The sequence below is a fragment of the Streptomyces sp. NPDC051310 genome (assembly GCF_044455245.1).
Lineage (GTDB): Bacteria > Actinomycetota > Actinomycetes > Streptomycetales > Streptomycetaceae > Streptomyces.
On the sequence record NZ_JBITEO010000033.1, the window covers coordinates 1 to 57,671 of the forward strand.

43 protein-coding genes and 4 pseudogenes (1 of these 47 running past the window's edge) are annotated in these 57,671 nt (G+C 72.2%); 20 read left to right on the top strand and 27 right to left on the bottom strand.

From position 1 onward, the window contains the following. From ACIA79_RS31735 to ACIA79_RS31745, 3 genes are all read right to left on the bottom strand, one after another. On the bottom strand, positions 1 to 1,803 hold a 1,803-nt coding region (locus ACIA79_RS31735), incomplete at its 3' end, for a type I polyketide synthase (RefSeq protein WP_399431867.1). A gap of 368 nt (positions 1,804 to 2,171) precedes the next feature. Continuing rightward, entirely contained in the window at positions 2,172 to 2,939 is a 768-nt protein-coding gene (locus ACIA79_RS31740; protein WP_399431868.1) for a thioesterase II family protein, read from the bottom strand. Positions 2,940 to 3,105: 166 nt separating this feature from the next. Next, positions 3,106 to 4,599 (bottom strand): MFS transporter, encoded by a 1,494-nt coding sequence (locus tag ACIA79_RS31745; RefSeq protein WP_399431869.1) that lies wholly within the window; start codon positions 4,597 to 4,599, stop codon positions 3,106 to 3,108. Positions 4,600 to 5,404: 805 nt separating this feature from the next. Here ACIA79_RS31745 and ACIA79_RS31750 point away from each other — a divergent pair. Next, on the top strand, positions 5,405 to 6,037 hold the full coding sequence (locus ACIA79_RS31750) for an RNA polymerase sigma factor (RefSeq protein ID WP_399431870.1): 633 nt from the start codon (positions 5,405 to 5,407) through the stop codon (positions 6,035 to 6,037). 274 nt (positions 6,038 to 6,311) lie between these two features. Here ACIA79_RS31750 and ACIA79_RS31755 read toward each other — a convergent pair whose 3' ends face one another. Together ACIA79_RS31755 and sigJ are read right to left on the bottom strand one after the other, a co-directional pair. After that, positions 6,312 to 6,506, bottom strand: coding sequence for a hypothetical protein (locus ACIA79_RS31755; protein ID WP_399431871.1), 195 nt, complete (start codon positions 6,504 to 6,506; stop codon positions 6,312 to 6,314). Between the two features lie 662 nt (positions 6,507 to 7,168). Then, the gene (sigJ, locus tag ACIA79_RS31760) at positions 7,169 to 8,104 is read right to left on the bottom strand and encodes an RNA polymerase sigma factor SigJ (RefSeq protein WP_399431872.1); all 936 of its coding nucleotides are present in this window, start codon (positions 8,102 to 8,104) and stop codon (positions 7,169 to 7,171) included. Between the two features lie 190 nt (positions 8,105 to 8,294). Between sigJ and ACIA79_RS31765 the strand changes: the two genes are divergently transcribed. Further along, positions 8,295 to 8,780 carry a YybH family protein gene (locus ACIA79_RS31765; protein WP_399431873.1) on the top strand — a complete coding sequence of 162 codons (486 nt, stop codon included), beginning with the start codon at positions 8,295 to 8,297 and terminating at the stop codon, positions 8,778 to 8,780. A gap of 99 nt (positions 8,781 to 8,879) precedes the next feature. Here ACIA79_RS31765 and ACIA79_RS31770 read toward each other — a convergent pair whose 3' ends face one another. The 7 genes from ACIA79_RS31770 to ACIA79_RS31800 form a co-directional block, all read right to left on the bottom strand. After that, positions 8,880 to 9,569 (bottom strand): alpha/beta fold hydrolase, encoded by a 690-nt coding sequence (locus tag ACIA79_RS31770; protein WP_399431874.1) that lies wholly within the window; start codon positions 9,567 to 9,569, stop codon positions 8,880 to 8,882. Continuing rightward, positions 9,559 to 10,755 (bottom strand): mannose-6-phosphate isomerase, class I, encoded by a 1,197-nt coding sequence (gene manA / locus ACIA79_RS31775; RefSeq protein WP_399431875.1) that lies wholly within the window; start codon positions 10,753 to 10,755, stop codon positions 9,559 to 9,561. Before manA ends, ACIA79_RS31770 begins: the two co-directional genes overlap by 11 nt. A gap of 183 nt (positions 10,756 to 10,938) precedes the next feature. Next, positions 10,939 to 12,003, bottom strand: coding sequence for a LacI family DNA-binding transcriptional regulator (locus ACIA79_RS31780; protein WP_399431876.1), 1,065 nt, complete (start codon positions 12,001 to 12,003; stop codon positions 10,939 to 10,941). Continuing rightward, on the bottom strand, positions 12,000 to 14,474 hold the full coding sequence (locus ACIA79_RS31785) for a glycoside hydrolase family 2 protein (protein ID WP_399431877.1): 2,475 nt from the start codon (positions 14,472 to 14,474) through the stop codon (positions 12,000 to 12,002). Before ACIA79_RS31785 ends, ACIA79_RS31780 begins: the two co-directional genes overlap by 4 nt. Positions 14,475 to 14,521: 47 nt before the next feature. After that, positions 14,522 to 15,412: a carbohydrate ABC transporter permease gene (locus ACIA79_RS31790; RefSeq protein ID WP_399431878.1), complete on the bottom strand. Its 891-nt coding sequence runs from the start codon at positions 15,410 to 15,412 to the stop codon at positions 14,522 to 14,524. Beyond that, positions 15,409 to 16,374, bottom strand: coding sequence for a carbohydrate ABC transporter permease (locus ACIA79_RS31795; protein ID WP_399431879.1), 966 nt, complete (start codon positions 16,372 to 16,374; stop codon positions 15,409 to 15,411). Before ACIA79_RS31795 ends, ACIA79_RS31790 begins: the two co-directional genes overlap by 4 nt. A 131-nt stretch (positions 16,375 to 16,505) precedes the next feature. Further along, the gene (locus tag ACIA79_RS31800) at positions 16,506 to 17,819 is read right to left on the bottom strand and encodes an ABC transporter substrate-binding protein (protein WP_399431880.1); all 1,314 of its coding nucleotides are present in this window, start codon (positions 17,817 to 17,819) and stop codon (positions 16,506 to 16,508) included. Positions 17,820 to 18,134: 315 nt separating this feature from the next. On the opposite strand from ACIA79_RS31800, the gene ACIA79_RS31805 reads away from it, so the two are divergent. Then, the gene (locus tag ACIA79_RS31805; RefSeq protein ID WP_399431881.1) at positions 18,135 to 19,121 is read left to right on the top strand and encodes an ROK family protein; all 987 of its coding nucleotides are present in this window, start codon (positions 18,135 to 18,137) and stop codon (positions 19,119 to 19,121) included. 208 nt (positions 19,122 to 19,329) lie between these two features. On the opposite strand, the gene ACIA79_RS31810 is transcribed toward ACIA79_RS31805, so the two are convergent. From ACIA79_RS31810 to ACIA79_RS31830, 5 genes are all read right to left on the bottom strand, one after another. Continuing rightward, positions 19,330 to 19,662 (bottom strand): hypothetical protein, encoded by a 333-nt coding sequence (locus tag ACIA79_RS31810; RefSeq protein ID WP_399431882.1) that lies wholly within the window; start codon positions 19,660 to 19,662, stop codon positions 19,330 to 19,332. A gap of 230 nt (positions 19,663 to 19,892) precedes the next feature. After that, complete coding sequence (locus ACIA79_RS31815; protein WP_399431883.1) at positions 19,893 to 20,930, bottom strand: MerR family transcriptional regulator; 1,038 nt, start codon at positions 20,928 to 20,930, stop codon at positions 19,893 to 19,895. After that, positions 20,924 to 21,823 carry a HEAT repeat domain-containing protein gene (locus ACIA79_RS31820; protein WP_399431885.1) on the bottom strand — a complete coding sequence of 300 codons (900 nt, stop codon included), beginning with the start codon at positions 21,821 to 21,823 and terminating at the stop codon, positions 20,924 to 20,926. Before ACIA79_RS31820 ends, ACIA79_RS31815 begins: the two co-directional genes overlap by 7 nt. Positions 21,824 to 21,995: 172 nt before the next feature. Further along, positions 21,996 to 22,457 (bottom strand): ArsI/CadI family heavy metal resistance metalloenzyme, encoded by a 462-nt coding sequence (locus ACIA79_RS31825; RefSeq protein WP_399431886.1) that lies wholly within the window; start codon positions 22,455 to 22,457, stop codon positions 21,996 to 21,998. Between the two features lie 34 nt (positions 22,458 to 22,491). Next, complete coding sequence (locus tag ACIA79_RS31830) at positions 22,492 to 23,862, bottom strand: NAD(P)-binding domain-containing protein (RefSeq protein ID WP_399431887.1); 1,371 nt, start codon at positions 23,860 to 23,862, stop codon at positions 22,492 to 22,494. 123 nt (positions 23,863 to 23,985) lie between these two features. Here ACIA79_RS31830 and ACIA79_RS31835 point away from each other — a divergent pair, with 123 nt between their 5' ends. Together ACIA79_RS31835 and ACIA79_RS31840 are read left to right on the top strand one after the other, a co-directional pair. After that, entirely contained in the window at positions 23,986 to 25,044 is a 1,059-nt protein-coding gene (locus ACIA79_RS31835; RefSeq protein ID WP_399431913.1) for a flavin-containing monooxygenase, read from the top strand. A gap of 48 nt (positions 25,045 to 25,092) precedes the next feature. After that, complete coding sequence (locus ACIA79_RS31840; RefSeq protein ID WP_399431888.1) at positions 25,093 to 25,455, top strand: ArsR/SmtB family transcription factor; 363 nt, start codon at positions 25,093 to 25,095, stop codon at positions 25,453 to 25,455. A 232-nt stretch (positions 25,456 to 25,687) separates the two neighbouring features. Here the strand turns inward: ACIA79_RS31840 and ACIA79_RS31845 are convergent, their stop codons facing one another. After that, positions 25,688 to 27,178 (bottom strand): SulP family inorganic anion transporter, encoded by a 1,491-nt coding sequence (locus tag ACIA79_RS31845; RefSeq protein WP_399431914.1) that lies wholly within the window; start codon positions 27,176 to 27,178, stop codon positions 25,688 to 25,690. Positions 27,179 to 27,542: 364 nt separating this feature from the next. Between ACIA79_RS31845 and ACIA79_RS31850 the strand changes: the two genes are divergently transcribed. The 3 genes from ACIA79_RS31850 to ACIA79_RS31860 all read left to right on the top strand — a co-directional run bounded on the left by ACIA79_RS31850 (position 27,543) and on the right by ACIA79_RS31860 (position 29,220). Further along, complete coding sequence (locus ACIA79_RS31850) at positions 27,543 to 27,959, top strand: MerR family transcriptional regulator (protein WP_399431889.1); 417 nt, start codon at positions 27,543 to 27,545, stop codon at positions 27,957 to 27,959. Between the two features lie 395 nt (positions 27,960 to 28,354). Beyond that, positions 28,355 to 28,705, top strand: a complete 351-nt coding sequence (locus tag ACIA79_RS31855) for a transposase (protein ID WP_399431890.1) — start codon at positions 28,355 to 28,357, stop codon at positions 28,703 to 28,705. Between the two features lie 38 nt (positions 28,706 to 28,743). After that, positions 28,744 to 29,220, top strand: a complete 477-nt coding sequence (locus tag ACIA79_RS31860; protein ID WP_399431891.1) for a hypothetical protein — start codon at positions 28,744 to 28,746, stop codon at positions 29,218 to 29,220. An 83-nt stretch (positions 29,221 to 29,303) separates the two neighbouring features. On the opposite strand, the pseudogene ACIA79_RS31865 reads toward ACIA79_RS31860, so the two are convergent. The 3 genes and pseudogenes from ACIA79_RS31865 to ACIA79_RS31875 form a co-directional block, all read right to left on the bottom strand. Then, positions 29,304 to 29,529, bottom strand: a pseudogene (locus tag ACIA79_RS31865) (hypothetical protein); the annotation flags it as partial. Positions 29,530 to 29,627: 98 nt separating this feature from the next. Next, positions 29,628 to 31,991, bottom strand: a complete 2,364-nt coding sequence (locus tag ACIA79_RS31870; RefSeq protein WP_399431892.1) for a non-reducing end alpha-L-arabinofuranosidase family hydrolase — start codon at positions 31,989 to 31,991, stop codon at positions 29,628 to 29,630. A gap of 570 nt (positions 31,992 to 32,561) precedes the next feature. After that, complete coding sequence (locus ACIA79_RS31875; RefSeq protein WP_399431893.1) at positions 32,562 to 34,121, bottom strand: sigma-70 family RNA polymerase sigma factor; 1,560 nt, start codon at positions 34,119 to 34,121, stop codon at positions 32,562 to 32,564. A 909-nt stretch (positions 34,122 to 35,030) separates the two neighbouring features. Between ACIA79_RS31875 and ACIA79_RS31880 the strand changes: the two genes are divergently transcribed. Beyond that, the gene (locus ACIA79_RS31880; protein ID WP_399431894.1) at positions 35,031 to 36,269 is read left to right on the top strand and encodes a PP2C family protein-serine/threonine phosphatase; all 1,239 of its coding nucleotides are present in this window, start codon (positions 35,031 to 35,033) and stop codon (positions 36,267 to 36,269) included. Between the two features lie 82 nt (positions 36,270 to 36,351). Here ACIA79_RS31880 and ACIA79_RS31885 read toward each other — a convergent pair whose 3' ends face one another. From ACIA79_RS31885 to ACIA79_RS31895, 3 genes and pseudogenes are all read right to left on the bottom strand, one after another. Then, complete coding sequence (locus ACIA79_RS31885; RefSeq protein WP_399431895.1) at positions 36,352 to 36,519, bottom strand: hypothetical protein; 168 nt, start codon at positions 36,517 to 36,519, stop codon at positions 36,352 to 36,354. A 35-nt stretch (positions 36,520 to 36,554) separates the two neighbouring features. Beyond that, a complete protein-coding gene (locus tag ACIA79_RS31890) occupies positions 36,555 to 36,911 on the bottom strand; it encodes a PRC-barrel domain-containing protein (RefSeq protein ID WP_399431896.1) in 357 nt (118 codons plus the stop codon). A 175-nt stretch (positions 36,912 to 37,086) separates the two neighbouring features. Further along, a pseudogene (locus tag ACIA79_RS31895) lies at positions 37,087 to 37,184 on the bottom strand (hemolysin III family protein); the annotation flags it as partial. A 34-nt stretch (positions 37,185 to 37,218) separates the two neighbouring features. Between ACIA79_RS31895 and ACIA79_RS31900 the strand changes: the two are divergent. The 3 genes and pseudogenes from ACIA79_RS31900 to ACIA79_RS31910 form a co-directional block, all read left to right on the top strand. Next, positions 37,219 to 37,482 (top strand): annotated as a pseudogene (locus ACIA79_RS31900) (hypothetical protein); the annotation flags it as partial. A 53-nt stretch (positions 37,483 to 37,535) separates the two neighbouring features. Continuing rightward, entirely contained in the window at positions 37,536 to 38,084 is a 549-nt protein-coding gene (locus ACIA79_RS31905; RefSeq protein ID WP_399431915.1) for a tellurite resistance TerB family protein, read from the top strand. A 44-nt stretch (positions 38,085 to 38,128) separates the two neighbouring features. Continuing rightward, positions 38,129 to 38,341, top strand: coding sequence for a hypothetical protein (locus ACIA79_RS31910; protein ID WP_399431897.1), 213 nt, complete (start codon positions 38,129 to 38,131; stop codon positions 38,339 to 38,341). Positions 38,342 to 38,458: 117 nt separating this feature from the next. Here the strand turns inward: ACIA79_RS31910 and ACIA79_RS31915 are convergent. Next, a pseudogene (locus ACIA79_RS31915) lies at positions 38,459 to 38,836 on the bottom strand (DUF317 domain-containing protein); the annotation flags it as partial. Positions 38,837 to 39,111: 275 nt separating this feature from the next. Between ACIA79_RS31915 and ACIA79_RS31920 the strand changes: the two are divergent. After that, positions 39,112 to 40,398: a glycosyltransferase 87 family protein gene (locus ACIA79_RS31920; protein ID WP_399431898.1), complete on the top strand. Its 1,287-nt coding sequence runs from the start codon at positions 39,112 to 39,114 to the stop codon at positions 40,396 to 40,398. Positions 40,399 to 40,597: 199 nt separating this feature from the next. Next, positions 40,598 to 41,767: a glycosyltransferase family 4 protein gene (locus ACIA79_RS31925; RefSeq protein WP_399431899.1), complete on the top strand. Its 1,170-nt coding sequence runs from the start codon at positions 40,598 to 40,600 to the stop codon at positions 41,765 to 41,767. 78 nt (positions 41,768 to 41,845) lie between these two features. Here ACIA79_RS31925 and ACIA79_RS31930 read toward each other — a convergent pair whose 3' ends face one another. Together ACIA79_RS31930 and ACIA79_RS31935 are read right to left on the bottom strand one after the other, a co-directional pair. Next, the gene (locus tag ACIA79_RS31930) at positions 41,846 to 42,514 is read right to left on the bottom strand and encodes a LuxR C-terminal-related transcriptional regulator (protein WP_399431900.1); all 669 of its coding nucleotides are present in this window, start codon (positions 42,512 to 42,514) and stop codon (positions 41,846 to 41,848) included. Next, complete coding sequence (locus ACIA79_RS31935) at positions 42,502 to 43,779, bottom strand: sensor histidine kinase (protein WP_399431901.1); 1,278 nt, start codon at positions 43,777 to 43,779, stop codon at positions 42,502 to 42,504. Before ACIA79_RS31935 ends, ACIA79_RS31930 begins: the two co-directional genes overlap by 13 nt. A gap of 150 nt (positions 43,780 to 43,929) precedes the next feature. Here ACIA79_RS31935 and ACIA79_RS31940 point away from each other — a divergent pair, with 150 nt between their 5' ends. From ACIA79_RS31940 to ACIA79_RS31965, 6 genes are all read left to right on the top strand, one after another. Next, positions 43,930 to 44,676 carry an ABC transporter ATP-binding protein gene (locus ACIA79_RS31940; protein WP_399431902.1) on the top strand — a complete coding sequence of 249 codons (747 nt, stop codon included), beginning with the start codon at positions 43,930 to 43,932 and terminating at the stop codon, positions 44,674 to 44,676. Between the two features lie 23 nt (positions 44,677 to 44,699). Further along, positions 44,700 to 46,667: an FtsX-like permease family protein gene (locus ACIA79_RS31945; protein WP_399431903.1), complete on the top strand. Its 1,968-nt coding sequence runs from the start codon at positions 44,700 to 44,702 to the stop codon at positions 46,665 to 46,667. A gap of 163 nt (positions 46,668 to 46,830) precedes the next feature. Next, positions 46,831 to 47,502 carry a response regulator transcription factor gene (locus tag ACIA79_RS31950; protein ID WP_399431905.1) on the top strand — a complete coding sequence of 224 codons (672 nt, stop codon included), beginning with the start codon at positions 46,831 to 46,833 and terminating at the stop codon, positions 47,500 to 47,502. 21 nt (positions 47,503 to 47,523) lie between these two features. Then, positions 47,524 to 48,906, top strand: coding sequence for a sensor histidine kinase (locus ACIA79_RS31955; RefSeq protein ID WP_399431906.1), 1,383 nt, complete (start codon positions 47,524 to 47,526; stop codon positions 48,904 to 48,906). A 129-nt stretch (positions 48,907 to 49,035) separates the two neighbouring features. Continuing rightward, positions 49,036 to 50,379, top strand: coding sequence for a serine hydrolase domain-containing protein (locus tag ACIA79_RS31960; protein WP_399431908.1), 1,344 nt, complete (start codon positions 49,036 to 49,038; stop codon positions 50,377 to 50,379). Positions 50,380 to 50,567: 188 nt separating this feature from the next. After that, positions 50,568 to 57,671: the 5' portion of an amino acid adenylation domain-containing protein gene (locus tag ACIA79_RS31965; RefSeq protein WP_399431909.1), read on the top strand. The gene runs 3,114 nt beyond the window's last position; 7,104 of the gene's 10,218 nt are visible here — the first part of the coding sequence; its start codon is at positions 50,568 to 50,570; its stop codon lies beyond the right edge, outside the window.

Sequence of the window (57,671 nt, forward strand, 5' to 3'; positions counted from 1 at the left end):
GATCTCCGCGGCGAAAACCGGCGAGGAATCCAGCAACTCCACCGCCATCCCCACCCACTGCGCCCCCTGCCCCGGGAACACGAACACCGGCTTCACGGCGGAACCTGCGACCTGCGCCTCGGCGACGTTCGCGGCCGGCTCGGCGGAGCTGAGGTCGCTCAGGCCGGTCAGCAGGGCGCCGCGGTCGGTGGCCACGATGACGGCGCGGCGTTCGAGGTGGGCGCGCGTGAGGGCCTGGGCGAAGCCGATGTCGAGGTGGTCGAGCTCGGGGCGGGCGATCATGTGCGCCCGGAGACGGTCGGCCTGCTCGCGCAGCGCCGCGTCGCCGCGGGCCGACAGCGGTACGAGGACCGGCGGACGGACGCCGCTGCCGCTCTCCGCGGCGGGCTCGCGCGGTGTGGCCGCCTCCGTGCCGGGGGCCTCTTCCAGAATGACGTGGGCGTTGGTGCCGCTGACGCCGAACGACGACACGCCGGCGCGGCGGGGCCGCTCCCCCGCGGGCCACGGGCGCGCCTCGGTCAGCAGCCGGACCTCGCCCGACGCCCAGTCCACGTGCGGGGAGGGCGCGTCGACGTGCAGGGTCGGCGGCAGGGTCGCGTGCCGCATCGCCATCACCATCTTGATGACGCCGGCCACGCCGGCCGCGGCCTGGGTGTGGCCGAAGTTCGACTTGATGGAGCCGAGCCACAGGGGGCCGTTCGTGCGGTTCTGGCCGTACGTCGCCAGCAGCGCCTCCGCCTCGATGGGGTCGCCCAGCGGCGTTCCGGTGCCGTGGCCCTCGACCGCGTCCACATCGGCCGGGGTGAGGCCGGCCGACGCGAGGGCCTGGCGGATCACCCGCTCCTGGGAGGGGCCGTTGGGCGCGGTGAGGCCGTTGCTGGCGCCGTCCTGGTTGACGGCGCTGCCGCGTACGACGGCCAGGATCCTGCGCCCGTTGCGCCGGGCGTCGGACAGCCGCTCCAGGACGAGCAGGCCCATGCCCTCGGCCCAGCCGACGCCGTCCGCCGCCGCCGCGTACGCCTTGCAGCGTCCGTCCGGCGACAGGGCGCGCTGGCGGCTGAACTCCACGAAGGCGCTGGGGCGGGCGAGGGTCGTCGCTCCGCCGACCACGGCGAGCGAGCACTCCTTGGCGCGCAGGGACTTGGCGGCGACGTCGATCGCGACGAGGGAGGAGGAGCACACCGTGTCGACGGTGACAGCGGGGCCCTCGAAGCCGAAGGTGTAGCTGATGCGTCCGGAGGCCACGCTGGGTGACGACGCGATGGAGAGGTAGCCCTCGATCTCCGGGCGCCGGTCGCTGAGGCCCGCGACGAACTGGTAGTCGGAGAACATGAGTCCGCAGAAGACGCCGGTGTCGCTGCCCTTCATCGTCAGCGGGTCGATGCCGGCGTCCTCGAACGCCTCCCACGCGCCTTCGAGGAGCAGCCGCTGCTGCGGGTCCATGGCGAGGGCCTCGCGCGGGCTGATGCCGAAGAACTCGGCGTCGAATTCGGCCATGCCGTCGAGGAAGCCGCCGTGGCGCGTGTAGGCCGTGCCGGGGTGGTCCGGGTCCGGGTCGTAGAGGCTGTCCAGCTCCCAGCCGCGGTCCTGGGGGAACTCCGAGATCCCCATGCGCCCTTCGGCGACCAGCGACCACAGGCTCTCCGGCGAGGTCACGCCTCCCGGGAACCGGCAGCTCATGCCGACGATCGCCAGGGGCTCGCCCGCCTGGTCGAGCAGTTGCTGGTTCTGACGCCGCAGACGCTCGGTCTCCTTGAGCGACTTGCGCAGGGCTCCGACGATGTCGGGCTTCTCGAAGGCCATGCTTGTCTCCCCCACCTTCGGACTCATGCAGGCGACCATGTGGTCGATGTGCTAGATCCGGCGGGGGGTCCTCCAGATACAGCCAATCCTCGAAACTTTTTCCGGGCCAGGTGTACTCGGCGCCGGGGCCGGGTACTTCACCGGTTTGTCATGCAACTGCCGCCCTGACGGCCCCGGGAGGCCGGACGGCGGACGTCGGCGCCTGCCACCCGCGCGCACGCAGGGTCCAGGCCCGTACGCGGCCGGCCGCGGCCCGCGGGCCGGGCGCGTGGAACGGCCGAGGTCCCGCACGACGGGCGGGGCCGGTCGTGCGGGACCTCGATGGTCACGCGTGCGCGCGGGGCGCGGGTGCGGTCACGGGACCCGGCTCACGCCTTCGCCGCCAGGGCGTCCCGCACCGAGCTGCTGACGGCGTCCGTCAGGCGGTCGCCGTTCTCGGTGAAGAAGAAGTGGCCGCCCTCATGCGTGTCCAGGCTGAACTCCCCGGTGGTGCTCAGCCTCCACTGCGCCGCCTCGGGCTCGTTCACCTTGGGGTCGGTCCTGCCGATGTGCACGTGGACCGGCACGGAGACCTGCGTCCCCGGCGCGGCGCAGTACGTCTCCGCCATCCGGTAGTCCGCGCGCATGGGAGGCAGGATGAGGTCGAGGATCTCCTCGTCCTGAAGCAGTTCGTTCCCCATGCCGCCGAGCAGGGACATCTCCTTGAGGAAGGCGTCCTTGCCCTTGAGGTGGGTCTGCTCGTCCTTGCGCAGCGTGGGCGCCACCCGGCCGCAGGCGAAGAGGGACAGGGGCGGGTTGCCCATGGCTTCCATGCGGCGGGCGACCTCGAACGCCACCAGCGCCCCCATGCTGTTGCCCAGCAGGACGACGGGCAGGTCCTTCCATTCGCCCATCAGCTCGCCGATCTCGTCGGCCAGCTCCTCGATCGAGTCCCGGAAGGGCTCGTGCCGGCGGTCCTGGCGGCCCGGGTACTGGACACCGTGGACCTCCAGCCCCAGCCCGCCGAAGCCGCGGGCGAACTGGAAGTAGAAGTTCGCCGAGCCGCCGGCGTGCGGAAAGCAGATCAGCCGCGCCCTGGGGTTCTCCGCGGACGCCAGCTGACGGATCCAGAGTGCGAAATTTCCTGTGGTGGCCATACGGCACCATCCCCCTTACCTGCCCGACAGCCGCGCCGGGACGCTGTCGGGCCGACTGTGTGCGCGTCCCGGTGCGGTGGGAACTGACTGCGCCTGCTCGAAACGGTGGCGCGGCGGGGCGCGACGCGGCCCGGGGACCGGGGCGCCGCGGGCCGCCGCGCGGAACTCAGGCGGTTTTCTCGGTCTTCTGCAGGGCCACGCCGTCGGCGTCGTCCTGCGCCTCCTGCGTCTGCGGCGGGAAGCGGAGGAACAGGGAACAGGCGATCGCGCCGAGCAGCAGGAAGGCGACGGGCAGGAGGCCCGTCTCGCTGAGGGCCGTGCTGTAGGGCTCGTGGACGACGGCCGGGATCGCGCTGGGGCTGCCCTCGAACTGGCCGCCGGTGCCGCCGATCTGCGGCAGGTGCTCCTCGATCCGGTTGACGAACAGGGCACCGACCGCGGCGCTGCCGAGCACGGCGCCCATCTGCCGGTTGGTGTTGTAGATGCCCGAGCCCGCGCCGGCCTGGTGCACGGGGAGGTTGCGCGTGGCGATGGCTCCCAGCGGGCCCCAGGCCATGCCGTTGGCGATACCGGTGAGGGCGGCGGTCGCCGAGAACATCCACAGCTGCGAGCCCGGCTCCATCAACTGGCTGTACGCGACGATCGTGACGGCGAAGAGCACGAAGCCGATGGTGGTGAAGGTGCGCGGGTGCGCCTTGTCGGACAGCTTGCCGACGATCGGGGAGAAGACGCCGGTGAGGATCGCGAGCGGCGCGAAGATCAGGGCCGACTCCATGGAGGAGAGCCCTCGTACTCCCTGGAGGTAGAAGTACGACGGGACGGTCATCGCGGTGACGGCGGCACCCATGGCCGCGATGCCGATGTTCGCCAGCGCGAAGTTGCGGTCACGGAACAGGCTGAGCAGCAGCAGCGGTTCGCTCTTGTTGCGCGCCTGCGTCACCACGAAGAGCACCAGGACGACGAGGCCCGCGCCGATGGTGAGCCAGATGGTGGCCGACCAGTCCTTGTTGTTGCCCTCCTGGAGGCCGTAGACCAGCAGGAACATGCCCGAGCAGGACAGCAGGATGCCGAGCAGGTCGAACTTGTGGTGCTTGGCCTCCAGCGCCGGCACCAGCTTCCACGCCAGCGCGAAGGCGATGACACCGATCGGCACGTTGATCAGGAAGATCCACTCCCAGCCCACGGAGTCGACCAGCAGACCGCCGATGACGGGGCCCAGCAGGAGGGAGACACCGGCGGATCCGCCCCACGCGCCCATGGCGGCGCCGCGCTTGTCCGAGGGGAAGATCTTGGTGATCACCGACATGGTCTGCGGCGTCATCAGCGCGGCACCGAAGCCCTGCACGGCACGGGCCGCGATCAGGGTCTCGATGCTGTCGGCCACGCCGCACCACAGCGAGGCGAGCGTGAAGACGACCAGGCCGACCAGGTAGACGTTCTTCGGGCCGAAGCGGTCACCCAGGCGCCCGGTGAACAGGAGCGGCGCCGCGTAGGTGAGCAGGTAGGCGCTCGTCACCCAGATCACTCCGGAGACGCTGGCCTCCAGCGCCTCCATGATCGCGGGGTTGGCGACCGCCACCACACTCATGTCCAGCACGATCAGGGAGAACCCGGCGATCAGCGCGCCTAGAGCCGGCCATGGGTTACGTTCAACGGTCACGGTTGCCTTCCCAACGATTGCGACCCGCGGGACCACCGGTTGTCTTCCCCACGAGCGGACGGTGCCCCTCTGCCTGTGGACCCAGATCCGGCGGCAGCCGGTCCGGATACATCCGGGACGGACTTCGACGGCTGATGTGGCGGACGTCACATCCGATGCGGTCGCCGTCGGCCGCCCGCCGCGGAGGGTCGTATACGGCCCGCCGCCGACGCCGACGCTGCCGACGAACAGCGGGCGGGAGGACGGCCCGGAGCGGTTCTGCCACCGGTCGGTGTCAGTGCCCGACGGGACCTCCGCCGGCGCGGCCCGCCCGCGCACCGCACAACGCACCAGGCCGGCGGCCGGTTCGGCCGCCGCGCCGCGCCGCGGAGCCCGGCAGCGCACCGCCGGTCCACCCGAACTCCCCCTCGTGCGCGGCGTGATCCCGCCCCTCGCGGCACGCGGAACGAGGCGCTCCCCGATGGACTGGACCAAGACATCAACCAGGCGCTCCCCAGCGTAAATTCAAGCGCCCGGTTACAAGGTTGTCGATTGACACGCTGCTCCGGCGGCCCCGTATAGTAAACGGGTAGGGGGGAGGGACAGTCACATTCCAGTCGACTTGCATTGGCCTCACGAGTCTCTGTAACAGTCACTGATGAGACGGTGTAGCACGCTATACGTCTAAGTTCTTTCGAAAGCCAACCCCGGGGGTCCTTCCGAGTAACGGGAGGGAAAACACTCCGGGGTAGCATGGCTCATTACTGCGGCTCATCACTATTGTCGGCCTGCGGTAATTGGGGAAGCAGACAAAACCGGGGGATATATGCGCACGCCTACCCTGAACGAGCTAGTAGACGATTGCATAGCAGGAAACCAGGACGGCTGGAACCGCATCGTGGAGCGGTACACGCCCCTGATCTGGGCGATCGCCCGGGGCCACCGGCTGAGCACGGCCGACTGCGAGGACGTCAGCCAGACGACCTGGATGCGCGTCATCCAGCACCTGGGCAAGCTCCGCGATCCCGAGAAGCTCACCCAGTGGATCGCGGTGTCCGCCCGCCGGGAGAGCCTGAAGCACATCGAGAAGTCCGGCCGCAGCGTCCCGGTCGGGGACTCGCCGGTCTTCGACCGCTCCGAGCCCTCGGAGAACCTCCCCGAGGAGGCGGCGCTGGCGAAGGAACGCGACAACGAGGTGCTGCTCGCGTACTGCGCCCTCTCGCCGAAGTGCCAGGCCCTGCTCGGGCTCCTGGTCACGGACCCGCCGATGTCCTACGACGAGATCAGCGCCACCCTCGGCATGCCGAGGGGTTCACTCGGACCGGTGCGGTCGCGCTGCCTCGCCCACCTGGCGAAGCTCCTCCAGCGCGAGACGGAGCGCTCGGAGCAGGCCGCGGAGCTGCTCAACGCGATCACACGCTCGGGCCTGCGGACCTTCGCCCTGGAACAGCACCGCTGACCGACCCACCGCAACACGAAAGTGCCTTCCGGCCGGCACGACGGGCTCGCACAGCCCGGTCGTCCCGGCGGGAAGGCACTTTCCGCATCCGCGGAACCGGAGCACGCCCCCGCCGCGTCCTCCCGGCGGACGGACGGACAGGGGAAGCGGCCGGGGGCGCAGGGGAGGTGTTTCCCATGCTGAGCGATGCCATGAGGAGACCGCCCGTTCGCCACGCCCGGACGCTACGCGCGGGTAATATCCCGGCGCCGTCAGGAAATGGGGGCTCCCGCTCTCAGCCGCGCACCCGGTCGGCCGGTGCGACGGATACCGGATCGGCATTTCCGTCGCCATTCCCGCCGGAAAGGAACGGAAAAAGCGCCTTCGCGTTCTCCAGCATGCTCAGTGGCGGCCGCCCGAGAGCACCGGTAAGCCTGGCCAGCGTTTCGTCACCCGATTCTGCCGCCTTGACTTCGCCCGCGTCGTTCATGCCACCCACCTTTCGCCGAATTTAGTTTATTCATTAACCAGTAGCCCAGGCTATACGCGCTGTTCAAAAGAATCAATAGCGGTCCCCCGGTACCGCCGGGGATGTCGGGGCGCCTCGCCGGTGCCGGATCCGAGCGCGGCCGCGAGCAGCACGGCCGGCGCGGGAGCCGTCAACCACCACGTCAGCGTACTGGGGTGCGCCGGACGGCCGGGGCGGGCAGGGCGCCTGTGTCAGGTCGACACGGTGCGCCGAACCCCCCGTTACTCGGGGTACGTTCCCCCGGATCTCGCCGGTCGAACCACCGTGCGACCGTCTGCTCGTGGACGTTCCGTGAATGCCTGGTGCGGGTCGGACAATTGCAGCCGGCACCGGACCACGGCGGGGACGCCCAATCCACATGCCACGCGGCGCCGTTGGCAGACTCCCGGACTGCGGAAATCCCGTGCATCTGCACGAGCACGAACAACCATCCATGTCCGTCACCAACTCCACGAGCCCCCCGCTGCCATCCCGGAGTTGCCGGAGAGAGACGGAACAAGCCGCGGAAAAGGCCGAATCCGCATGGCTCCGCCCTTCCCCGAGGGCGGCTCACGCCGTGCGGGCACCCGCTCCGGCCGCCCGGCCGTGGACCATGTCCGCCCGCCCGGCCGGATGGCTGGCCGTCATGTGGTCCACGGCCTGAGCTTCTCCGGGTTCAGCACACCCCAGATGTGCGTGCTGCGGTCGCCGGCGACGTGGAACGCGTACACCGCCACGGTGGCGCCGGCGTGCCGGGCGACCAGGCCGGGGCGGCCGTTGACGGTCCGTTCGTCGAACGTCAGGCCGGTTGCCTTCGCCGCGATCCGGACCAGGAAGTGCGCCACCTGCTCGCCGCCCTCGATCGGGTACGGCACGGCCGAGACGCGGCCGCCTCCGTCACCGACCGCCGTCGCGGCCGGATCGAGCAGGCCGATGAGGGCGCCGACGTCCTTGGCTGCCCAGGCCTGCTTGAAGTCCCTGACGACGCCGGCGGCCCGCCCGGCCGGCACCGGCCGGGCGGGCGGCCGCCCGTCGCGCAGCCGGCGGCGGGCCGAGGAGGCCGACTGACGGCAGGCGGCCGGGCTGCGGCCGACGATCCCGGCCACTTCGGTGAAGGAGTACCGGAAGACGTCGTGCAGGACGAAGGCCACGCGCTCGGCCGGGGTCATGGACTCGAGCAGCACCAGGAAGGCCATGGTGACCGACTCGTCCAGGGTGACGCGGTCGGCCGGGTCGCCGGCCGGCCCGCCCGGCGACCCGTCGGACTCGATGGGTCCCGGCAGCGGCTCGGGGATCCAGTGCCCCACGTACCGCTCGCGCCGGGCCCGGGCCGAGCCGAGCAGGTTCAGGCAGATGCGGGTGGCGACCGTCGTCAGCCAGGCGCCGACCGACTCGACCGCCTCCTGCCGCTGCCGGGGCATGGCGTACCAGCGGACGTAGGTCTCCTGGACCACGTCCTCCGCCTCCGACAGGGAGCCGAGGAGCCGGTAGGCGAGGTTGATCAGCCGGCGCCGTTCCCCTGCGAGGGCGGCCAGGTGCGGATCGCTCAGGTCGTACCCCGGTCCGGGCTGGATGGTCACGGTCTCCCCCGTCTTCGTATGGACATCGCCGTCATCGGTCATGACAGGACAGCCCGGCGGTTTGTGAGGCGGTGCGCCGGCCTCACAAACCGCCGGGCTGTCCTGTCACAGGGGTTGGAGCGGCACCGCTCCGCCGGACGCCGCGTCCGGCCCACTGCGCGCATGGCACGCGCCGGAACAGGGGAACACGATGACTTCGTACGAGTCCGACATCAGGGCGCTGCTCGACAGCCGCGTCGAGGCCAGCCGGGCCAAGGACATCGACCGGCTCATGTCCCTGTACGCCGACGACATCGTCTACTACGACGCGGTCCCGCCCCTCCGCTTCATGGGACACGAAGCGGTCCGCGGCAACTTCCTGCGGTGGTTCGGCGCCTACGACGGCCCCATCGGCCTGGAGACGCACGAGCTCACCGTCGCGAGCACGGACGCGGACCTCGCCTTCGCCCACATGCTCCATCTCGACTCGGGGAAGCGCACGAACGGGCTCGACACCGCGATGTGGGTGCGGTCGAGCGTGTGCTTCCGCCGGTCCGGCGGCAGGTGGCTGATCACGCACGAGCACATCTCCCTGCCGATCGACCCCGAGACCCTCCACGTCTGGTTCCCGTCGGACGACTTCACGCCTGCCCGGCCGCAGAGCCAGGAACTCGGAGCCGGCAACGGCCCGCGGTAAGGGGCCCTTCGCGATCCGGGAATGAGGAAGGCCGTCCGGGCCCCCCGTGCGATCGCACGGGGGGCCCGGTCACGGAATCCCGGCAGCGTTCGGAAAACGTCAAGCAAGCAGCCAGCCGCGAGGGGCCCGGAGGAAGCCGGCCGGATCGTCACGGTGGACGGTGTGCCCCGCACCGTCCACCGTGCGTACGCGCCAGCCGCGACGGCTGAGCGTCGTGGCTTCCGCCGGCGGGATCCGCTCGCTGGGGCCCGCCAGCACGACGAGCGAGGGGACGGCCGGGGCACCCGGCAGGCCGGGCAGGTGCTGAAGGGCGGTCACCGATGCGGGGTCCCATGTGGCGAGGGCGTGCCGCTCGGCGGTGATGTCGTCGTCGTGCCAGCGGGGATGCGCGGCACGCAACTCCCGCCGGGTGGCGTGCCGGACGGCCCGCAGGGCGTCCAGGTCCCGGCGCCGCGCCAGCCAGGCGGGGTCGCAGTGGACCGCGCGGGCGCAGCGCAGTCCGGGTACGGCGAGCAGCAGCGCGGCCGAGCCCAGCGAGTGGCCGATGGCGAGTCGGGGGGCCGGGGGCAGGGTGTGCAGCAGGCCCCCGCGAGCGCGGCGGGGTGTGCAGGTCCGGGCGGGTGCGCCGGCCCCGAGTCCGGGCAGGTCCACGGCGACGACCCGGTAGCCGTGCTCGGCGATCGCCGGGGCGACGCGGCTCCAGCTGCGCGAGTCGGTCATGATGCGGTGCACCAGCACGGCCGTACGGGGGCCGTCGCCCCAGACCGGGTCGCGAGCTTCACGAGGCACCGCCGAGGGGCACCCGCGCGCGGTGGAGCACCGCCCCCGCGCCGGACACCTCGCAGGGGGAGCCGGCCGGGATGAACGCGGCGGCGCCCGGACGGAGGGCCGGGCCCTGCTCCAGACGCGCCTCGCCGGTGAGGCAGAGCAGCACCTGCGGTCCGGCGTCGGTCAGGCACACGGCCTCGGCGCCCGTGTCCACGCGCGACAGGGCGAACTCCGTCGCGGGTGATGCGTACCGCCTCTCTCCCGGCACCGCCGTCGGCGTGGGGCGGATGACGGACGGCCGCATCGGGGTGCGGTCGACAATGGCGCTCAGGAGCGCGGTGTCGACGTGCTTGTCGGTCAGGCCGCAGCGCAGCACGTTGTCGGAGTTGGCCATGATCTCCACACCCGTCCCCCGCAGATAGGCGTGCGGCACTCCCGCCGCCAGGTACAGGGCCTCCCCCGCGTCGAGGCGGACGTGGTGGAGGAGCAGCGCCGCGAGGAGCCCGGGGTCGTCGGGGAAGTCGTCGGCCACGGTGGCGTACGCGGCGGCGGTCGTGCTCCAGCGGCTCGTGGACGCGGAGAGGGAGGGCAGGGCGGCGGCGACGGCGCGCACCAGGCGCGCGGGGGCGTCCAGCGCTGCGTGCAGGACGTGCCCGAGGGCGTCCCGCGGGGGCCGGGAACGCAGCAGCGCCGCCCAGCGGTCGAGTCCTGGCACGGCCAGCGCATCGAGCAGCGCGGCCGTCCGGGCCGGGTCCCGGAAGCCGCAGAGTGCCTCGAAGGGGCCGAGCGCGCAGAGCAGTTCCGGCTTGTGGTTGCGGTTCTTGAAGGTGCGGTGAGGGGCGTCGAGCGGAATTCCGGCCGCTTCCTCGCGGTCGTGGCCGGCCCGCGCCTGCTCCCGCGTGGGGTGCACCTGCACCGAGAGCGCCCGGTCGGCCGCCAGCAGCTTGAGCAGGAAGGGCAGGTGCGGGCCGTGGGCCGCCAGGGTCGCCGTTCCCAGTTCGCCGGCCGGGTCGGCGGCGATGGCGGCCGCCAGGTCCGGGGCGCCGGGCCGGCCCGTGAGCAGTGACGGCGCGGCCGGGTGTGCGCCGAACCACAGCTCGGCATGCGGCTCACCGTCGGGCCGGCGCCCGAGGAGGGCGGGGATCGCGGTGCGTGACCCCCATGCGTAGGTGCGGACGACGGGGGCCAGGAGGGAGGGAAGGGGCATGGGGCGCTCCGGAAGGGCACGGGCGAAAGGACACGGGACAGGACAGGCGACGGGACACGGAGGCGCCTGGGCGGGGGCGCGGCAGGGCGCGCGACGGCACGCGGAAAGGGCCGCCCTCGGCGGGCGAGGGCGGCGGGCCGGTGCCGGGCCGCCGGGTCGGGGCCGGCGGGGCGGCAGAGGTGGTCAGCGGGTGGTGGTGGTGCCGCGCGGCGGCGCGCTGCTGCCGCGGGGCAGCAGCGCGGGCGTCGCGACGGGGCCCGAGGGGGGATTGCGGCGGTGGACGACGTCGAACAGCCGGCGGGTGACGTCGGCGCCGAAACCGAAGACGTCGTGGCTCATGGCGGACAGGTTCGGATGGGTGAGCTGGCACAGCTGGGAGTCGTCCCAGGCGATCAGGCTGACGTCCCTCGGCACGCTCAGGCCCATCTCGGCGACCACCGACAGACCCGCGACGGCCATGATGTCGTTGTCGTAGACGATCGCCGTGGGCCGCTCCCGGGAGGCGAGCAGCGACCGGGTCGCCCGGGCGCCCTGCTCCCCGGAGTAGTCGGTGGTGACGCTGCGGGCCGGCTCCAGCCCCAGTTCGGCCACGATCGCGTTCAGCGCGGCGGTACGGATCACGGTGTGCCCGAGCGCCGGGTGACCGCCCACCCGGGCGATCCGCCGGTGTCCGAGGGCGGCGAGGTAGCGCACCGCCTCGTGCACCGCGGTTTCGTCGTCGGTCCACACCGAGGTGAAGCCGCCGGTCAGGGACGGGTGGCCGACGGCGACGGCCGGCAGTCCGATCGCGGCCAGCTCGGTGATCCGGGGGTCGTTCTGCTGGATGTCGACCAGGATGGAGCCGGCGATCCGGCGGGACTGCCACCACCGGCGGTGGACGGCGATCTCCTGGGCGGTGTCCCGCACGAGGTGCAGCAGCAGCGAGCACCCCTGCTCCTCCAGGACGGACTCGACCCCGGAGATGAACTCCATGTAGAAGGGCTCCAGGCCGAGTTGCCGCGCGGGCCGGGCGATGACCAGACCGACGGTGTCCCCCGCGCCGGTCGCCGAACCGGACAGCTTGATCGCGGCCTGGTGCGGCACCCAGCCCAGCTCGGCGACGGCGGCCATGATGCGTTCGCGGGTGGCCTTCGAGACGCCTGGGCGGTTGTTGAAGGCCAGGGACACCGCTCCCCGGGACACACCGGCCCGGGCCGCCACATCGGTGATCGTGACGCGCCCCGGCCGTCGTGCCGTCCCCTCGCTCACGGACGGCTCCGGTCGCCGTTGACGCAGAACAGCGCCGCGCGGGCGGCCTCCGCAGTGGGCCGCGGCCAGCCGGTGACGCGCCACGTCGCGCTCTCGCCGGGCAGGAGCGTCACCCGCCCGTGGTCGGTGCGGGCGTGCGGATCCAGCCGGTCGGCCTGGAGCAGCAGGTCCCGTACGAGCCCGCCGGCCGTGACGGTGACCAGCGCACCGTTCACGGCGTCCTCGCTCACCCGCACCTCGTACGAGGCGGCGGGGTGGGCGAACGCGCGGTCCGGGCAGGCGAAGTGCTCCGCACGCAGCCCGTCCGCGTCGGCGACCAGGAACTCCCCGGTGACGTCACCGAAGTGCGTGACCCACTCCGGCAGCCGCTCCAGCGCCACCTCGCGCCCCGTGGCTTTCAGGGGCACCTCGGCGGCTGCCAGGACCGCTCCGTCCGCCCCGACCCTGCGGACGGTGGCGGTGGTCTCCCAGGTCTCCGCGGTCTGGTTGCAGGCCGCGAGCACCAGGTCGCCGTCGCGGTCCTGGATGGTCAGCAGCCGGTCGGCGTACAGGCGGCGCAGCTCGAACCAGAGGGGCTTGGGCCGGCCGTCGCCGTCGATCGCCGCCCAGGAGGTGACCGGCCAGCAGTCGTTGAGCTGCCACAGCACCGTGCCGGCGCAGCGCGGCCAGTGGGAGCGCCAGTGCTCGACTCCCGCGGCCACCGCGCGGGCCTGGTTGAGCTGGGTCAGGTAGTGCCAGGTGTCGAAGTCGGCGGGCTGCGCGAAGTGCGGGAGGAGTCCCCGGTTCAGCTTGCCGTTGCCGTCCTCCGCCTTCTGGTGGTGCAGCATGCCGGGGGTGTCCGCGGTCAGCGGCCGGTCGGACAGGGCGCGTTCGAGTGTGGCGAGCGCCGGTGGCGCCTGCCAGCCGAACTCGGCGACGAAGCGCGGCACCGTGGCGAGGTAGTCGCTGTAGTCGCGGCGGTTCCACACCTCCCACGAGTGGGCGGTGCCGTGGTCGGGGTCGTTGGGCGTGTGGTCCCACGAGCCCGACCAGGGGCTGCCCGCCCAGTACGGCCGGGTCGGGTCCGTCTGCGCCACCACGCGGGGCAGCAGCCCCAGGTAGTAGCCCTCGCCCCAGGAGTCGCCGGCGAGGGTCCGCTCCCACTCCCAGTCGGCGAAGCCCCACAGGTTCTCGTTGTTGCCGTTCCACAGCACCAGCGACGGGTGGGGCATCAGCCGGGTCACGTTCTCCCGGGCCTCGGCCTCGATCTCCGACCGCAGCGGCTGCTCCTCCGGGTAGGCGGCGCAGGCGAACAGGAAGTCCTGCCAGACCATCAGACCGAGCTCGTCGCACAGGTCGTAGAAGGCCCGGTCCTCGTAGATGCCGCCGCCCCACACGCGCACCAGGTCCACGCCGGCCTCGGCCGCCTGGGTGAGGCGGTGGCGGTAGCGGTCGGCGGTGACGCGGGAGGGAAAGGCGTCGTCGGGGATCCAGTTCACTCCCCGGGCGAAGACCGGGGTCCCGTTGACGACCAGGGTGAAGGCGCTGCCGTGCTCGTCCGCGGCCGTGTCGAGCTCGATCGTGCGGAAGCCCAGGCGGCGCTCCCAGGTGTCGAGGGCCCCGCCGCCGTCGGGGTCGCCGAGCACGACCGTGCACCCGTGGAGCGTCTGGTCACCGTAGCCGCGGGGCCACCACAGCTCCGCGTCCGGGACCCGCACCGTCACCGTGGCGGTGTACTCGCCCGGGGCGACGGTGACCTCCGCGGACGCGTCACCGACGGCGGCCACCAGCCGCAGGGGCTTGTCCTGCCCGGTCTCCGTGCGGTCGAGGCCGACGACGATCTCGGCGATCCCGGTGCCGTCCCCGGCGACGGTGACGTGCGGGCGGACCTCGGCCAGCCGGGCCGTGGACCACTGCTCGATCCGGGCCTCGCGCCACACACCGGCCGTCACCAGCGTGGGGCCCCAGTCCCAGCCGAACGAACAGGCCATCTTGCGGATGTAGTTGAAGGGCTCGGGATAGGAGTTGGGCCGCTCCCCCAGCGCGGCCCGCATCGCCTCCGCTTCGGTGTACGCGGAGGTGAAGGTGATGTCGAGCGGTGCGGGCCCGTCCGCCAGCAGCTCGGTGACGTCGTACCGGTAGGACCGGTGCATGTTGCGGGTGCGGCCCAGCAGCCGGCCGCCGACGTGCACGGCGGCGACCGTGTCGAGGCCGTCGAAGACCAGGTCGGCGCGTTCGTGCGTGCCGTCCCGCCGGGGCAGTGCGGTCGTGTACGTCCAGTCGGCACGGCCCACCCACGCCACGTCGTCCTCGTTGCGGTCGAGGTACGGGTCGGCCAGCCACCCCTGCGCCATCAGGTCGGTGTGGACGCAGCCGGGCACCCGCGCCGGTACGGCGGTCCCGGCCAGTCCGGGAGGCGCCTGCGCGGGGGTGTGGCGGTCGGTGTTCAGGCGCAGCGTCCAGCCCTGGGACAGCGCGGTGCGGACCTTCATGCGGGACTCCTCGTGAGACGTCGTGCGGGGCGCGGTGGGCGGGCGGGTCATTTGGTGGAACCGGCCGCGAAGCCGCTGTAGATGAAGCGCTGCAGCACCAGGAAGACGATCAGGGTCGGCACGATGACCAGGATCGCGCCGGCGGAGATGGTCTCCCAGTGGGCGCCGAAGGGGCCCTTGAACCGGAACAGGGCCGTGGAGATGGTGCCGAGCTCCGGGTCGGGCATGTAGAGGAAGGGCACGTAGAAGTCGTTGTAGACGGCGATGCCCTTGACGATGACGACGGTGGCCACGGCCGGCCGCAGCATCGGGAAGATGATCTTCCGGTAGATCGTCCAGGAGTTGGCGCCGTCGATGCGCGCGGCCTCGTCCAGGGAGGTGGGGATGGACCGGATGAACTGCAGGAAGATGTAGATCGAGACGATGTCGGTGCCGGTGTACAGCAGGATCGGCGCCCAGCGGGTGTTGAAGGCGCCCAGGTCGTCGATCACCTGGAAGGTGGCGACCTGTGTGGTGACGCTCGGTACCAGCGTGGCCAGCAGGAAGAGGGCCATGACCAGTTGCTTCGTACGGAACTCGAAGCGGTCGATGGCGTACGCGGTCATCGAGCCGATCAGTACGGTCCCGGCGGTGGAGACCACGAGGATCAGCGCCGTGTTGCCGAACGCCTGCAGCATGGCGCCCTGCTGGAAGGCGGTCGCGTAGTTCGCGAAGTGGAACCAGTCGCCGGGCGGCGACAGCGGTCCGTCGTTCGCCACCTCCGACTGCGTCTTCAGGGAGGTCAGCAGGACGACGCCGAGGGGAACGACGACGACGGCCGAGGCCAGCAGCAGGGAGAGGTACTTCAGGGCGACGGCGGTCCGGGACAGTGCGCCGCGGCCGGCGCGGACCGGACGGCGCCGGGCGGGCGCGGCCGTGCCGGTGGTGTCGGTGGTCACGAGAGCTCCACCCTCTCCTCGGGGATCAGCCGGCGCTGGACCCAGGTGATCAGCAGGATCAGGACGAGCAGGACGACGGCCGAGGCGGAGGCGAGGCCGACCTTGTCGAACTGGAAGGCGAGTTTGACGGTCTGGATCACGAACGTCTCCGTGCCGTTGGCACCGCCGGTCATGATGTACGGGATCTCGAAGACGGCCAGCGAGCCGGACACGGCGAGAACGCAGCTCAGGCTGATGACCGGCTTGATGCTCGGCGCGATGATGTGCCGGAACTGCTGCCAGCGGTTCGCTCCGTCCAGCTCCGCCGCCTCGTACAGGTGCGGCGGTATCGACTGGATGGCGCCCAGGAACAGCACCATGTTCAGCCCCATGAAGCGCCACGCCGACACTCCGGCCAGGGACGGGTTGGCCAGGTCCGGGTCGCCCAGCCACAGGTGCTCGCCGTCCACGCCGACCATGCGCAGCAACGTGTCGAGGGTGCCGTCGGGCTGGAAGAAGTACAGGAAGACGAATCCGACGGCCACCCCGTTGATCAGGTAGGGGAAGAACAGCAGCCCCTTGAACAGGTTGCGGAAGCGGGTGTGGAAGCTGAGGATCGTCGCGAAGTACAGCGCGAGCGCTGTCTGTACGACGGAGGCGGCCAGATAGAAGCCGCTGACGAGGAAGACCTCGAACCGGGCGGGCCGTGTCACCAGGTCGGTGTAGTTCTCCACGCCTGTGAGGGAGCGTGTGGGGCTGACTCCGTCCCAGTCGGTGAAGCTGTAGCCGATCATGTCGGCCACGGGGAGGTAGGTGAACATCCCCAGCAGCGTCAGGGGGGCGGCCAGGAAGAGCCAGGGGGTCAGGACTGCGGTACGGCGCCGCCTCCCGGTGTGCGGCCGACCGCCGGATGGATCGGGGGGCGGAGCGCTTCGCCCGCCGGCGCCTTGCGCTCCGGCACGGGCCTTCTGGACAACGGTCATCTGCTGGTTCCTCGTGGTGGGTTCCCGGAAGGGCGTGCTGGGGGCGGGGGCGCCACGGGTCGGGGTGCGGTCCCCGGTACGGCCGGGGATCGCGTCCGTACCGGCCGTGGGGGGCCGCGCCGCGGGTGCGGTCAGCCGCCGAGGGTGCGCCGGGCCTCGGACCACTTCCCGTTCAGCTCGTCGAAGTAGCTGTTCATGTCCCCGTCGGCCGCGCCCCTGGCCACGTCCACGAGCTTTTGCCGGTAGTCCTGCGCGGTGATGCCTATCTCGGACGCCTTGTTGATCCCATTGACCTCGGCCGGCTTCTCCCGGCGCTGGTGAATGAGGGTGACATCGTTGTCAGAGAACGCCTTGAGCGTCTCGGGCAGCGGAGCGCCCTTGACCGAGGAGAGGGAACCCTCCGCGGCGGCCTGGCCGGACTTGGTGATGTACCAGTCGATCCACGCGCGGGCGGCGGCCTTCTCGTCGGAGTGGACGTTGACCGCGTATTGGTAGTCGGGGCGCAGGACGGAGCAGAACTTCCCGTGCTTCTGCGCGGGGAACGGCATGAAGCCGATGTCGTCGGGGTTCTCGCCGGCCGCCTCCGCCGCGGCCCGCATCTGGGAGATCGCCCAGGAGCCGAGCCACATCGACGCGACCTTGCCGGTTCCGATCCGGGCCTTGGAGTCCTCCCAGTTGGTCGTGGTGGGATCGGGTTCGGTCAGCTTCTTCTCGACCATCGTGTAGAGGAGCTTGTCGATGGCGTACAGGTCCGACCCCTGGCTCCAGGGCTTGTCCGTCGCCGCCAGCGCGTCGTGGGCACCGGGATCGCACGTGGGGGAACCGATGGCGTTCGTCCAGTTGGTGAGCGGCCAGCCGTCCTTGTAGTTCGTGTAGTACGGCGTGGCGCCGGTCCTCGCCTTGATCGTCGTCAGATCGGCGATGAACTCCTCGGGCGTCGCGGGCCATTCGGTGATGCCGGCCCTCGCCCAGACCGCCCTGTTGTAGACGAAGCCGTTGGCCACGCCGATGCCGGCCAGACCGTAGACCTGACCCTCCACGGTGGCGTGGTCGGTGTAGTCGAACTTCGCCGACAACGCGTCGGCCTTGCCCAGGGGGGCGAAGAAGGTGGGGTACTGCTCGATGGACAGGGAGTTGGGGATCAGCAGGACGTCACCGTAGTTCTCGGTGTTCATCCGGATCCTGGTCTCGCCCTCATAGTCGGTCAGACCCTCGAACTTGACCGTCACGCCCGGGTACACCTTGCGGAACTCCTCGGCGTACTTCTTCAGGGTGCCGTCGGCGATCTGGTCCGTCCGGTTGGTCAGGACCGTGATCTCGCCCGACACCTTCGCCGGATCGCTCGGGGGCGCGGCGATCTCGCCACGCCCGCCGCCTCCCTGTCCGCTACCGCCCCTTGCCGCCACCATGGTCGCCGCCGCAACAGCCACCCAGCTTCTCCGCATCCCCGCCACCTCTCATCGCCTGAACTGTCGATGCCGGACCGAGGGGACGCCACGTCGATTCCCGGGACCCCGGCCTGGTGAGCGCTCAACGTAGACGCAGCGCCGCGACGGTGTCCATAGACCGGTCTAGACGAATTTCACCGAGTATCAGCGGCCTGACCTGCGACTTTACTAAATGCTGACTAAACGGAGCAGGGCTGTCGAGTCCCGCGGGAGGGAGGTGGGCCAGACCTGTGGACAACGTTGTCACACTCATGGTCCGCTGGGGCGGTGTCCGACCGGGCCGTCCCCCTCACCCATCGGAGATCCATCACCATGAGTAGTCAGCGGATCGATCCCCCGGCGCCCGGCGGTGTCCTGACAGCCGCCCTGGACATCGGCGGGACCAAGATCGCGGGCGCGCTGGTCACGACGGACGGCACCGTGGTCCACCGGGTGCGCCGCACCACCCCGGCGCGGGAGCCCGTCGGCACTCTCCTCGACACCGTGCACCAGGTGGTGAACGCCCTGGCCGCCAGTCCCCTGTGGGAAGGCGTCCGCGCCCTGGGCATCGGCAGCGCCGGCCCGGTCGACCTGTCGCGCGGGACCGTCAGCCCCGTCAACATCCCCGCCTGGCGCGACTTCCCCCTCGCCGCATCGGTCGGCGCGCATCCGGCGGTCGCCCACAGGCCCGTCGTGCTGGCGGGCGACGCGGTGGCGATGGCCGCGGCCGAGCACCGCCACGGTGCCGCACGCGGCCACGGGAACGCGTTGTGCCTGGTGGTGTCCACGGGCGTCGGGGCCGGGCTGATCCTCGACGGCCGTGTGCACCAAGGCCTCACCGGCAACGCCGGTCACCTCGGCCACATCAGCGTCGACTTCGACGGGGAACCCTGCCCGTGCGGTGCCAGGGGGTGCCTCGAAGGCATCGCCAGTGGCCCGGCCCTCACGCGGCACGCGCTGTCGCTCGGCTGGCGGCCGGACGCGACGGCGGACGCGTCGGCGGTCGCGGCAGCGGCGCGTACCGGTGACGAGGCCGCCCTCGCCGCGTTCGACCGCGCGGCCCGCGCCCTGGCGGCCGGTATCGCCGCGACGGCCGCGCTGGTCGAGATCGACATCGCGGTGGTCGGCGGTGGCGTCGCCCAGTCCGGCGAGGTGCTCTTCACCCCGCTCGGCCACCATCTGCGGCGCTACGCGGCGATGCCGTTCGTACGCCACCTGCGGGCCGTGCCGGCGGGACGGGGGTCGGACGCGGGCCTGGTCGGCGCGGCGGTCCTGGCGGAGGCGGCGGTGGAGGACGCGCTCGCGCACAGCAGCCGGTGAGGAGGCCCGTGCCGGCCGTCCACGGGGGCTTGGTGCGGAGCCGCCGCCGGTACGGGGGCGAGGGAGCTGTGCGGGCGGGGTCCGGGGCGGGCTGGGGGCCGGGAAACGGCGGGCGAGGCGGGCCGGCCGGGCCGGAGCCCGTACTGGACCGGATCGAGCTGTTTCGAGCTGTTCGGGCAAGGGGGATGGGCGGGCCGGGCCGGCAGCTCTACTCCGCGTCCGGATGCATCTGCACCCACCGGCCGTCGATGAACTTCATGTCCACGCCGTAGTACGGCTGGGGCGGGCGCGGCGGCCGCTGGCCGCGGTGTGGCGCCGGCCGCCGTTCGGGGCGGCTTGCGGGCTGCACCTTCGTGGTGCCGGGCTTCGCCCTCGCGTCGCGCTCGCGTAACGCTTCGATCCTCCGCAGCAGTTCAGCCCGGCTGATGTCCTGCGGTGCCCGGGTGAGGCCGGGCGGAACCGCCGATCGGCCCGCGGCCGACCGGCAGGCGCGGTGCATCGGTCGGCCACCGGTGGCGAGGACGAGCTTCTTCCTGGACACCGGCAGGCGGCATACCGCACAGCGCTTGAGCACGGGCTTGGGCCTGGACGCGTCGGACACGATCCCCCCGGATGGTGATGCCTCGGTGGGACAGCAGGATAGGCAAGGCCGGGACAGCCCGCAGGAGTTCCGGTGACAACCGTTGTCCCGCTCGGCGAGTACGTGCCGGTGCGGGACCCGTCGTGGACGACCTGCTCGGTGGGGCCGCGGACGGAAAGGACGGGGGATCTTCAGGTCACCTCGTCGCCCCGGTCCCCGGCGGACCGCCCGTCGAGTTCTCCGACGAAAGCCGAGGCAATGAGGGCGACCGCGCGGTCGTCGTCGGAGGCCAGTCGCCGCAGGACCTCCTGCGCGGTGGCCTCCGACAGCTCGAACAGCGCCTGCGTCAGGCATATCCGGGTCGCCGAGTCGGCGGTGGGCTCGGCCAGTTCGGCGACCAGGGCGGACACGACCTGGTCAGCGCACCCGTGGTCACGGGCCAACGTTCCCAGGACCTCCGCCGCTTCGACGTCGTTGGAGCCTTCGACCACCATGCCGACGAGCGCCGGCACGGCCGCCGTCGCGCCGCGCCTGCCCAGCGCCAGAGCGGCGTGCCCGCGCACCCTCGTATCGGGGTCCCGGAGCGCGTCCGCAAGCATCGCTGCCGCACCGGGGGCTTCGGGCATCTCGGCGATCGCCAGCACCGCGCGCCGCCGGATGCAGGCGTCCTTGGACCGCGCGCCGGCGGCAAGGGTGGCCATGCCGTCGCCGTCCGACCGGGCGAGCGCCCAGCGCAGGGCGCCCGCGACGTGGGGATCGGACTCGGCCAGGACCGCCCCGGCCAGCACCTCGGCGGGGGCAGGCACGCCCTCCGGCCGGGCCAGTACGGCCTGCTGCCTGCGCGCCGCGCTGGCCGAGTCGAGCCCCTGCATGAGCTCGACGATGCGCAGGACGTCCTGCCATCCGGTGGGCGCCGACGCATCGATCGCACGGAGCCGCTCCAGCAGCTCCCGTTCCCGCGCCAGGCGGTCCTCCGACCACCGGATGAGGTCGCTGACCAGGGCCGACGGCGTGAAGCCCGGGTCCTCCAGCGCGCGCCCGATCTGTTTGAGGGAGAGTCCGAGGGACCGCAGGCTCTCCACGTGGAAGACCCTGCGGACGTCCTCGGCGGAGTACTCGCGGTAGCCCCCGACGGTGCGACCGGTCGGACGCACCAGCCCGAGGGCGTCGTAGTGCCGGAGCATCCGGGCGCTCACCCCCGAGTGCCGGGCCACCTCGCCGATCAGCACCCCGCGGTCTCCTCGGCCTGTGCGGCCTTCGCGATCTCCTCGGCCTTCGCGGCGTGCGCCGTTACGGTCGCCGCGGTGGCTCCCGCAGGCTCGATGGTCTCTCCGGCCTGCGCGGCCTTCGCGGCGTGCGCCGTTACGGTCGCCTCCGCAAGCTCTCCCGCCCCCGCAGGCTCGGCGGTTGCCGCAGGCTTCTCGGCCTGCGCCGCCGCGGCAGCGGCTCGTTCCGGGCCGAGGTTCACGACCCGCCTCGCCTCGTCGACGGCCGCGTCGAAACCTGCCTCCGGGTTCTGCCGGAGCAGCAGGGTGGCACGGGCGTGCGCGGCCACCTCCGGGGAGGGATGTGCCACGGCGTTCTCCAGGGCGGGCCCGGCCGCGTCGCCGAGGTCGACGAGAGCGCGGCTCAGGCTGAGCTGCACGCTGCGGTCGCCGCGGCCGAGCTGCAGGAGCAGTTCGTCGGCCAGGTCCTTCCTCTCGCCCTCGGGTACGAGGAGGACCGCGACGCGCCACGCGGTCCGCGCCACCTCGTCGTCGGCGTCTCGCAGCATGTCGCGCGTGATCCAGGCCCACGCGCTCGGGTCGCCGATCTTGGAGAGCGTGTGCAACGCCTGGCTGCGGGCCTGAGCGCGCTCGGAGTCGAGTTCCCGGCGGACCCGGGGCAGGGTGATCTCCGGAGACAGGCGGGTCAGCGCCCAGGACAGCATGTCCCGCACGAAGAAGTCCGGCTCGACCGCGCACCGCTCGACCAGGGTCTCGAGGAAGCCGGGATCGGGGTTCGAGCCGACCGCCAGGGCCGCCTGGAGCCGGACCGACGAGTCCTTGGCGCCGAGGGCGTCGGCCATGCGGGTGTACTGCGGGGTTCCGTGTGTCGTGGGGATCGGGACCACCTCCTGCACCCAACGGGACACCTTAACAACGTGTCAAGGTCAAGCCGACGAAGCAGGAACCCACCATCGCCGGCCCATGGAACGGACCTTCACCCCCGTGCTCGGTGGCACGGCGCGGGGCCGCGACCGGTCCCCGGTTCCGGTCGCGGCCCCGCTCGTGTGCACGTGGGTCATCGGTGGGTCAGCAGCACCGGCTGAGCGCCGCGACCGGCCGGCTCACCTCGCCTTCCGGCGGGCCGGCGCAGCAGGTGCTGCCCTGCTGCCTGGTGAGGGTGTCCGCGTCGGCCTTGACCACGTACACCTCCCACGGTTCACGGCCGGGGCCGTGCACCCACACCTTGTCCTGGAGGGCGTAGCAGCAGCGGGTGTCGTTCTCCTCGGTCGTCGCCAGGCCCTCCCCGCTCAACCGGGCGGCGGCGGCGTTGACGGCCTCGGTGCTGTCGACTTCGACGCCGAGGTGGTCCAGGCGGGTGTCCTCGCCCTCATCGCCTTCGATGAGGACGAGCTTGAGTGGTGGTGTGGTGAGGGCGAAGTTGGCGTAACCGTCACGGAGTTTGGCCGGCTCCGTGCCGAAGAGCTTGGTGTAGAACGCGACCGATGCCGCGAGGTCGGGGACACGCAGCGCGAGCTGTACGCGGGTCATGACGGTCCTCCTGCCGATGGGGTGGTGGATGGGTTCAGCAGCCCCCGGAGCCGGCCGGTGAGCCGGTGCCGAGCTGGATGAGGGCGGGCGCCGGCGCACAGCAGCCACCGCCGTCCGCCTGCTGTTCGGTGTCGGGCCGGTCGAAGAGGCCGGCGCCACCGCACACCCCGGTCTCGGGGAGGACGAGTTCCACGCGCTCGGCGGATGCGCGGTCGCCGGCGATGGCGGCGACGACGGAGCGGACCTGCTCGTAGCCGGTGAGGGCGAGGAAGGTGGGCGCGCGGCCGTAGGACTTCATTCCGACGAGGTAGACGCCCTGCTCGGGGTGGGAGAGCTCGTTCACGCCGTGCGGGTACACGGTCCCGCAGGAGTGCTGGTTGGGGTCGATCAGCGGGGCCAGCTCCACGGGCGCCTGCAGGCGTTCGTCCAGGCGGAGGCGCAGCTCGGAGAGGAACGACAGGTCCGGGCGGAAGCCGGAGAGGACGACGACCTCGTCGACCGGGTCGAGCCGACGGCCGTCCTCCGCGACGAGGACCAGGCGGCCGTCACGGTCGCGCTCGATCGCCTCCGTACGGAAGCCGGTGACGGCGTCGGCATGGCCCTCGTCCACGGCCGCCTTCGCGGCCAGGCCCAGCGCGCCGCGCGCCGGGAGCTGGTCGGCGCTGCCGCCACCGAAAGTGGCACCGGAGATGCCGCGACGCAGGATCCACACCGCCTTCGTACCCGCCTCCGCCTTCGCGAGGCCGGCGAGAGCGGAGAGGGCGGTGAAGGCGGAGGCGCCGGAGCCGATGACCGCGGTCCGCTTTCCCGCGTAACGGGCGCGGACGGCCGGATTTGTGAGGTCGGGGACGCGGTAGGTGACGCGGTCGGCGGCCGCCTTCTCACCGAGCGCCGGCAGGCCGGACGCGCCGGCCGGGCTCGGCGTGGACCACGTACCGGAGGCGTCGATCACCGCGCGGACGAAGAGGCGCTCCTCCCGGCCGTCGGCGTACGCGACGTGGACGACGAAGGGCTGGGCCGCGCGGTCGGCGTCGACGATCCGGTCACGCCCGGCGCGGGAGACGCCGGTCACCGTCGCGCCGAGCCGGACGCGCTCGCCCAGGACGTCGGCCAGCGGTCGGAGGTACCGCTCCGCCCAGTCCCCGCCGGTCGGGTAGGTCGCCGCGTCGGGCTTGACCCAGCCGGTCGGGGCCAGCAGCTTCTCCGCCGCCGGGTCGGTGACCTCGCCCCAAGGGGAGAACAGCCGCACGTGCGACCAGTCGCGCACCGCCGCACCGGCGGCCGTACCGGCCTCCAGGACCAGGGCTTCGAGTCCGCGCTCGACAAGGTGGGCGGCGGCGGCCAGGCCGACGGGACCAGCTCCGATCACCAGGACGGGCAGTTGGTCGGTGGCGGTGGCGCTCACGACGACCCCCTCTTTGTTTCGATGTCTGTCGATGACTTGCACCGTCAGCATGGCATCTGCATTGATGGGCGTCAACATAGACGCTCATCGAAGTGAGGATGAAAGGCGGTTCACGTGGAGCACATGGAGCACGTGGAGGTGGCGGTGATCGGAGGCGGCCAGTCCGGACTCGCCGCCGCACACGCCCTGCGCGAGCAGGGCCTGCGGCCGGTGATTCTGGAGGCATCGGAGCAGGCGGCGGGGTCCTGGCCCCGGTACTACGACAGCCTGACCCTCTTCTCCCCGGCCCGGTTCAGCTCACTGCCGGGCCTCCCCTTCGGGGGCGATCCGGACCGCTACCCGTGCCAGGACGAGGTGGTCGCCTATCTCCTGCGTTACGCCGGCCACCTGGACGCCGAGATCCGCACAGGGCACCTGGTGGCCGGGGTGCACGCCGCCGGGGAGGGCTTCGAGATCCTGCTGGGGAACGGATCAGCACTCGGCGCGCGGGCGGTGGTGGCGGCGACGGGCGCCTTCGGCCGCCCGAACCGCCCGCGGCTGCCGGGCCTCGACTCCTTCACCGGGCGGGTTCTGCACGTGGCGGAGTACCGATCACCCGGGGCGTTCGCCGGCCGACGGGTCGTCGTGGTCGGGGCGGGAAACTCCGCCGTGCAGGTCGCCGCCGAGCTGGCGCAGGTGGCACAGGTGAGCCTGGCCACCCGCACGCCGGTGAAGTGGTTCCGGCAGCGCCCGGCCCTGGGGCTTGACCTGCACTTCTGGCTCAAGGCCACAGGGCTGGACATCGCCCCGCTCGGCCGCTTCCGGCGGAACCCGCCGTCGACGCCGGTCATCGACGACGGTCGCTACCGTGCCGCGCTCGCCGCCGGACGCCCCGACCGCCGCCCGCTGTTCACCGGCATCGACGGCCCGAAGGTGACCTGGCCGGACGGCACGACCGAGGAGGTCGACGTGATCATCCTGGCCACCGGTTACGCGCCCGACCTCGCCTACCTCGCTCCGCTCGGCGCGCTCACCGAGGACGGACACCCGCGCCATCGCGACGGCATCTCCCTCACGCGCGCCCGGCTCGGCTTCGTGGGGCTGGAGTGGCAGCGGAGCCTGTCCTCGGCGTCGTTGCGCGGCGTCGGCCGTGACGCCGGGTACGTGGCCGGGTGGCTGGCGGGACAGCTCGGCCGCCGGTAGCGGAGACACACCCTGGGACACTGGTTCGACATGTGTCAACATAGACGCATGTCGAACGCCACTGTGTTGCCGCTGCTTCAGCCCGAGGTCGAGCCGTGCTGCCCCCCGCTGACCGAGCGCCCGCTGACGGCCGACGAGGCGGAGCGCACCGCGAGGATGTTCAAGGCCCTGGGTGACCCGGTCCGCCTGCGGCTCTTCTCCGCGGTCGCCTCGCACGAGGGCGGCGAGGCATGCGTGTGCGACATCTCCGACGTCGGCGTCTCCCAGCCGACCGTCTCCCACCACCTGAAGAAGCTGAAGGAGGCCGGGCTGCTCTCCTCCGAGCGCCGCGGCACGTGGGTCTACTACCGTGTCGAGCCGGCTGTGCTCGCCGCCATGGGAAAGCTGCTCACCAAGGCGGCTGCCGCGTAACCGTCCCCGTGACGGCCGTACCGCTGACGGCCGGGCACGCCGACGAGGGCGGCGCCACCCCGAAGACGGCAGCCCTCACCGGGGAGCAGTCGGCGCCGGTGCCGGGTCGCCGGCGCCCGCGAGCGTACGGCCGGCAGCAGGGTCGCCGGCGCGACCGCGTGCTCGTCGAACACCGCGGCCGCGCATCGGCTGACGCCGTGGCGCGGGCCGCCTGCCGGCAGAGCCGTTCCGCTCAGTGCCCGACCGCGAGCTCACCGCTGAGCCGGTCGTGCATGGCGGCGCTGGGGGTGTTGAGGCCGGTGATCTCGACGGTCTTGCCGCGCTGGGCGTACTTGTTCTCGATGGCGTCGAGGGCGGCGACCGAGGAGGCGTCCCAGATGTGCGCCCCGCTCAGGTCGATGACGACCGTCTCCGGGTCGCCCGCGTAGTCGAACCGCCCGACGAGGTCGTTGGAGGAGGCGAAGAACAGCTCGCCGGTGACCCGGTAGACGACCGTGCTGCCATCCGGGTCGGGCACGGCGGTGACCTCGGCGAGGTGGGCGACCCGCTTGGCGAAGACGACCATGGCGGTGATCGAGCCGACGACGACACCGACGGCGAGGTTGTGGGTGACGACCACGCAGACGACGGTCACGAGCATGACGACGATCTCCCCGGCAGGCATCCGCCGGAGCGTCTTCGGGGCGATGGAGTGCCAGTCGAAGGTCGCGAACGACACCATGACCATGACGGCGACCAGGGCGGCCATGGGGATGCCGGAGACGACCGGGCCGAAGACGATGCACAGCACCATCAGGAACGCTCCCGCGAGGAAGGTCGACAGGCGGGTGCGGGCGCCCGAGACCTTCACGTTGATCATCGTCTGGCCGATCATGGCGCAGCCGCCCATACCGCCGAAGAAGCCGGTGACGATGTTGGCGATGCCCTGGCCGATGGACTCGCGGGTCTTGTCGGAGTGGGTGTCGGTGATGTCGTCGACCAGCTTGGCCGTCATCAGCGACTCCATCAGACCGACCAGCGCCATCGCGAAGGCGTACGGAGCGATCGTCGTCAGGGTGTCCAGCGTGAAGGGCACGTCCGGCAGGCCGGGAACGGGCAGGGAGGACGGCAGGGCGCCCTTGTCGCCGACCGTCGGAACGGCGATCGCCGCACCGACGGTGACCAGGGTGAGGATCACGATGGAGACCAGCGGTGCCGGGATCACAGTGGTGATCCTCGGGAGGAACACCATCAGCGCCAGACCGGCAGCGATCAGCGGGTAGACGGCCCAGGGCACGTCGGTCATCTCGGGGACCTGCGCCATGAAGACCAGAATGGCCAGGGAGTTGACGAAGCCGACCATCACCGAGCGGGGGATGAACCGCATCAGCTTCGCCACCCCGAGGGCGCCCAGGACGACCTGGAGGACGCCGGCCAGGATCACTGCGGCGATCAGGTAGCCGAGGCCGTGCTCGCGGTTGAGCGGCGCGATCACCAGCGCGACGGCTCCGGTCGCGGCGGAGATCATCGCCCGCCGTCCTCCGAAGATCGCGACCGTCACGGCCATCGTGAAGGAGGCGAACAGACCGAGCGCCGGATCGACACCGGCGATGATCGAGAAGGAGATCGCCTCCGGGACCAGCGCGAGCGCGACGACCAGGCCGGCCAGCACCTCGGTACGCCAGACCTTCGGATCGGACAGCCAGTCGGGCTTGAGGCCGCGCAGGCGCGCGGCCGGGGACACAGCGGTGGACAAGGGAGACGGAACCTGTCGTGCTCGGGCACGCCCCGTCCGGCAGGCGGGGACGTACGGGAAACGCGTAGGGCCGGGCCGGCACCCCGCGGGGCGGCTCCGTCGGCACGGAGCCGGAAGTCGGAAGAGGGACCCACGCGTGAGCATGGAGCCGCGCGCACATCCGGGGGGCGCAGCATCACGGCGGGCAGTCGGCGGCGGGTGTCATGGACTCACGCACGCTTCGCTCCCGCACGATCCGGTACTTCGCCGGGGGCGCCATCGACCCCGGCAACTCTACCCTAACGTTAGGGTAGAGCTTGGTGGCACCCAACGGGGAGGCCACGAGGACGACGAGAAGGGCCACCGGTCACCCGTGGACGGCAAACACATGCAGATCGGCGAGGTCGCCGCGAGAACCGAGCTGTCCCTGCGCACGATCCGCCACTACGAGGAGACGGGACTCGTCGTCCCCTCCGCCCGCTCCCAGGGCGGCTTCCGCCTCTACACCGAGTCCGACGTCCAGCGGCTCATGGTCATTCGCCGCATGAAGCCCCTCGGCTTCACCCTGGACCAGATGCGGGACCTCCTCGACGCCACCGACCGCCTCGACGGGGACGCCCGGCTCGCCGCCGGCGAACGCGAGGCACTCCTCGAACGCGTCCGCTCCTACCAGCAGACCGCCGCCGAACAGGTCGCCAGGCTCCGCGTCCAGCTCGCCCGAGCCGAGGACTTCGAAGCAACTCTGCGCTCCCGCCTGGCCAGCGACGCGGCAACCACGCGGATCCGCTGAGCCCGCGCCGAAGACAGCCCGGGTCGGCCGATGGGGGGCTGCGGGCGGCCGGGGACCGTACAGAACTCGCCGATGCGCAGTCGCAGGCGGCCGGGCGGATTCCGCGCGTAGTCGGCCCCGAACCTTTTCAGGATCACGTGCGCGTGGGAGGTGAGTTCCGCCTTTCGTGCAGCACAATTCGGGATGTCCTCCACCTGGAACCAATCCCCTTGGAGTGTGACCAGGAATTGTTCCGCCCCCGAGCAGGACACGGGAAAAGCTCCGTTGAAGTCGCCCGGCGTGACAGCGCTGAACGGATTCTCCGGTCCCGTTCCGTAGTCACCTCCTTCCGGCGCCACTGCAAGCCTCGGCCAGCCACGCGGATCATCCGTCCGCAGCTGCATGTGGAGTGGGAGGTGCCGTCCTGGTTCCTGCCGAGGTCGGGGACCGGGTGGCCCAGGGCGAACGACCGGGTGGTGCTGAACGGGATCGTGTGGAAGCTGCGGACCGGCTCGGCCTGGCGGGACGTACCTGAGCGGTACGGCTCGTGGCAGACCCTCTACGCGCGTTTCCGCAGGTGGGCGCTAGACGGCACGTTCTCCCGGATGCTGGAGCAGGTCCAAGCCGAGAAGGATGCCGCCATCCGCTCCCTCGACGACCTCGCGCTGCTGCCGAACCTGAAGCGCGTCACCGCCGTGGACGACGGCACGCTGGTCGCACCGGGCAAGTGGGAGACCTTCACGGCCCGCGGCATCGAGGCGAGCTGAGAGGCGGCGTGGGAGAGACCGAGGAACGAGGAGAAGTCATGCGCTGTGCACACTGCCGCCGTGAGGTCGTCTGCCGGCCGCCGGCGTTCGGCGGCCCACCCTGCCTGGGGCAGATCCACGTGCACAGCAACGAGGAGGCCTGCTTCCCCGAGCAGGGGGCGGCGAGCTCACGCGCCTGGCCGCCCGGCGGGTGCGGCTGCAACGCCCGGGACCTGAAGGCATTCATGACCGACCCGCCTCCTCTGCCCCCGCCGCCGCTGGCCGGTCCGGAACAACTGGCCGAGGCCGGCAAGGCGCTCCTCGGCCTCGCACCGGGCGCGGGGGTGAACGTCGTCGAGCTGATGGACGGCGCGGGCGTATGCGTCGTACAGGCCGGGCGTGGTGGCGGCAAGGTGTACGTCGCACCGGACCGGACCGTCCTGTTCGTCCCCTCCGCCACGGACTTCGACACCGGGCTCGCGGCCTTCCTCGGCGGCGCACGCACCCCCACGAGGGGGTTTGAAGACAGGCGCTAGTACGCGCAGGCCGCCTCGATCAGCCTGTACACCGGCTCCATCAGGCAGAACCGGTACAGCAGGAAGGCGATGAGGCGGTGTTCTGGTCGTCCACTGCTGGAAGCGAGTGCCGTCGGCGGTGGAGAAACCGTTGACGTCCATCGCCTTGCCGCTGCGCACGGAGACCAGCCCGTCATAGGCGTTGCCATCGACCGTCGCGGCCTGCGAGTCGTCCTGGGTGAACAGGAGGTACGGCACGACGGCGGCGGGCACTGCGAGCAGCGGACCGGTGGCGCTCCAGCGACGGCGGTGCCGACCGCGACGCCCGCCGCGGGGGCCTTATGAACAACCCCACCCGCGGCGGGCGCCACGGGTGGGGTTGTTCATGGGGAAGTGTGCTCCTTGCGTATCACCGTGGATCGGGCAGCTCAGCGCTGCAGGGTGAGGACACCCGGGCGGTACGGCAGCTGGTCGTAGGGCCCACCCGCCTGCGGGGACTTGCCCTGGTAGAGGAACTGCAGGTTGCAGGGGTCGATGGTCATGGTCTGATCGGGGTTGGTGCGGATCAGATCACCGTGGCTGATGTCGTTGGTCCAGGTGGCGCCGCTGTTGGCCTTGCCCGCGAAGGGGTTGCTTTCGCTGGCGGCTTGCGGGGTCCACGAACCGCTCAGGCTGGTGGCCGTGAAGGAGCGGAAGTAGCGCTGCTCATTCGCACCCCGCGCCTCGACGATCATGAGGTACTGGTTCTGGCCCTTGACCTTGTACACCTGCGGCGCCTCGAACAGGTTCTTCGCCGTGTCGCTCATGACCGTCGTGTACGACGAGCCGAAGCTGCCCGGGAAGTTCCCGATCGGCATGCTCGCCCGGTAGATCTTGCCGTTGTCACCGGCGAAGAACAGGTACATGTTCCGGTCGTCGGCGATCAGTGTCTGGTCGATCGGGCCGGTGGAGGAGTCGGTGCGGGGGATGCTGCCGGTGAACAGCGGCTGCGGCGCGGACCAGCCGTTGGGGTTGGTGGGGTCGCTCGACGTGCGGTAGCTGAAGGGCGACGCACCCCACTGGTACGCCAGCACCCAGATCTTCTTCGGCGCGAAGTAGAACAGCGTGGGCGCCACCGCGTTCTGGTTCATCCTGGTCTGCCCGGCCGCCGCCATGTCCGACCAGTTCGTGAACGGACTGAACGCCATCGAGCCGTACGAGGTTCCCGACGCGCTCGACGCGTAGACCAGGTGCTTGCCGTTGTGCATCACGTGGGTGAAGTCCTTCAGCGCGGCCCACCCGTTCGACGGCTGCGCGAGGGCACCCGTCGAACTCCACTTGTACGTCGACGGAAGAGCACACGTACCGCCGCCCGTCCCGGACGGGGCGGTCCACTTCTGGTTGCCGACGGACGCGCAGGCGTACAGCTGGATCCTGGTGCCGTTCGCGGTGGCCGCGCCGACGGCGTCGAGGCACAGCCCGGACTGGACGCCGGTGATCGTGCCGTCGGTGTTGATGTTCCACTGCTGGTTGGCGCCGCCGTTGCAGTCCCAGACGACCACCGGGGTGCCGTTGGTGATGCCCTTGCTCCTGGCGTCCAGGCACTTGTTCCCGTGGACCTTCAGCTGCTTGGCTGCGGTGTAGGTCCAGCGCTGGTTGGTCTGTCCGCTGCAGCCCCACAGTTGCGCCTGGGCGCCGTTGGCCGTAACGGAGCCGGGGATGTCGATACAGCGGCCGGAGGCGACGCCCTTGATCTCCCCCGTGCTGTCGGCCGGGTTGACCGGCGGGGTACCTGAGCCGGACTTGAACGCCTGCATGACCGCGGCGTACGCGGGCTTGGGCTTGCCGTTGCTGTCGAACAGCAGGGGATTCTCGCTGCTGCGCCAGGAGTCGCTGTCACGGACGCCCCACACCGTGATGCCGGTGCACCGTGCCACGGACAGGCAGGCGCTGACCGTGTTCGCGTAGTGGGTGGATGACGCCTGGGCGATGTCCAGCTCGGTGATCTGGACATCGACGCCGAGGGCGGCGAAGCCGGCCAGGGTGGTCCTGAAGCTCGCCGGCGGGCCGCCCGCCCCGAAGTGGCTCTGGAAACCGACGCAGTCGATGGGCACGCCGCGGGACTTGAAGTCCTTGACCATGCGGTAGACGCCCTGGGTTTTGGCGTCCGACCAGTTCTCGATGTTGTAGTCGTTGTAGCAGAGCTTGGCCGAGGAGTCGGCCGCCCGGGCGGTGCGGAACGCTTCCTCGATGAAGGCGTTGCCGAGCACCTTCTGGAAGACCGAGTCGCGGAGTTGGCCGCTGCCGCCGTCGGCGAAGGCCTCGTTGACGACGTCCCAGGCGTAGATCTTGCCCTTGTAGTGGGTCATCTGGGTGGTGATGTGGTGCTTCATCACGCTGCGCAGCGTGCCCGCGTCACGGATGGAGCTGACCCAGGAGGGGAGCTGCGAGTGCCAGACCGTGGTGTGGCCGCGCAGACGCTGGCCGCGTGCCAGGGCACGGTTGACGATCCGGTCCGCGGGGCCGAACTGGAAGTTGCCGCGGGACGGTTCGATGGCGTCCCACTTCATCTCGTTCTCCGGGGTGATCATGTTGAACTCCCGGTCCGCGATCGCGGTGTACGTCGGGTCGCCGAGCCTGCCGGCGGCTACAGCGGTGCCGAAGTACCTGCCCGAGGAGGCCGCCTGGGTACCCAGGCCCGCGGCTCCGGCGGAGCTGGGGAGGAACGTCACGACACCGGCCACCAGCGCCGTGGCCGACAGTCCTATCGTCAGTGTCCGGCGACGCCGGCGGAGCCGGTGCAGGCCCTTCATGATTCTCCTCGGGGGTTGCGGGTCATCCCGGGTGCCGTGTTCGTGCGCGCGTAGGCCGGGGCGGCCTGATCCGCCGCGAGGTGGGCGCGGTGCGGGACGCGTGGCCGTTCCTGCGCACCGGTCGCCCCAGGTTCGTCGGTGTGTCGTGTCATGGGAGGGACTTTCTTCAGGGGACAGGTCCATGGGGGGAGCCGGGAAACCCGCCGCGCCGGCCCGTCGAGGTGAGCGGCGGGAAGGGCACCCCTGAAGTGGAGGCTTGAGGACTCGCGGTCTCGTAACGGAAAAGTCGCGCCGTCCGGACGACTGCCTCGGTGATGCATCTCGCAGGTGAAAAGCGTTATGCCGGGCTCCGGAATCCGGTCGCCCATGGTGGAACGGCGCACCGCACCGCTCATCAGTGACGGAATCCGCTCACGGCGAGGCAGCCGTCGGTGCCATGAGCATCGGAGCCGGGTTCGGGCGCGGCACCCGGCCCACCGCCGGGTGGAGAAGGCGCGGTGCGGGACCGTACTGCGGGATCACCCGCTGTCACCGAGACGGTCCGGTCACTGCTGATCGGGGAGCGGTTCTCTAAGCCAGGGGCCCGCGCATGATGAAGGAAGCCTGACCGGCGAAGGCACGAGTGCCGTCGGAGCCATCGAGCCAGATGCCGCCGTCGCGGTGGCGGATGACCGATCCGGGATAGTTGTGCGCGTGCAGGGTCACCGACCCGGCGGCCGCCCCGGGGCGCGGGCAGAAGGTGGCGTCTTCCCGGAACAGTTCGCTGCCGTCGTCGGTGCTCAGCCGTAGCCGCAGGTAGTGGTGGCGGAGATACCGGCCGTCCGCGGCGCGGAAGGTGACGCACCGTGTGTCGGCCAGCCCCCTGACGACCGTGAAGGTGACCCGTTGCCGTGCCCGCTCGCCGCTCGACGCGGAGACCGGGCCGAGCGCCGCGAAGTCTCCGTCATACGTGACGAACAGACCGGGCTGGTCCACGGACTCCAGCGACTGCGCGCCCAGCGGAACCGTGCCTGTGACGGCCGAGGGACCCACCGGCGACGGTGTGGCCGACGGGGCGGTGGACGACGGGATCGGCGTGGGAGCACTGACCGTGGGAGCGGCGGTGACTCCGGGCACCCGAGGTGCCGGTTCGGGCCAGGCCGCGTAGGTGGCGGTCCCGGCGACGAGCACCGCGCCGGTGGCGAGGCTGACCATCGGATGGGCGGTCACCGCGTGGAGTTTGCCGAGCAGCGAGCCGTGCAGACCGCCTCCCGCCGTCGCCGTCGCCGTCGCCGTCGCCGTGCCGGCGGTGACGTGTGCCGCGGCCAGCCCGGCGGCGCTCGCGGCCGTACCCGACAGCAGGCCCTTGGCGGTCAGCGCCGCGACGAGTGCGGCCGGGACGGCCAGCGGCGCGAGGTTGAGGAGCAGCAGCTCGGCGGGAACCCGTTCTGTCGTCGTCGCCGTGCAGATCGGGCAGTCGCGGGTGTGCCGCGCGATCCGCTTGCGCCACACGGATGTACGCAGGCCGTCCCAGCCGACGACGGTCTCGTTCAGGCCGGGACAGCGCGGGTTCGCCTCCAGCGCGGCGACGATCGTCCGGCTCAGTTCCCATTGCTCGCGCATGCGCTGCACGCGAACTCCGGCGTGGGCGACACTGAGCCCCATCGCGTCGGCGATGTCCTGACGGCTCAGCAGGCCGGCGCATTCCTGCCACCACAGCGACAGCAGCACCCGATGATCCGGGTCGAGCCACCGGCCCGCTTCGACCACCTGACGGCGTTCGTCCGACATGTGCAGACGCAGGATCGTCACGTCCTCGAGCGCGGCGCCGGCGTTCGGTACCCGGAGGGCCTCGTCGATGACCGTGGTCCGGTCGGCGAGAGTGCGCTGCCGGTGCCAGTGGGTATTGATCTGGCGGAGCGTGATGGACACCAGCCAGGACCGGAAGCTCTCCGGGGCACGCAGGGCGGGCAGGTCGCGCACCGCGCGCAGCAGGGTCTCCTGGACGACGTCGTCGACGTCGGCATGTCCGCTCAGCGCTCGCCCGACGATGTTGTAGAGCAAGGGCAGGTACGCGGCGATCAGCTTCTCGCGCGCGCGATCGTCACCGGCCTGCGCCGCGACAACCAGCTCCGCGTGATCCGCGTCCATGAGCCCCATTCCCACCTCTTCAGGAGAGCGATCCGCCGAGTACGGCGCCATACCTTAGCGTCGGCGAAGGCACACGGCCGAAGGTGGAGGGCCGCACGATGAAGCGACTGCCGGCGATCGCGCTCGACAGCCGCTGCGGATGTCGGCCTGCCGCTGGAGGACCGGGGCCTATTGGCCACCGCGTACTTGCGGGCATCCCTGACTTTGTGTCAGATCGCGCCGCTGCTCGGCAGCCACCAGCTCGGCAGCCAGTGCCCCAGCCGCTTCAAAGCGCCCACCGCCACACAGCCGAGGGCTCCGCTCGGCGGCTACGAGCACGCATGACGATCGGTCAGGAACCACGCTGCTGGTGCGTCAGACGTGCGTCACGTGCGTCGGACATGCGTCAAGACATCGCACCCAACGCACGTGACGCCCATCCCGCACACTCGGAGAGACGTCAGCTGGTCCCGGCGGAGCCTGCCGCTGCGTGGGCCACGACCGCTTCTCCCCTGACGTCACCGGCACTGGGCATGCGCGCAGCCCGCATCGCCCTGTGACGTCCGGGTGTCATGGAACATCCTGGAGCGGAACACCAGGAAGCACCATGGGTCGCCGCCGGTGCCGGTGGGACATGAACTCCGGTGGCCGTGGCTGCCAGACCCGGGGAACACCCCACGGAGTGGCGTCGATGCCCTGCCGTTCGACGGCCGGTCGGCCAGTCGGCCGACAGCTGCGTCCGCTCAGGGGCCCTGTGGTGCAATGTGACATCTGCCCGGCACCGGGCTTGGCGCCGGCCCCTCAACCAACCGGGACGGAGCCCTGAGAGTCAGCGAGCAGTGAGGAGTCACCGTGACCGTATGCGGGCCTGACGGGGGCGGTGCGGCTACCCCTCGTACTCCTGAGGACAGGGGTGGCCGGGGCAGGGCGATGACCTTGGCGGGGGCGCTGGCGGCGGCTGAGACCGCGGCGCCCGTGGAGTCGCTCGACGTGGTCGCGCGCATGCTCAAGGAGCACCTCGGGGCCGCGTCGGTATCGTTCCTGATCACCGATTTCACCGGCGGCTCGGTCGTACGGCTGGGGGCGGCGGGCAGCGTCGATACCGACGAACCCGCCCGGCGCATCAGTCTGCGGGGCACCCTGTACGACGACGTGATCCGCACCCAGCGGCCGAGCGTGGAGGACCAGGGCAAGGGGGCGCTGGTGCGGATCGTCGCCCCGGTGACCAACCGCGGGGACGCCATCGGGCTCCTGGAACTCTTCCTGCCCACGGCGCCGGACGCGGAGGTGATGCGGGAGATCGGCGAGACCGCGCACGCCCTGGCGTACATCGTCATCGCCAACCGGTCCTTCACCGACGTCTACCAGTGGGGCCGTCGCACCAGCCCGCTGAGCCTGGCCGCAGAGATCCAGCACCGGCTGCTCCCGGCGTCGCTGGCGTGTGAGGCGGCGCAGTTCGCGGTGGCCGGGGCGCTGGAGCCGGCCGATCACGTCGGGGGCGACACCTTCGACTACGTGATCGACCGGGACACGGTCCAGCTCTCCGTCACCGATGCGATGGGGCACGACGTCGACGCCGCACTGCTGGCCACCCTCCTGGTGGGCGCCCTGCGCCGGGCACGGCGGGCCGGTGCCGACCTCGCCGAACAGGCCCACCAGGCCGACCGGGCCATGCGCCAGCACGGCCGCCGGAGCTATGTCACCGGCCAGCTCCTGCGTATCAGCCTGCTCGACGGCACGACCGAGTTCATCAACGCCGGACACCCCTGGCCTCTGCGGATGCGGGACGGACAGGTGCGGGAGATCACCCCGCAGATCGATATGCCGTTCGGCATCCATGCCCCTCACACCTACCGGGTCCAGTCGCTGGACCTGCGGCCGGGCGACCGGCTGGTGATGCTGACCGACGGCATGCTGGAGCGCAATGCCAACAGCCTCGATCTGTCGGACCTGATCGTCCGCACTCGCGCGCTGCATCCGCGTGAGGCCGCCCGCACCCTCATCGCGGCGGTCGTGGACGCCAACCACGGTCACCTGCAGGACGATGCGACCGTCATGTGCCTGGACTGGCACGGTGTCGGCCACTCCCGGCGGGACGCCGACACCGGCGCCGACCTCGCCGATGCCTCCGCCCCATCCCGGACGGGGCGGACCACTCCGGGGCACTGACTCGAGGACCAGGCCGATACCCCGTTCGGAGTCGGCCACCTCGGGCGGGCGAAGCGGCGTGTTCTGCCCCGGAGAGACCGCGTCACCGGGGCGGGTTCCTGCGGCGGCGGCCCAGGCGCAGGCCGAGGAGGACGAAGTCGGCTACCAAGACCACCACGCCGATGACCAACAGGTAGAACAGGCCCTTCACCACCACCCCGATGATGCCGAGCACGATGGCCACGATGACCAGCAGGAGGAAGAGAGCCATGCGTGTCACCTCACGTGGGGGAAGCTGGTGGGGCATCAGCGGCGGGCGAGACGGCGTTCGCCGCCCGCACCCGTTCGGTAGGCGAGCTCGTAGTGCGCGAAGACCGCCTTCTCGTCCTCCGCGAGCAGTTCGCCGTCCGTGCCGATCGAAGGCGCTTCCTTGACCTGCTTCTTGTCGTAGGCGACCTTCAGATACCCGGGACCGACCGTCGCGCCGCACAGGGGGACGAACACCAGCCGGTGCCGGGTCGGCAGGCCGACCGTGACCGTCGCGAACGCGGGCTGGTCCGTGGCCGTGTCGACGTAAACCGCCTCCAGGACGCCGATCTTGTGTCGCTCGTGGTCGACCACCTGGTGGCCACGCCACTCCCTGACGTCTTCCGCCTCGAACACGGGGCCCCCTCTGTCACAGGTCAGGTGAAGACCGCTGTCTCGTACTTCCCCAGCCCCTCCCTCCTTACCTGCCTACGGGACGTCACACCCCGGGAAAGCAGCAAACTTTCAGGCCGGAAGGGCGGACGATTTTCGAGCGTGGGCGATGCCCCGGCGGTCACCCAGCCGGTCACGGTCAGTAGGTGGCCAGGGAGACGGCGATGTAGTGCGCGGTGAGAACTGCCACCCGGTCAGGGAGTGGAACGCCTCGTGGAAGCCGAACCAGCGGGGCGAACGGCGGTACCAGGGGTTTCGGCCTGCCCATGGTCAGATGTCCCTGACCGTGGTCGGCGGCGCTGTCTTCACGGGTCGGCTGGCTCCCGGGGTCGTACGGAGGCAACGTGTCGGAGGTCCCGGCCGACTCGTCCAGCGTGGGCGAGTTCGCCGCGGGCTCCCGGAGACGGGTGGGATGTACCGTGTCTCGATCGACGACGTCAGCGCCTGGACAATGGGCGACTTGCCTGAAGTCGGCAAGGGGCGTGCCAGCACATTTTGCGGAACCTTTGCCCGGGGGCAGTCGTTGGTCAGGTGAACGCGCGAGCGGAATCGCGACCGATGACTCAGAGGAATACCGAGGTCACGTCGATGGCTATGTGGGACCGACTCAAGGACCAGGCCAAGAATCTGCAGCAGACCCAGCGCGGGAGCGGTGCGACCCACGGACCGAGCCGCGGCGCAGGGCCCGGCGGTGGCCCACGCGCCCAGCTGATCAGCACATTGAAGACGCAGCTCGGCTCCCTCAGGACCGAGCTGAAGAGCGGTGCGTACCGGGACGCGAGCATCGCGATGTGCGCACTGGTCGCGGCCGCGGACGGGCATGTGGACCCGGCCGAGCGGCAGCACGTCGAGTCGGTGATCCTCAGCAATGAGGTGCTGCAGAATTTCCCGCCTGAGGAGTTGCGCCAGCGCTTCAACAAGCATGTGGATCAGCTGACCCACAACTTCCAGCAGGGCAAGGCCGAAGCGATGCAGGACATCGCCAAGAGCGCCAAGAAGCCGACCGAGGCGAGGGCGGTGATCCAGACCGGCATCGTCATCGCCGGGGCCGACGGTGACTTCTCCCAGGCCGAGCAAATGATCATCCGGGAGGCCTGCACAGTGCTGGGAGTGTCTCCCGCCGAGTTCCAGCTCTGATCTGCCCGCGGTCCGGATCCCCATGCGGCTGATGGGGAACGCCGGTGAGCGCCCCCGCTCCCGCTCCGTCGCGCTCGGCCGGGCATTGGGAGGTGGTGCTGCGGATCACCCTTCCGGACCTCCCGGCCTGCACCACGATGCTGGGCGCGGCCCTGGTTCACAGCGCCGTTCCCGCAGCGCCCCCGCTCGTGGTTCCAGCGCTCGGCGCGATGGCGTACGACACCGGGCTCTGGGCTGTGCGCCGCCGCGACGGCTGACGACCGGCCTCCCCGGCGACCTGGTCGAGGCTGCCCCCGGCCAAGCTCGCCGTGCCGCTGTAAAGACTAACGGCACCGTCCCGGACCCGTCCCGCACACGCTGCTCAACGGGGCGGTTTACCGGCGCGGGCCGGGCAGGGCCGGACGGCTGGTGGTGCTCCAGCGCGGGACGCTGGGAGCGGGGAGCGCGGCCGGGCGGTGTGCAGCGGCAGCCCGTTGAACATCGAGTGGCGTGGGGGCCGGCGGCTCGGGCGGCAGGATGGGGGTGAGCTGGGCCATGCCCTTGATGCAGCTGTAGGTGTCCTGTCGCCAACGGGGCAGCGGGGCCGGGTCGGATACGCCCTGGGTGACAGCGGTGAGCAGGGCGACGGGGGTGTCGGTGCCGGCGGTGGCGTACCAGGCGGGGCGGTCGATGGACTTGCCGGCCCACAGCTGCCAGCGGGCGTCGCGCGTGGTCGGCTCGGCTTCTGGGTCCGGGTCGCCGGTGGTGAACTGCCCGAGGCCGGGGTATCGCCTTCTTCGTCCTCGCCTCTCGTACGGCCGGTGGCTGCCGGTAACCGGAAGCGGACGGGTTGGCGCACCGCGCCGATGGCACCGGGACGAAGACGCCCTCGTGGGGCGCCGCGCACGGCCGGCGCGCTGCTCGAGGTCCTGTCCGAGGGGCTCACGGCCACCGTCGCGTGAGGCACCGCGTGGTCGGGTAAACCCGACCCCCAGGTCTCGACCTGGCTGTCATGACGGGGCCGCCGTGGGCCCGGTCTGATGGAGGGGTGCTTACTCTCCCGACGCAAATCCCATGGAAGCACCGGCTGTTGTGGTCCGGCGGCTGGTTCGTGGCGTTCGTGTGGGCCGGGGTGTTCCCGCTCATCGCGGCGCCCGGGCCGCACCGGGTCTGGGGAGCGTGCGCGTCCGTCGGCTACCTCTGTGCGGCGGGCGCCGCGCTGTGGTCGCGGGGGCGGGGCCTGTCCCTCGGGTTCGCCTTCGCCGGTGCGGTGGCCGTGCCGCTGGTGATGCTGCTGATCGGCGGCGGGGCGCAGAGTGAGGTCGGCGTCATCGAGCGGTCCGGGGTTCTGACGCTAAGTCAGGCCACCCCGTACCTGGCCGACCCCCGCACGGTGGTCGAGGTCACCCCATACCTGCCCGGTATGGCGGTCTTCGGGCTGCCGCGCGCGGTGCTGGGCGACAGTGGTCCGCTTCCCGGACTGCTGGGTGATGCCCGGCTCTGGTGCGCGGCGGCGTTCCTCGGCTGCCTGTGGGCGGCCCACCGCGTGACGCGGGGCGGAACCGGCGGTGCGCCGGCGGGCGCGCGTCGCCGCGCGGTGGGCCGGTACGCCGTCGGCGCGTTCGTCGCCTCGCCGTTCGTCGCGCTGCCGCTGTGCGTCAGCGGCGTGGACCTGCCGCTGACCGGACTGCTGTTCCTGGCGCTGGCGTACGCGGCCCGGCGGCGCCCGGTGGCCGCCGGGCTGGCGCTCGCCGCCGCCTGCTCCCTCAAGTGGACGGCGTGGCCCGCCGTCGCGGTCGCCGTGGCGCTGCTCGCCCACCGGGCAGGGGTGCGGGCGGCCGTGCGCGGGGCCGCCGTGGCGGTGGCGGGCACCGTCGTGCTCGTCCTGCCGAGCGCGCTGCTGTCGCCCGGGCCCCTGGTGCAGCAGGTGTTCGCGTTCCCGACGGGGCGCGGGCCGTGGGAGACCCCGGCGGCCAGTCCGCTGCCGGGCCGGCTGCTCGCCGACCTGGGTCCGGCCGGCTGGTACGCGGCGGTCGCGCTGCTGCTGGGCGGCGGGCTGGCCGTCGCCGTGTCCCTCGTGGTGCGGCGCCCGTACGACCTCGTGTCCGCCGCCGACCGGCTCGCCATCGGTCTGTCCGTGGCGTTCCTCCTCGCGCCGGCCGGGCGGTTCGGGTATCTGGCCCTGCCGGTCAGCCTGGTCGTACTGGCCCGGCTGGTGGGCGGCGCCCGGCGGACTGGCCCAGCACCCGGCCTCGTCGTACGCGCCTCCCGGCCCGCGGGCCCGGCTCCGGCTCCGACTCCGGTGCGGGTTCCGGTCGCGTGGAGTGCCCGGTGAGCGCCCGCGCCCGCCCGTACCGGGGCGGTGTCGGCCACCCCGAGGCGGGACGCGCACCGGTTCCCGTTCGTGGCGGACGGCCGCCGGGCCCGCCACCGGCGAGGCGACCGCTGAACGCCCGTCCCGCGCGTCACCCATGACTGCCGCGACCCCCTCTTCACCGCCTGACCATCCCCCTCGACGAAGGCAGCCACCACCCATGGGCACCACCCTGATCGTCACCAACGACTTCCCGCCCCGCCAGGGGGGCATCGAGACGTTCGTTCACGCCATGGCGATGCGCGTCCCCGGCAATGACGTGGTCGTCTACACGTCCAGCGAGCAGGGGGCCGCCGCGTACGACGCCACCTTGCCGTTCCCGGTGGTCAGGGACCCCAGCCACATGCTCCTGCCGACGCCCCGCGTGACGCGCCGCGCCGTGGAGATCGCCCGGCGCCACGGTTGCGACCGGGCCTGGTTCGGGGCCGCCGCACCACTCGCCGCGATGGCGCCGGCGCTGCGGCGCGGCGGGATACGGCGGATGGTCGCCACCACGCACGGCCACGAGATCTGGTGGGCGCGCACACCGGGCGCCCGGCAGGTGATGCGGCGCATCGGCGACCACGTGGACGCCGTCACGTACCTCGGTGAGTACACCCGGCGCCGGATCGCGCCGGCGCTGGGGCCGCGGGCCGAACTGGTGCGGCTGGTCCCGGGCGTGGACGCGGCGGCCTTCCGGCCCGCGTCCGGCCAGGCGCGGGAGGTCCGGGAGCGGCACGGCATCGTGGGGCGCAAGGTGATCCTGTGCGTCTCGCGGCTGGTGACGCGCAAGGGCCAGGACACGCTGATACAGGCGCTGCCGGGGATACGGCGGGCCGTGCCGGACGCGGTGCTGGTGATCGTGGGCGGCGGCCCGGACGAGGAGCGGCTGCGGAAGCTCGCGCGCCGGCACGCCGACGGGCACGTCGTGTTCGCCGGGGGCCTGGACCACGCGTCGACGGCCCCCTACTACGCGGCGGCGGACCTGTTCGCGATGCCGTGCCGGACCCGGAAGGCCGGGCTGGAGGCGGAGGGGCTGGGCATCGTGTTCCTGGAGGCGGCCGCCAGCGGACTCCCCGTGGTCGCCGGGGACTCGGGCGGCGCGCCGGACGCGGTCGTCGACGGGGTGACGGGCACCGTCGTGAACGGCAGGGACGTACGGGCCGTGGCCCGCGCCGTGTCGGAGATCCTGAGCCACCCGGAGCGGGCCGCGGCGATGGGCGAGGCCGGCCGGGCGTGGGTGGCCGCGCAGTGGTCCTGGGACACGTCGGCGCGGCGGCTGACGCGGCTGCTCACCCCCGGCGCCGACCTCAGGGTGGCTGTGTCCGGGCGGGGCGCCGAGGAGGACTGACGGGTCGTCGGCCGCCACCCTCGCGCGGGCGGCGTCGCCGGTCTGACCGCCCTCGCGCGGCGGAGGCGCACGGCGCGGTCAGACCGGCGGCGCCTCGCGACGGAGGTGGGCGAGGACCGCCAGGACGCGGCGATTGCCCTCGGCCGGGTCGAGCTCCAGCTTCATGAAGATGTTGCTGGAGTGCTTCACCACCGACGCCTCCGTGATGGTGAGCCGCTGCGCGATGGCCTGGTTGTTGAGGCCCTCCGCCATGAGGGCCAGCACCTCCCGCTCGCGGGGCGTGAGGCGCTGCAGCGGCTCGTCGGCGGTCCGCTGCTGGAGCAGCACCCGGACCACCTCCGGGTCGATCACGGTCTGCCCGCCGGCGACCCGGTCCAGCGCGTCGAGGAAGTCGGTGACCTCCCCGACCCGGTCCTTCAGCAGATAGCCGAGCCCGCCCTCGGCCGACGAACCACCGCTGAACAACTGGGTGGCGTAGGCCGTGGCGACATACTGCGACAGCACCAGCACCGGCAGGCCGGGGTGCCGGCCGCGCAGTTCCAGCGCCGCCTTCAGCCCCTCGTCGCGGAAGCCCGGTGGCATCCGCACGTCGGTGATGACCACGTCCGGCCGGTCGGCGTCCACGGCGCGCGCCAGTTCCGCGGCGTCCCCGACGGCGGCGGTCACCTCGTGTCCGACGCGGGACAGCAGCTCCACCAGACCGGCGCGCAGCAGGACGGCGTCCTCGGCGAGCACTACGCGGAGCACGGCACCTCCACCCGCAGTTGCGTGGGTCCGCCGACGGGACTGGTCACGGTGAGTCTCCCTTTCAGAATGGCCACGCGGTCCGCCAATCCTTGCAGACCGGCCCCGGCGGTCGGATCCGCGCCGCCGTGCCCGTTGTCGGTGATGAGCAGCACCAGCTTGTCGTCGCGCAGCCGGCCCACGACGGCGACCGCGTCGGCGCCGCTGTGCTTCGAGGCGTTCGTCAGCGCCTCGGTGAGGGTGAAGTACGCCGTCGTCTCGACCGCCGACGGCAGCCGGTGCGGCAGGTCGATGTCGACGGTCACCGGGATGGGATTGCGCAGGGCGAGTTCGGCGACGGCGGCCGGTAGCCCGTGGTCGGTGAGGACCTGGGGGTGGATGCCGCGCACCAAGGAGCGCAGCTGGTCCAAGGCCTGGCGGGCCTCGCCGCGGGCGCGGGCGATGAGCGGAGCGGCCGGCGAGTCCTGGCCGCGCAGCTCCAGCTCGGCCAGCCCCAGCGTCATGGTGAGGGCCACGAGCTGCTGCTGCGCGCCGTCGTGCAGATCGCGTTCGATACGTCGCCGCTCGGCTTCGAAGGCGTCGACCAACCGGGCGCGGGAGCGGGTCAGTTCGATGACCCGGCTGCTCAGGTCCTCGTCGCGCGCCGACAGCAGGGACTGGGCGACCCACACCTGCGCGCCCGCGAGCAGCCCGCCGACGTACGCCGAGACGACCAGCCCGAGCAGGCCCGCGGCGCTGCCCGGCAGGGCGGCGACGGGGTCGGAGATGGGCCGGCCGGGCACCAGCATCACCGTGTCGGGGGCGATCGCCCACACGATGGCGGGCGTCGCCGTCAGCATCAGCGACAGGCCGAGCAGGGCGACGAAGCCGATGCCCGTGGCGGTGAAGACGACGCCCAGGGCGAGGGTGTATCCCAGCTCCCGCCAGGTGGCCCGCTCGCGCAACCGGGTGCGCAGCCACGGCCAGGCACCCGTGCCGGGCAGGGAGCCGTGCGGGTCGAGGAGGGGTTCCGGTTCGACGAGCCGTAACCGGCGCCGCTCCAGGGCGGCGACGGGGATGCCGATGACGGCGGCCGCCATGAGGACGAGCAGGCCGACGCCCACCACGGACAGGCCAACGCCGACGAAGAGGAGGGCGGCGAGGACGAACAACGTGAAGAAGCCCACAACGGTGCCGCTCAGCAGGAACGCCCAGCACCGCAGCGGCCAGGTGGAGAGGGCGAAGCGCAGGGGGCGCCGTCGCATGGCGTCCCAGACGGCGACGGTCATGGTGCGTGTCCCTCCGGGGCCGTGGCGCGTGCGGGTCCACCAGGTACTCTAACCGGCCGGTGAGCCGGGGCGGATGGTAGGGAAAACCCTCCCTCCAAGACTCCCCGCAGCCCCACTGACCTGGGCGGTCCGCTCTGCTGAACTGGGAGCATGTCACTGCTCACCGACATTCAGCTCCCCGCCGTCCAGCTGGCCGCCGTTTCCAAGAGCTACGCGGGCGCCGCGGGGCGCGTCCCCGTGCTGCGGGAGGTCAGCCTGGGCTTTCCGCAGCGGGCGCTGACCGCCGTGATGGGCCCGTCCGGCTCCGGCAAGACGACACTCCTGAACTGCGCGGCCGGCCTGGACAAGCCCGACACCGGCCAGGTCCTCCTCGGCGACACGGACCTCGCCGCCTGCGACGAGCGGGAGCTGACGGCGGTGCGGCGCGGCCGGATCGGCTTCGTCTTCCAGCAGTTCAACCTGCTGCCCATGCTGAGCGCGTACGAGAACGTGGCGCTGCCGCTGCGCCTGCGGGGCGGTCGGGTGAAGCGGGACCGGGTCATGCGGGCGCTGCGCGAGGTGGGTCTGGAGGACAAGGCGGACCGACGGCCCGCGCAGCTGTCCGGCGGTCAGCAGCAGCGGGTCGCGATCGCGCGGACGCTGGTGGCCGAGCCGGAAATCGTCTTCGCCGATGAGCCGACCGGGTCCCTGGACCGGAGCAGCGGCCGGCAGGTCATGGAGCTGCTGCGCGCCGTGGTCGACCGGGAAGGCCGCACGGTCGCCATGGTGACCCACGATCCGGCGGCCGCGGCGTGCGCGGACCGGGTGGTGTTCCTCTCGGACGGCCGGGTCGTCGGGCGGCTGGACCACCCGACGGCTGACGCGGTCGCCCGCCAACTGAGCGTGTGGGAGCGGTGATGTGGCGGATTTCCCTGCTTTCGGTGCGGCATTACTGGGCCCTCTTCGCCGGTACGTTCGTGGCACTCGCGCTCGGCGTGGCGCTGATCGGGGTGTCCGCCTCGGCGCTGGCCGCGACCTGGGCGGTGCCGCCGCCGGGTGCCGGCCACCCGGCGGTGACGCTGACGGACGGCACCGGTGCGGCGCGCACCCTCTCCAGCGGTGACGTGGACATGGGCGGCGTGCAGAGTGTGCTGGCGATGGCGGGGGTCGTGTCGGCGTTCGTGACGGTGTTCGTCATCACCGGCACGTGCGCGTTCGGCATCGCCCTGCGCCGCCGGGACATGGGGCTGCTGCGCCTGGTGGGCGCGGGCGGGCCGCAGGTGCGGCGGATGGTGCTGGGCGAGTCGCTGGCGGTGGCGGTGCCCGCCGCGTTGGCGGGGTGCGCGGTCGCCGCCGCGGCCGCACCGGTCGCCGTCGAGGCGCTCAACGGCACCGGTCTGTCCCCGGTCGAGCTGCGCCCCGGACCGTTGTTCTGGCCGCTGGTGTTCGCGGCGGGCAGCGGTCTGCTCATGGCCGTGCTGGGGATGCTGGCCGCCTCGGGGCGCGCCGCCCGGGTGCGCCCGACGGAGGCGCTGCGCGAGGCGGACCTGGACGCCCGGACGATGACCGCGGGGCGCGGGGTGATGGGCGTGCTGGCGCTGGTGACCGGAGCGGTGATGGTGGCGCTCGCTCCGGGCTCCGGGGCGGAGGCGGCCACCCCGCTGGCGCTCTTCGGCACGATGGCGCTGGCCGTCGCCGCCACGCTGCTCGGGCCGGTGTACCTGCCGCCGCTGCTGCGGCTGTTGGCGCTGCCGCTGCGCTGGGCCGATCCGGTGGCGGGGCGCCTGGCCGCGGAGTCGGCGCGCGCCTCGCGGCGGCGTACGGCGTCCCTGGTGGGGCCGGTGCTGGCGATCCTGGCGATCGTCGGCGTCTTCACCACGGTGCTGTCCACCACGGGCGCGGCGACGAAGGCGGACGACCGGGCGCGTACCGTCGCGCAGCTCGTCGTGGAGCCCGCCCGGGGCGAGGCGTTGAGCGCGGATGCCGTGGCCGCGCTGCGCGAGGACCCGAGGGTGGCGGCCGTCTCGGCGCCCGCCGCGCTGGAGGTGGCGGTGGCGGGCCCGCATTCGGTGTGGAAGGAGCAGGCGGCGGTCGCGGACCCGGCCGCGCTGGCCCGTACGCACCGGATCACCGTGGTGGACGGGTCCCTCGGTCCGCTCCGGCCGGGTACGGTCGCCGTGTCCCGGGAGTTCGCCGACTGGTACGGGTACCGGGCGGGATCCACGGTGACGTACGGGCTGTTCGGCGGTCGGCCGGTGACGGCCCGCGTGGTGGCGGTGCTGGACGGCGGGTCGGCCGTGCCTCCGCTGCTGCTGCCGCCCGGTTCGCGGGGTGCGGCTGCTCCGGCCCCGGCCCCGTCGCGCGCCGCCGTGCTGCTCGGCGGGCGGGACGCGGGCTCGGTGCGGGCGGTGGCCGCCGAGCTGACCGCGCGGGTGGGCGCGGACCGAATAAAGGTGGTGCCGTCGGCGGAGTGGTTCGGCAGCGCGGCGACCGATCAGGACCGGCTCAACCGGCTGGTGCTGGCGGTGCTGACGGTGCCGGCGTCGCTGTACGCCCTGATCGCGGTGGCGGGCACGCTGGTGATGTCGTACAGCCGGCGCGGTCGGGAGATCGCGGGCATGCGGATGCTGGGTGTCAGCGCGGGACAGGTGCGCCGGATGGCGCTGTGGGAGACGCTGTCCACCTCTCTGCTGGGTGTGCTGATCGCCGCGGGGGTGGTGGCGGTGGGGGCTCGGGCTTACCGGGGCGCGCTGACGGTGTTCGGCGGCGAGGCCCCCATGAGCGTGGAGTGGGGGATGCTCGCGGCGCTCACCGCGGCGTGCGTGCTGGTGGGCGTGGTGGTGAGTCTCGCGGCGACCGGCCGTTTGCTCCGGCAAGTCGGCGTCGCTATGGTCACTTCCCGCCAGTAGGCCTATCCGGCCCGTGGCCACGCGGCGCTCGGCGCTGGGCGTAGCGTCACCCATCCTGCCACGCCTATGCTGATGGCCCCCCACACAGCTCCACGTTCCCTTCACCACCGGACGGCACATGTCCGCCGGTTGGTTGGCACGATCCTAACGAGCAGGAGTCTCCATGCGCGTCGCGATCGCCGAGGATTCCGCGCTCTTGCGAGCCGGAATGGCGAGGCTGCTGGCGGACGAAGAAATCGAGGTGGTCGCGTCGTTGAGCGACACCACCGGGGTGCTGGAGGCCGTCAGGACCACCCGGCCGCATGTGGTGATCATGGATGTCCGCATGCCGCCCACATTCACGGACGAGGGCATACGCGCCGCTCTGGAGATACAGAAGCTCGGCGCGGGCACCGCGGTACTCCTCCTTTCCCAGTACGTGGAGCCCACCTACGCCGAGGAGTTGGTCCGGGACGCGCCGGCGGGGACGGGATATCTGCTGAAGCAACGCGTCGGGGACTTCGAGGAATTCCTTTCCGCCCTGCACCGGGTCCGGCGCGGTGAGACGGTCCTGGACTCCGACATCTTCAAGCAGTTCATCGGCACTCCGCGCGAGAAGCGCGCCACCGAATTGCTGACGCCGCGCGAACGCCAGGTGCTGGAACTCATGGCGACGGGGCTGACGAACAGTGGAATCGTGAACCGGCTCGGTATCTCCGAGCGCGCGGTGGAAAAACACGTCACGTCGATCCTCGGCAAGTTGCAGATTCCCAACTCGGGTGAGAACCACCGCCGGGTGCTGGCGGTACTGGATTATCTGCGGGGCATGGAGAGGCTGCAGGACAGGACCGACTGACGCACGATGGTCCGTAGTCCTGTGACCCTTCCGACTCCTTATCGCGTGGCGGCCGGGCTGATCTACCTCTCCGTGGGCAGCCTGGTCGGTCTGCTGCTGGCCCCCCTCCTGGTGGCCTCCCTCGTGCTGCGCGCCGTCTCGTGGTGCCTGCTTGTCGGCCTGCCGACGGTGGTCGTCGTCGCCGTGCGCGGTGTGGCGGCGGCGGTGCGGTGGGCCGTTCCGGCGGTGCGGCGGAGGCCGCCCGGGCCGGGCAACGCCTTGGGCGAGGTGCTGCAGCAGGTGCCGGCCCGGATGGCGGTCCTGCGCGACGGCATGTCGTTCAGCCTGCCGTTGCTGCGGGCCGTCGCCGACCTGGAGCGCCTGCTCGCCCACTCGGTCGTCGGCGACCCCGGAGACCCCTCGCACCGGTCCGCCGAGGCGGATCGGGAGGCGGATCGGGAGCACCGGTCCGCCGAGGCCGGCTGGGACGACATCGGCTACCTCGGGCTGCTGCTGCTCGGCACGGTCTGGCTGCTGCCGCTGGCGGCCCTGGCGTTCCCCGTGGTGGCGCTCATCGTGGCCCTGCCCATCGGCCCACCCGAGCAGCTCGCGTTCGGGCCCGGCGTGACGCTGCTGGTCACCGGGGCGGTCACGCGCGTGTCGGTGGTTGTCGTGTCCGTGGCGGTCTTCACCGTGCTGCTGGGACTGCTGTTCTGGATGGGCAAGCTGCGGGCCCGGATGGTGCGCCGCATCCTCAGCCGTATCGACGAGGCCGAGGCGCAGCGCCGGGAGGAGGCGGCCGAGCGCCAGCGCATCGCGGCACTGCGGGTCAATGACGCCGATTACCGCCGGCTGGAAAGGGATTTGCATGACGGGGCGCAAGCGCGCCTGGCGGTTCTGCTCATGCACCTTTCGCATGCGAAACACCGTCGGAGCGACGACGTGGAGTATCTGTCCGCGCTCATCGACGAAACCCACCAGGAGATCGGCAAGGCCCTCGACGAGATCCGGGACCTGGTCCACGGTATTCAGCCGCCCATTCTGAGCGACCGCGGTCTCGACGCGGCCGTCACGGCGTTGACAGAGCGGTTCCATGTCCCGGTGTCCGTGTCCAGCCGCCTTCAGCGGCGCCCGGATGTCAGCGTGGAGTCGACCGCTTACTACATCGTCGCGGAATGCCTGGCCAATACGGTCAAGCACGCGTCCGCCACGTGTATTCACGTCCGCCTGGAGGAGCACGACAACCAGCTCGTCGTCTCGGTGACGGACGACGGCACGGGCGGCGCCTCGCTGACGGCCGGGACGGGGCTGCGCGGGCTGGAGGACCGGGCCGCCGCACTCAACGGGCGGTTGGACGTGTGGAGTCCGCCGGGTGGACCGACGACGGTGACGGCCACCTTGCCCTGGTCAGTGCACCCCATCTGACCTGCGTCTTTTCCTTACATCGAAAGCTCTTGCCGTTTTTTGAACTCTTGATCGAGGATGTGGGGGTACGGCTACCCGCACCCCCACAGTGCGGGTAGCCGTACCTGTGAAGCTCGACAAGGGGGAAACGTGGAAGCGCAACCTGTGGCGGACCGACTGCGCGGACTCGCGCACGACCACTCGGTTCCCGGCGCACAGCTGACCATCCACCGGGCCGGGGAGACCCTGTCCATGACCACGGGCGTGACTCGGGTCGGCACGGCCGGGCCGGTCACCACCGACACCGCCTTCGCCCTGGGTTCGGTGACCAAGGCGTTCACGGCCACCGTGATCGCCCAGCTCGTTTCCGAGGGCGACCTCGAATGGGACGATCCGGTCGCCGAATACCTGGCGGAGTTCGATGGGGCGGTGGATGAGAAGATGTCCGCCATCACCGTGCGGCAGCTGCTCAGCCACACCGCCGGACTGGTCGCCGACCATGAACTCGACGACGCCGGGGAATCCTCCCTGGCGCGTTATACGGCGAGCGCCGCGACCACCCTCACCCTGCACGATCCCGGCCACTGTTTTTCGTACTCGAACACCGGTTACGGCATTCTCGGCCGGGTCATCGAGACGGTCGGCGACATGAAGTGGCAGGCCGTCGTGGAGAATTCGCTTCTGCGACCGCTCGGCATCGACCCGGTGTTCCTGGGCGGCGGCTCCGCGGCCGGCCTGCGCACCGTGGCAGACGGCCACGCCGTCCGGCCGGGCCGGGAGCGCACCGCGCGTCCCGTCGGCCTGTATCTGCCGGCCGGCTGGGCACCGGCGAGCGCGCTCGCCGGCAGCGCCGACGACCTGGTCGCACTCGCCGCCCTGCACCTGGGCACCCACCCCGACGCCGACAGCCTGCTCCCCGCCGGGGAGCGTGCCGAGATGGCTGCCCGGATACCGGCCGCCGACGCCTTCGGCATGGCCGACGGGTGGGGCCTGGGCCTGGCCCACTACGCCTCGCCCGACGGAATCTGGCTCGGCCACGACGGCACCGCGGACGGCGGCAGCGCCCACCTGCGGTTCCACCCGGCCACCGGCACCGCCGTGGCGCTGACCACCAACGCGACCACCGGCACCCTGCTGTGGGCGGACCTCGTCGACACGCTGCGGGAGCACGGCATCCCCGTGGGCGACCACCGCCCCGCGGTGTCCACCAAGCCCGCCGTGACGACCGGCCTCGACCGCTTCACCGGGGATTACCGCAATGGCGACACGCGTTTCGCCGTCCGCGCCCACGGCGACGGCACCGCCCTGCGCCTGACGGACGCCACCGGGCTCACCGCCGACCTGGCGCTCCATGGCGACCTGGCCTTCACCGCCCGGCGCACGGACACCGACACCGCCCCGTACACCGGCCGGTTCCTCACCGACCCCGCCACGGGCGATGTCGTCCTCATGCAGCTCGGCGGCCGCTCCGCCCGGAGGGCGACAGCCGCGTAACGCCGCCCGCCCGCCCCCGGCCGCCGCGCACCGGTCATCCGGCACCGCGCCCCGGCCGGGTCCGCGACGCCTCTTCTCCCCACCCCTCTCCTCTCCCTCCCCCCGCGCCTTTTCCGACTTCCCCGGCTTCCGCACCCCAGCCCTGGCACACCCGCGCCCGGAAGCCGCCCTTTCCTGGAGGTACAAACGTGGCTCGCGCCGACGTGCCGGTGAACCGGGCAATCCCCGACCGGACCGAGTTCTGGCGGACCCGACTGGCCGGCGTCCCGCCCCTGGAGCTGCCGACCGACCGGCCACGACCGGTCGTCCGGTCGACCACCACCGCCCTCCACACCCGCGAGCTGCCCGCCCCCGCCGCCCGTGCGCTGACGGACCTGGCCGAGCGCCACGCCACCAGCCGCACGGCCGTCCTCGCGGCCGCCGTCACCGCGCTGCTCACCCGCTACTCCGGGCAGGAGGACATCGCCCTCGGCACCGTCTCCCCGCGCTCCGGGCACACGGTCGTCCTGCGCACCGGCGTCGACGCCGCGGCGCCCTTCACGGTCCTGCTGCGCGACACGGCCCGCGCCCTGGAGGACGCCCTCGCCCACGACGGCATCCCCTTCGCCGACCTCGTCGAGGCGCTGGCCCCCGCACCGGACACGAGCATCACCCCCTACGTCCAGGCCATGGTCGCCGACCTCGACGAACTCACCCCCGGACAGCGCGACTTCGACCCGCTGGACCTGTCCGTCGAGGTCTCCGCCACCGAGCGGCGCCTCCGCGTCCGGCACAGCACCGCCCTCTTCGACGAGGCCACGGCCGCCCGCCTCGCGGGCCACCTGGCGGTCCTGCTGACCGGCGCCGCCGAAGGCCCCGACCTGCCCCTCACCACGCTGCCGCTCCTCACGGACGGCGAGTTCGAGCAGGTCGTACGCGTCTGGAACGACACCGCACGCGAGGTGCCCACCGGCACCTTCCCCGAGCTGTACGCCGCCCAGGTCGCCGCCCGCCCCGACGCGGTCGCCGTCATCGACGAACACGGCTCCGTCACCTACCGCGAACTGGACGAGCGGGCCAACCGGATCGCCCACCACCTGATCGAACGCGGCGCCGGGCGCGACCAGTTGGTCGGCCTGTGCGTCGAGCGGGGCGCCGCCATGGCCGCCGGCCTGCTCGGCATCATGAAGGCCGGCGCCGCCTACCTGCCGCTCGACCCCTCCTACCCGGCCGACCGGCTCGCCTACATGCTCCAGGACTCCGGCGCCCGCCTCGTCGTCACCCAGCGCGAGCTGCGCGACCGGCTGCCGGACACCGACGCCACCCTGGTCGACCTCACCGGCGACCGGGCCGCCCTCGACGCCCACCCGGCCACCGCGCCCGACGTGGCGCTCGCGCCGGAGGACCTCGCGTACGCCATCTACACCTCCGGCTCCACCGGCCGCCCCAAGGGCGTCCTCGTCTCCCACCGCGGCATCGGCAACCTGGCGGCGGTGCAGGCCGAGGCCTTCGACGTGACCCCCGGCAGCCGCGTCCTGCAGTTCGCCTCCGCCAGCTTCGACGCGGCGTTCTGGGAGGTCTGCATGGGCCTGCTGACCGGCGCCGCCCTGGTCATGGGCTCCAAGGAGACCCTCGCGCCCGGCGAGCCGCTCGCCGCCTACGCCGCCGCGCACGGCGTCACCCACGCCACGCTCACCCCGGCCACCGTCGCCGTCCTGCCCGAGGGACGCGGCCTGCCCGACGGCGCCACCCTCGTCGTCGCCGGCGAGGCCAGCACCGCCGACCTGGTCGCCCGCTGGTCGGCCGGCCGCCGCATGGTCAACGCCTACGGCCCCACCGAGACGACCGTCTGCGCCACCATGAGCACCCCGCTCAGCGGCGCGACCGTCCCGCCGATCGGCACGCCCATCGCCAACTTCCGCGTGTACGTCCTCGACGACGCCCTGCGCCCGGTCCCCGCCGGCGTACGCGGCGAGCTGTACATCGCCGGCGTCGGCCTCGCCCGCGGCTACCACGGGCGGCCCGGCCTCACCGCCGAGCGCTTCGTCGCCAACCCGTACGGCGAACCCGGTGAGCGCATGTACCGCTCCGGCGACGTGGCGCGCTGGAACACCGACGGCACCCTGGAGTACCTGGGCCGCGCCGACGACCAGGTCAAGGTGCGCGGATTCCGCATCGAGCTCGGCGAGATCGAGAGCGCCCTCGCGCTCCACCCCGATGTCGCCCACGCCGTGGTCGTCACCCACAACACCAACCTGCTCGCCTACGTGTCGCCCTCCGGCGCGCGCCGCCCCTCCCCCGAGGAGCTGCGCGCCCATCTCGCCGAGGGCCTGCCCGACCACATGGTCCCGTCGACGATCGCGGTGCTCGACACCCTGCCGCTCACCCCGAACGGCAAGGTCGACCGCAAGGCCCTGCCCGACCCGGCCACCGTCCAGGAGAGCGCCGGCGCCGACCGGGCCGCACCGCGCACCGCCGTCGAGGAGACCCTCGCCGGCGTCTGGTCCGAGGTCCTCGGCATCGAGAACATCGGCGTCCACGACGACTTCTTCGCCCTCGGCGGCAACTCCATCCTCTCCGTCCGCGCCGTCTCCCGAATGCGCGCCGCGCTCGGTATGACCCTGCCGCCGCGCATCCTCTTCGACACCCCGACGATCGCCGGACTCGCCGCCTCGCTCGCCCCCGACGAGGCCGCCGAGGACCCGGCCATCCCCGTCGTCCCGCGCGACGGCGCTCTGCCCATGTCGTACGGGCAGCAGCGCCTGTGGTTCCTGGAGGACTTCGACCCCGGCAGCGCCGAGTACCACACGGCGACCGGCCTGCGCCTCACCGGCGCCCTCGACACCACCGCCCTGCGGGCCGCCGTCAGCGATCTGACGGATCGTCATGAGGCGCTGCGCACCACGTTCGGTGTTGTCGGCGGACGCGGCGTCCAGGTGGTCCACCCGCGACTCGCGCCCGAGTGGCGCACCGAGGACCTCACCCGCCTCCCGGAGGGGCAGCGCGAGGACCGGCTGCGGGAACTCGTCCGCGCCGAGACGAACCGTCCGTACGACCTGACGGCCGGGCCGCTGGTCCGTGTGCTGCTGGTGCGCCTGGCCGACGGTGAGCACGTGTGCGTCCTGGGCATGCATCACATCGTCACGGACGGCTGGTCGACGGGCATCGTCACCCGTGAGCTCGGCGAGCTGTACACGGCGCGCGTCGAGGGCCGCGAGCCCCGCCTGCCGGACGTCACCGTCCAGTACCCCGACTTCGCCGCCTGGCAGCGCGGTCGCCTCGAGGGCGGCGGGCTCCTCGACCGGCACCTCGACTGGTGGCGCGAGCGCCTCGACGGCATCACCCCCCTGGAACTGCCCACCGACCGGCCCCGGCCGTCGCTGCGCTCCTCGGCCGGCGCCGTGTACACCTTCCCGGTGCCCGCCGGCACCACCGACGCGCTCAAGGACCTCGCCCAGCGGCACGGCGCGACGCTCTTCATGGCGCTGACCGCCGCCGTGAAGACGGTCTTCGCCCGCTGGTCGGGCCAGGAGGACATCGCGGTCGGCACCGCCTCCTCCGGACGCGACCACCGCGACCTGGAGAACCTCGTCGGTTTCCTGGTCAACACGGTGGTCCTGCGCTCCCACGTCGACCCCGCCATGACGTACGCGCAGCTGCTGGAGCGGCTCAAGGAGACCGTCCTGGAGGCCTTCGCCCACCAGGACGTGCCCTTCGAGCGCCTGGTGGACACGGTCGGCGCCGCGCGCGACACAAGCCGCACCCCGCTCGTCCAGGCCATGGTCGTGCTGCAGAACGCGCCGGCCGAGCCGGTCCGGCTGCCCGGTGTGCGCACGGCCGACCACCCGGTGCTCCGGGAAGCCGCGCCGTTCGACCTGACCGTCGAGTTCTTCGAGACCGACCGGGGCCTGACCGCCCGGGTGGGCTACAGCACCGCCCTCTTCGACGAGGCGACCATCGCCCGCTTCGCCGGGCACCTGACGACCGTGCTCTCCGCCGCCACGGCCGAGCCCGACCGGCCCCTCGCCACCCTGCCGATGCTCACGGAGGAGGAGTACGAGCAGGTCCTCACCGGCTGGAACGGCGATGTCCGCCCCACACCCGCCGGCACGTTCCCCGAGTTGGTCGCGGCGGCCGCGCGGCGCCGCCCGGACGCGCCCGCCGTGGAGGACGCGCGCACCGTCCTCAGCTACAGGGAGCTGGACGAGCGGGCCAACCAACTGGCGCACCACCTCGTGTCCCTGGGCGCCGGACCAGGCACGTTCGTCGGGCTGTGCGTCGAGCGCGGCGTGGAGACGGTCGTCGGTCTCCTCGGCATCATGAAGGCGGGCGCCGCCTACCTGCCGCTCGACCCCGGCTACCCGGCCGACCGGCTCGCGTTCATGCTCCGGGACTCCGGCGCCCGCCTCGTCGTCACCCGCACCGAGCTGGTGCGGCGCCTGCCGGACACCGGCGCCCTGGTCGTGGACCTCGCCGCCCTGGACGGCGACGCGCTCGCCGCGCTGCCCGCCACCGCGCCCGAGCCCGGCCCGCGCCCCGACGACCTCGCGTACGTCATCTACACCTCGGGCTCCACCGGCACCCCCAAGGGCGTTCTCGTCCCGCACCGCGGCATCGGCAATCTCGCCGCCGCCGAGATCGAGCGGCTGGAGGTCGCCGAGGACAGCCGGGTCCTGCAGTTCGCCTCGTCGTCCTTCGACGGCGCCGTCATGGAGGTCCTGATGGCCCTCCCCGCGGGCGCCACGCTCGTCCTGCCGCCGCACGGCCCGCTCGTCGGCGAGGCGCTGCAGACGTTCCTGCGGGAGCGCCGCATCAGCCACGCGCTGCTGGCGCCCTCCGCCGTCGCCACCCTGACGCCGGAGGGCCTCGACGGCCTGCGCACCCTCGTCGTCGGCGGCGAGGCCAGCACCGGTGACCTGGTGGCCCGCTGGTCGGCCGGCCGGCGGATGGTCAACGCGTACGGGCCGACCGAGTCGACCGTCGTCGCGACCATGAGCGCGCCGCTCACCGGCGGGGCTGTGCCCCCGATCGGCCGCCCGTTGCCCAACACCCGCGTACGGCTGCTCGACGCGGCGCTCCAGCCGGTGCCCGTCGGCGTGCCCGGCGAGCTGTACATCGCCGGCCCGCACCTGGCGCGCGGCTACCACGGACGGCCGGGTCTGACCGCGGAGCGGTTCACGGCCGACCCGTACGGTGAGCCGGGCGACCGGATGTACCGCTCGGGCGACGTGGCCCGGTGGCGGGCGGACGGCAGCCTGGAGTACCTGGGCCGCGCCGACGACCAGGTCAAGCTGCGCGGCTTCCGCATCGAGCTCGGCGAGATCGAGACGGCCCTGGGCCGCCACCGGGACGTGCGGGACGCGGTGGTCCTCGTCCACCGCGACGAGGCCGGCCGGGGGCGCCTGGTGGCCTACGTGGTGGCCGAGGGCGAGCTGTCCACCGGTGAGCTCCGCTCCCACCTGGCCGGTTCCCTGCCGGACTACATGGTCCCCGCCCTCTACGTGCCCCTCGAACGACTCCCGCTGACACCCAGCGGCAAGGTCGACCGCCGCTCCCTGCCCGCACCCGACCTCACGGCGGCACGCACCGACGCCGACTACACCGCCCCCCGCGACACCACCGAGGAAACCCTCGCCACCGTCTGGGCCGACGTCCTCGGCGTCGAACGCGTCGGCATCCACGACAACTTCTTCGAACTCGGCGGCGACTCCATCCTCTCCATCCAGGTCGTCTCCCGCGCCCGACAGGCCGGACTCCACCTCACCTCCCGCCTCCTCTTCCTCCACCAGACCATCGCCGCCCTCGCCACCGTCACCACCACGGCCGAGGAGGCGCCCGGCGGCGGTCCGGCGGAGGTGTCGGGCCGGGTCGCGCTGACGCCCATCCAGGACTGGTTCTTCACCGAGCACACGGTCAACCCCGACCACTACGGCATGTCCGCACAGGTGGAGCTGGCTCCGGACACCGACACGGCGCTGCTGGAGCGGGCGCTCGACGCGGTCGTCGCCCACCACGACGCGCTGTGGATGCGCTGCACCCGCGACGGCGACGCGTGGATCCAGGAGTACGGCGACGGCGACGCCTCCGCGCAGCGGCTGACCGTACGGGACCTGTCCGCGCTGGCCGACGGCGAGCGGGACGCCGCCCTGCACGAGGCGGCCCTCGCCGCGCAGCGTTCGCTGGACCTGGCGAGCGGAACGGTGGTCAGGGGCGTGTTCTTCCGCCTCGGCCCGTCGCGGCTGCCGCGCCTGTTCCTGGCGGTGCACCACCTGGTGATGGACGGGGTGTCCTGGCGGATCGTCCTGGACGACCTGGCCACCGCCTACGCCCAGCTGGCCGAGGGCCGGCCCGTCGACCTGGGCGCGAAGACCAGCAGCTACCAGCAGTGGGCGGAGCGGCTGACCGCGCACGTCCGCTCCGGCGCCCTCGACCACGAGATCGGCCACTGGCGGGAGACGGCCGCCGCCGTCCGCCCGCTGCCGCGGGACGGGCACGGCGACGACGCCAACACCTTCGGCGCGGCGGCGGTCACGTCCGTACGGCTCGACCGCGAGGAGACGGAGGCGCTGCTCCAGCGGGTCCCCGCCGCGTACCGCACGCAGATCAACGACGTACTGCTGACCGCGCTCGGCCGGGTCCTGCGCGAGTGGGCGGGCGACCCGGTGACGATCGCCCTCGAAGGCCACGGCCGCGAGGAGCTCTTCGACGACGTCGACCTGTCCCGCACGGTCGGCTGGTTCACCACCATCCACCCCGTCACGCTGGACGTCCCCGACGGCGACTGGGGGCAGGCCCTCAAGTCGGTGAAGGAGCGGCTGCGGGCCGTCCCGGGCCGCGGCATCGGGTACGGGGCGCTGCGCCACCTGTCCGAGCCGGGCAGTGCTGCGCACACCGCCCTCGCGGCCGCCCCGCACCCCGAGGTCAGCTTCAACTACCTCGGCCAGTGGGACGGCGCCGCCGGTGACAGCGGCCTGGTGCGCGCCCGGCTGGCCGCGCTCGGCGCCGACCAGGCGCCCGAGCAGCCCCGGCCGCACGTCATCGACATCGTGGCCGCCGTCGGCGACGGCGAACTGCGCATCGACTGGATCCACGCTCCGGCCGTGCACCGCACCACCACCGTGCGGCGGCTCGCGGACGCGTTCCTCGCCGCTCTGCGCGGGGTGGTGGAGCACTGCCTGCGGCCGGGGAACGGCGGCGCCACGCCGTCCGACTTCCCGCTCGCCCGGCTCGACCAGGCCGCCGTGGACCGGATCGCCGGCGACGGCCGGGGCATCGAGGACATCCACCCGCTCACGCCACTGCAGAGCGGCATG

Coding starts and splice junctions, on each gene's coding strand:
- ACIA79_RS31740 (WP_399431868.1), bottom strand. CDS start 2,939: ATGGCCACCACAGGAAATTTCGCACTCTGGATCCGTCAGCTGGCGTCC.
- ACIA79_RS31825 (WP_399431886.1), bottom strand. CDS start 22,457: ATGACCCGCGTACAGCTCGCGCTGCGTGTCCCCGACCTCGCGGCATCG.
- ACIA79_RS31935 (WP_399431901.1), bottom strand. CDS start 43,779: ATGACCGTCGCCGTCTGGGACGCCATGCGACGGCGCCCCCTGCGCTTC.
- ACIA79_RS31885 (WP_399431895.1), bottom strand. CDS start 36,519: ATGGCTCTCTTCCTCCTGCTGGTCATCGTGGCCATCGTGCTCGGCATC.
- ACIA79_RS31875 (WP_399431893.1), bottom strand. CDS start 34,121: ATGGACGCGGATCACGCGGAGCTGGTTGTCGCGGCGCAGGCCGGTGAC.
- ACIA79_RS31835 (WP_399431913.1), top strand. CDS start 23,986: ATGGAGCACGTGGAGGTGGCGGTGATCGGAGGCGGCCAGTCCGGACTC.
- ACIA79_RS31940 (WP_399431902.1), top strand. CDS start 43,930: ATGTCACTGCTCACCGACATTCAGCTCCCCGCCGTCCAGCTGGCCGCC.
- ACIA79_RS31765 (WP_399431873.1), top strand. CDS start 8,295: ATGACTTCGTACGAGTCCGACATCAGGGCGCTGCTCGACAGCCGCGTC.
- ACIA79_RS31925 (WP_399431899.1), top strand. CDS start 40,598: ATGGGCACCACCCTGATCGTCACCAACGACTTCCCGCCCCGCCAGGGG.
- ACIA79_RS31860 (WP_399431891.1), top strand. CDS start 28,744: ATGCGCTGTGCACACTGCCGCCGTGAGGTCGTCTGCCGGCCGCCGGCG.
- ACIA79_RS31870 (WP_399431892.1), bottom strand. CDS start 31,991: ATGAAGGGCCTGCACCGGCTCCGCCGGCGTCGCCGGACACTGACGATA.
- ACIA79_RS31805 (WP_399431881.1), top strand. CDS start 18,135: ATGAGTAGTCAGCGGATCGATCCCCCGGCGCCCGGCGGTGTCCTGACA.
- ACIA79_RS31800 (WP_399431880.1), bottom strand. CDS start 17,819: ATGCGGAGAAGCTGGGTGGCTGTTGCGGCGGCGACCATGGTGGCGGCA.
- ACIA79_RS31880 (WP_399431894.1), top strand. CDS start 35,031: ATGACCTTGGCGGGGGCGCTGGCGGCGGCTGAGACCGCGGCGCCCGTG.
- ACIA79_RS31755 (WP_399431871.1), bottom strand. CDS start 6,506: ATGAACGACGCGGGCGAAGTCAAGGCGGCAGAATCGGGTGACGAAACG.
- ACIA79_RS31795 (WP_399431879.1), bottom strand. CDS start 16,374: ATGACCGTTGTCCAGAAGGCCCGTGCCGGAGCGCAAGGCGCCGGCGGG.
- ACIA79_RS31840 (WP_399431888.1), top strand. CDS start 25,093: ATGTCGAACGCCACTGTGTTGCCGCTGCTTCAGCCCGAGGTCGAGCCG.
- ACIA79_RS31950 (WP_399431905.1), top strand. CDS start 46,831: ATGCGCGTCGCGATCGCCGAGGATTCCGCGCTCTTGCGAGCCGGAATG.
- ACIA79_RS31785 (WP_399431877.1), bottom strand. CDS start 14,474: ATGAAGGTCCGCACCGCGCTGTCCCAGGGCTGGACGCTGCGCCTGAAC.
- manA (WP_399431875.1), bottom strand. CDS start 10,755: ATGCCCCTTCCCTCCCTCCTGGCCCCCGTCGTCCGCACCTACGCATGG.
- ACIA79_RS31905 (WP_399431915.1), top strand. CDS start 37,536: ATGGCTATGTGGGACCGACTCAAGGACCAGGCCAAGAATCTGCAGCAG.
- ACIA79_RS31750 (WP_399431870.1), top strand. CDS start 5,405: ATGCGCACGCCTACCCTGAACGAGCTAGTAGACGATTGCATAGCAGGA.